Annotated in this window: 47 protein-coding genes and 2 rRNA genes (1 of these 49 cut by a window edge); 29 read left to right on the top strand and 20 right to left on the bottom strand. The window is 35.6% G+C overall.

All coding sequences use genetic code 11. The annotated features are described in order from the left end of the window. Positions 1 to 5: 5 nt before the first annotated feature. The 5 genes from rrf (HCX49_RS18280) to HCX49_RS18260 all read left to right on the top strand — a co-directional run bounded on the left by rrf (HCX49_RS18280) (position 6) and on the right by HCX49_RS18260 (position 5,979). Positions 6 to 117: ribosomal RNA gene (rrf, locus tag HCX49_RS18280) — 5S ribosomal RNA — on the top strand. A gap of 79 nt (positions 118 to 196) precedes the next feature. Further along, positions 197 to 308 (top strand): 5S ribosomal RNA (gene rrf / locus HCX49_RS18275). 219 nt (positions 309 to 527) lie between these two features. Continuing rightward, complete coding sequence (locus HCX49_RS18270) at positions 528 to 1,586, top strand: efflux RND transporter periplasmic adaptor subunit (RefSeq protein WP_168127822.1); 1,059 nt, start codon at positions 528 to 530, stop codon at positions 1,584 to 1,586. 9 nt (positions 1,587 to 1,595) lie between these two features. Continuing rightward, entirely contained in the window at positions 1,596 to 4,673 is a 3,078-nt protein-coding gene (locus HCX49_RS18265) for an efflux RND transporter permease subunit (RefSeq protein ID WP_132770033.1), read from the top strand. 1 nt (position 4,674) lies between these two features. Further along, positions 4,675 to 5,979: a TolC family protein gene (locus HCX49_RS18260; protein WP_206368580.1), complete on the top strand. Its 1,305-nt coding sequence runs from the start codon at positions 4,675 to 4,677 to the stop codon at positions 5,977 to 5,979. Between the two features lie 37 nt (positions 5,980 to 6,016). Here the strand turns inward: HCX49_RS18260 and HCX49_RS18255 are convergent, their stop codons facing one another. From HCX49_RS18255 to HCX49_RS18240, 4 genes are all read right to left on the bottom strand, one after another. Then, positions 6,017 to 6,406: an SRPBCC domain-containing protein gene (locus HCX49_RS18255; protein ID WP_021190742.1), complete on the bottom strand. Its 390-nt coding sequence runs from the start codon at positions 6,404 to 6,406 to the stop codon at positions 6,017 to 6,019. 223 nt (positions 6,407 to 6,629) lie between these two features. Continuing rightward, positions 6,630 to 7,841, bottom strand: coding sequence for a bifunctional phosphopantothenoylcysteine decarboxylase/phosphopantothenate--cysteine ligase CoaBC (coaBC, locus tag HCX49_RS18250; RefSeq protein WP_132770031.1), 1,212 nt, complete (start codon positions 7,839 to 7,841; stop codon positions 6,630 to 6,632). Between the two features lie 20 nt (positions 7,842 to 7,861). After that, positions 7,862 to 8,191 carry a DNA-directed RNA polymerase subunit omega gene (locus HCX49_RS18245; protein ID WP_132770029.1) on the bottom strand — a complete coding sequence of 110 codons (330 nt, stop codon included), beginning with the start codon at positions 8,189 to 8,191 and terminating at the stop codon, positions 7,862 to 7,864. Beyond that, the gene (locus tag HCX49_RS18240) at positions 8,175 to 9,116 is read right to left on the bottom strand and encodes an outer membrane protein assembly factor BamD (protein ID WP_132770027.1); all 942 of its coding nucleotides are present in this window, start codon (positions 9,114 to 9,116) and stop codon (positions 8,175 to 8,177) included. Before HCX49_RS18240 ends, HCX49_RS18245 begins: the two co-directional genes overlap by 17 nt. Before the next feature lie 229 nt (positions 9,117 to 9,345). On the opposite strand from HCX49_RS18240, the gene HCX49_RS18235 reads away from it, so the two are divergent. Both HCX49_RS18235 and HCX49_RS18230 read left to right on the top strand, forming a co-directional pair. Further along, positions 9,346 to 9,627: a NifU family protein gene (locus HCX49_RS18235; protein WP_021190738.1), complete on the top strand. Its 282-nt coding sequence runs from the start codon at positions 9,346 to 9,348 to the stop codon at positions 9,625 to 9,627. 62 nt (positions 9,628 to 9,689) lie between these two features. Further along, positions 9,690 to 10,322, top strand: a complete 633-nt coding sequence (locus HCX49_RS18230; RefSeq protein WP_021190737.1) for a hypothetical protein — start codon at positions 9,690 to 9,692, stop codon at positions 10,320 to 10,322. 8 nt (positions 10,323 to 10,330) lie between these two features. Here the strand turns inward: HCX49_RS18230 and HCX49_RS18225 are convergent, their stop codons facing one another. The 11 genes from HCX49_RS18225 to polA form a co-directional block, all read right to left on the bottom strand. After that, positions 10,331 to 11,560: an FtsX-like permease family protein gene (locus HCX49_RS18225; protein WP_021190736.1), complete on the bottom strand. Its 1,230-nt coding sequence runs from the start codon at positions 11,558 to 11,560 to the stop codon at positions 10,331 to 10,333. 5 nt (positions 11,561 to 11,565) lie between these two features. Then, positions 11,566 to 12,207: an MBL fold metallo-hydrolase gene (locus HCX49_RS18220; RefSeq protein ID WP_132844408.1), complete on the bottom strand. Its 642-nt coding sequence runs from the start codon at positions 12,205 to 12,207 to the stop codon at positions 11,566 to 11,568. A gap of 82 nt (positions 12,208 to 12,289) precedes the next feature. Then, positions 12,290 to 13,033, bottom strand: a complete 744-nt coding sequence (locus tag HCX49_RS18215) for a shikimate dehydrogenase family protein (protein WP_132770023.1) — start codon at positions 13,031 to 13,033, stop codon at positions 12,290 to 12,292. After that, entirely contained in the window at positions 13,034 to 14,440 is a 1,407-nt protein-coding gene (locus HCX49_RS18210; RefSeq protein WP_132770112.1) for a tetratricopeptide repeat protein, read from the bottom strand. It abuts the gene before it with no gap. 178 nt (positions 14,441 to 14,618) lie between these two features. After that, a complete protein-coding gene (locus tag HCX49_RS18205; protein WP_132770022.1) occupies positions 14,619 to 15,995 on the bottom strand; it encodes an OmpA family protein in 1,377 nt (458 codons plus the stop codon). Between the two features lie 248 nt (positions 15,996 to 16,243). Beyond that, positions 16,244 to 17,254, bottom strand: a complete 1,011-nt coding sequence (locus tag HCX49_RS18200) for an inorganic phosphate transporter (RefSeq protein ID WP_132770020.1) — start codon at positions 17,252 to 17,254, stop codon at positions 16,244 to 16,246. Positions 17,255 to 17,286: 32 nt separating this feature from the next. Continuing rightward, positions 17,287 to 17,934, bottom strand: a complete 648-nt coding sequence (locus HCX49_RS18195) for a DUF47 domain-containing protein (RefSeq protein ID WP_021190730.1) — start codon at positions 17,932 to 17,934, stop codon at positions 17,287 to 17,289. 89 nt (positions 17,935 to 18,023) lie between these two features. Continuing rightward, on the bottom strand, positions 18,024 to 19,058 hold the full coding sequence (locus tag HCX49_RS18190) for a sensor histidine kinase (RefSeq protein WP_132770019.1): 1,035 nt from the start codon (positions 19,056 to 19,058) through the stop codon (positions 18,024 to 18,026). A gap of 69 nt (positions 19,059 to 19,127) precedes the next feature. Further along, entirely contained in the window at positions 19,128 to 19,781 is a 654-nt protein-coding gene (locus HCX49_RS18185) for a phosphatidylserine decarboxylase family protein (RefSeq protein WP_168127821.1), read from the bottom strand. Between the two features lie 35 nt (positions 19,782 to 19,816). Then, positions 19,817 to 20,920, bottom strand: a complete 1,104-nt coding sequence (locus HCX49_RS18180; protein ID WP_168127820.1) for a toxin-antitoxin system YwqK family antitoxin — start codon at positions 20,918 to 20,920, stop codon at positions 19,817 to 19,819. 22 nt (positions 20,921 to 20,942) lie between these two features. Continuing rightward, positions 20,943 to 23,729: a DNA polymerase I gene (polA, locus tag HCX49_RS18175; RefSeq protein ID WP_132770013.1), complete on the bottom strand. Its 2,787-nt coding sequence runs from the start codon at positions 23,727 to 23,729 to the stop codon at positions 20,943 to 20,945. Positions 23,730 to 23,838: 109 nt separating this feature from the next. Here polA and rsgA point away from each other — a divergent pair, with 109 nt between their 5' ends. After that, a complete protein-coding gene (rsgA, locus tag HCX49_RS18170) occupies positions 23,839 to 24,759 on the top strand; it encodes a ribosome small subunit-dependent GTPase A (protein ID WP_021190727.1) in 921 nt (306 codons plus the stop codon). A gap of 5 nt (positions 24,760 to 24,764) precedes the next feature. Here rsgA and HCX49_RS18165 read toward each other — a convergent pair whose 3' ends face one another. Together HCX49_RS18165 and HCX49_RS18160 are read right to left on the bottom strand one after the other, a co-directional pair. Next, positions 24,765 to 27,176: a hypothetical protein gene (locus HCX49_RS18165; protein ID WP_168127819.1), complete on the bottom strand. Its 2,412-nt coding sequence runs from the start codon at positions 27,174 to 27,176 to the stop codon at positions 24,765 to 24,767. Next, on the bottom strand, positions 27,142 to 28,041 hold the full coding sequence (locus HCX49_RS18160) for a hypothetical protein (protein WP_231577846.1): 900 nt from the start codon (positions 28,039 to 28,041) through the stop codon (positions 27,142 to 27,144). Before HCX49_RS18160 ends, HCX49_RS18165 begins: the two co-directional genes overlap by 35 nt. 268 nt (positions 28,042 to 28,309) lie before the next feature. On the opposite strand from HCX49_RS18160, the gene HCX49_RS18155 reads away from it, so the two are divergent. From HCX49_RS18155 to HCX49_RS18140, 4 genes are all read left to right on the top strand, one after another. Next, positions 28,310 to 30,115 carry a hypothetical protein gene (locus HCX49_RS18155; protein WP_168127818.1) on the top strand — a complete coding sequence of 602 codons (1,806 nt, stop codon included), beginning with the start codon at positions 28,310 to 28,312 and terminating at the stop codon, positions 30,113 to 30,115. Between the two features lie 145 nt (positions 30,116 to 30,260). Continuing rightward, a complete protein-coding gene (locus HCX49_RS18150; RefSeq protein WP_237682845.1) occupies positions 30,261 to 31,982 on the top strand; it encodes a TrkH family potassium uptake protein in 1,722 nt (573 codons plus the stop codon). Between the two features lie 10 nt (positions 31,983 to 31,992). Beyond that, positions 31,993 to 32,679 carry a potassium channel family protein gene (locus tag HCX49_RS18145; RefSeq protein WP_132770008.1) on the top strand — a complete coding sequence of 229 codons (687 nt, stop codon included), beginning with the start codon at positions 31,993 to 31,995 and terminating at the stop codon, positions 32,677 to 32,679. A gap of 93 nt (positions 32,680 to 32,772) precedes the next feature. Further along, the gene (locus HCX49_RS18140; RefSeq protein ID WP_168127817.1) at positions 32,773 to 35,250 is read left to right on the top strand and encodes a YfhO family protein; all 2,478 of its coding nucleotides are present in this window, start codon (positions 32,773 to 32,775) and stop codon (positions 35,248 to 35,250) included. A gap of 35 nt (positions 35,251 to 35,285) precedes the next feature. Here the strand turns inward: HCX49_RS18140 and HCX49_RS18135 are convergent, their stop codons facing one another. Continuing rightward, the gene (locus tag HCX49_RS18135) at positions 35,286 to 35,882 is read right to left on the bottom strand and encodes a ribonuclease HII (RefSeq protein WP_132770006.1); all 597 of its coding nucleotides are present in this window, start codon (positions 35,880 to 35,882) and stop codon (positions 35,286 to 35,288) included. Positions 35,883 to 36,313: 431 nt separating this feature from the next. Between HCX49_RS18135 and HCX49_RS18130 the strand changes: the two genes are divergently transcribed. The 4 genes from HCX49_RS18130 to fabD all read left to right on the top strand — a co-directional run bounded on the left by HCX49_RS18130 (position 36,314) and on the right by fabD (position 42,094). Then, positions 36,314 to 39,154 carry an outer membrane beta-barrel protein gene (locus tag HCX49_RS18130; RefSeq protein WP_232789374.1) on the top strand — a complete coding sequence of 947 codons (2,841 nt, stop codon included), beginning with the start codon at positions 36,314 to 36,316 and terminating at the stop codon, positions 39,152 to 39,154. A gap of 161 nt (positions 39,155 to 39,315) precedes the next feature. Continuing rightward, on the top strand, positions 39,316 to 39,768 hold the full coding sequence (locus tag HCX49_RS18125; protein ID WP_021190724.1) for a GNAT family N-acetyltransferase: 453 nt from the start codon (positions 39,316 to 39,318) through the stop codon (positions 39,766 to 39,768). Positions 39,769 to 39,789: 21 nt separating this feature from the next. Continuing rightward, positions 39,790 to 41,019, top strand: a complete 1,230-nt coding sequence (locus tag HCX49_RS18120; protein WP_132844380.1) for a M16 family metallopeptidase — start codon at positions 39,790 to 39,792, stop codon at positions 41,017 to 41,019. A 184-nt stretch (positions 41,020 to 41,203) separates the two neighbouring features. Next, complete coding sequence (fabD, locus tag HCX49_RS18115) at positions 41,204 to 42,094, top strand: ACP S-malonyltransferase (RefSeq protein ID WP_132770002.1); 891 nt, start codon at positions 41,204 to 41,206, stop codon at positions 42,092 to 42,094. A gap of 45 nt (positions 42,095 to 42,139) precedes the next feature. Here fabD and HCX49_RS18110 read toward each other — a convergent pair whose 3' ends face one another. After that, positions 42,140 to 42,865, bottom strand: a complete 726-nt coding sequence (locus HCX49_RS18110; protein ID WP_168127816.1) for an RDD family protein — start codon at positions 42,863 to 42,865, stop codon at positions 42,140 to 42,142. A gap of 33 nt (positions 42,866 to 42,898) precedes the next feature. Here HCX49_RS18110 and HCX49_RS18105 point away from each other — a divergent pair, with 33 nt between their 5' ends. Genes HCX49_RS18105 through HCX49_RS18080 form a run of 6 tightly spaced genes read left to right on the top strand, consistent with a single transcriptional unit; the run spans position 42,899 to position 49,063 of the window. Then, positions 42,899 to 43,861, top strand: coding sequence for a stage II sporulation protein M (locus HCX49_RS18105; RefSeq protein WP_132769998.1), 963 nt, complete (start codon positions 42,899 to 42,901; stop codon positions 43,859 to 43,861). After that, positions 43,852 to 44,766, top strand: coding sequence for an ABC transporter permease (locus tag HCX49_RS18100; protein WP_132769996.1), 915 nt, complete (start codon positions 43,852 to 43,854; stop codon positions 44,764 to 44,766). The genes HCX49_RS18105 and HCX49_RS18100 overlap by 10 nt, the downstream gene beginning before the upstream one ends. Next, positions 44,756 to 45,550, top strand: a complete 795-nt coding sequence (locus HCX49_RS18095) for a DUF4129 domain-containing protein (RefSeq protein ID WP_132769994.1) — start codon at positions 44,756 to 44,758, stop codon at positions 45,548 to 45,550. The genes HCX49_RS18100 and HCX49_RS18095 overlap by 11 nt, the downstream gene beginning before the upstream one ends. Then, entirely contained in the window at positions 45,547 to 46,746 is a 1,200-nt protein-coding gene (locus tag HCX49_RS18090) for a DUF4350 domain-containing protein (RefSeq protein WP_168127815.1), read from the top strand. Before HCX49_RS18095 ends, HCX49_RS18090 begins: the two co-directional genes overlap by 4 nt. Continuing rightward, a complete protein-coding gene (locus tag HCX49_RS18085) occupies positions 46,746 to 47,735 on the top strand; it encodes an AAA family ATPase (RefSeq protein WP_021190716.1) in 990 nt (329 codons plus the stop codon). Before HCX49_RS18090 ends, HCX49_RS18085 begins: the two co-directional genes overlap by 1 nt. Continuing rightward, on the top strand, positions 47,735 to 49,063 hold the full coding sequence (locus HCX49_RS18080; protein WP_168127814.1) for a DUF58 domain-containing protein: 1,329 nt from the start codon (positions 47,735 to 47,737) through the stop codon (positions 49,061 to 49,063). The genes HCX49_RS18085 and HCX49_RS18080 overlap by 1 nt, the downstream gene beginning before the upstream one ends. A 101-nt stretch (positions 49,064 to 49,164) precedes the next feature. Here the strand turns inward: HCX49_RS18080 and metK are convergent, their stop codons facing one another. After that, positions 49,165 to 50,418, bottom strand: coding sequence for a methionine adenosyltransferase (gene metK / locus HCX49_RS18075; protein WP_021190713.1), 1,254 nt, complete (start codon positions 50,416 to 50,418; stop codon positions 49,165 to 49,167). Between the two features lie 311 nt (positions 50,419 to 50,729). Between metK and HCX49_RS18070 the strand changes: the two genes are divergently transcribed. The 7 genes from HCX49_RS18070 to HCX49_RS18040 all read left to right on the top strand — a co-directional run. Then, positions 50,730 to 51,608, top strand: coding sequence for a diacylglycerol/lipid kinase family protein (locus tag HCX49_RS18070; RefSeq protein WP_132769988.1), 879 nt, complete (start codon positions 50,730 to 50,732; stop codon positions 51,606 to 51,608). 8 nt (positions 51,609 to 51,616) lie between these two features. Further along, positions 51,617 to 51,967, top strand: coding sequence for a translation initiation factor (locus tag HCX49_RS18065; RefSeq protein WP_132769986.1), 351 nt, complete (start codon positions 51,617 to 51,619; stop codon positions 51,965 to 51,967). 467 nt (positions 51,968 to 52,434) lie between these two features. After that, a complete protein-coding gene (locus HCX49_RS18060) occupies positions 52,435 to 53,265 on the top strand; it encodes a MotA/TolQ/ExbB proton channel family protein (protein ID WP_132769984.1) in 831 nt (276 codons plus the stop codon). Positions 53,266 to 53,363: 98 nt separating this feature from the next. Next, positions 53,364 to 54,023, top strand: coding sequence for an ExbD/TolR family protein (locus HCX49_RS18055; RefSeq protein ID WP_021190709.1), 660 nt, complete (start codon positions 53,364 to 53,366; stop codon positions 54,021 to 54,023). Between the two features lie 24 nt (positions 54,024 to 54,047). Next, positions 54,048 to 54,602 carry an ExbD/TolR family protein gene (locus HCX49_RS18050; protein ID WP_021190708.1) on the top strand — a complete coding sequence of 185 codons (555 nt, stop codon included), beginning with the start codon at positions 54,048 to 54,050 and terminating at the stop codon, positions 54,600 to 54,602. A 36-nt stretch (positions 54,603 to 54,638) separates the two neighbouring features. Next, positions 54,639 to 55,526, top strand: coding sequence for an energy transducer TonB (locus HCX49_RS18045; protein WP_132769982.1), 888 nt, complete (start codon positions 54,639 to 54,641; stop codon positions 55,524 to 55,526). Positions 55,527 to 55,826: 300 nt separating this feature from the next. After that, positions 55,827 to 56,280: the beginning of a PstS family phosphate ABC transporter substrate-binding protein gene (locus tag HCX49_RS18040; RefSeq protein ID WP_132769980.1), read on the top strand. The gene runs 482 nt beyond the window's last position; only the first 454 of its 936 coding nucleotides appear in the window; it begins with the start codon at positions 55,827 to 55,829; its stop codon lies beyond the right edge, outside the window.

The following is a 56,280-nucleotide window of genomic DNA, read 5'->3' as shown; positions in this document are numbered from 1 at the left end:
ACATTTTAGGTGCCTATATCGGCGGTGTCTACCTCTTCCCATTCCGAACAGAGAAGTCAAGCCCGCCAGAGCCGATGGTATTGCCGTAACAGGTGGGAGAGTAGGTCGGTGCCTTTTTTATACAGAATAGCCTTTTAACAAGGCTATTTTGCTTTAATCTGATTTGTTTACATCAACATTGTTGATTCAAAATATTTTAGGTGTCTATATCGGCGGTGTCTACCTCTTCCCATTCCGAACAGAGAAGTCAAGCCCGCCAGAGCCGATGGTATTGCCGTAACAGGTGGGAGAGTAGGTCGATGCCTTTTTTTATACAGCAAAAAGCCTCTAGAATTATATTCTAGAGGCTTTTTGCTGTATAATGCTTTTTTATAGATCTGTAATTGTACAATTGGAATTTATAATGGTATTATTTATTCTGTTATTATCATAACAATATTACGAAGTTCTACTTATTTAGTCGTTAAATTTTTATAAACTTGAATATTGAAATGTATTTTACGCATTTCTATATGCTATACTGGATTATGAAAATTAAATATATTGTCATTGCGCTACTAATTCTTGTATTTGGATACTTGATCTGGCAAAGAATAACGACAAATAAAGAGAAGAATGAAGTTCCGACAGCCGGAAAAGGAAAAGCGGCTACCATGTCTGTATATGGTGCTGTTATTTTTGCTGAATCGTTCGCTGATAACCTTAATCTGACAGGTACCATTGAACCAGATGAACAAGTGGAAATTCGTTCTGAGGTTTCTGGATTAATAGATCAATTAAATTTTTCTGAAGGAAGTCGCGTAAACAAAGGTGCTATACTTGTGAAAATCGTTGCCTCAGATTTATTAGCACAATTAGAGCAAGCTAAAACAAGAACGCAATTGACTTCGGAAAATGAACGAAGAGCAAAACTGCTACTGGAGAAAGAGGCGATTAGTCAAGAGGAGTATGATATTGCAAGTGCTGATTATAGAACGGCGAAATCGCAAATCGCATATATCGAAGCACAATTATCTAAAACATACATACGGGCACCATTTTCTGGAATAATTGGTTTGCGATCTGTATCTAAAGGCGCATATATCACTCCTACTACCCCTATTGCGAAACTTGTAAAGTCAGATCGTGTTAAATTATCATTTGCGATCCCAGAAAAGTATGTAAGAAGAGTGTCGGTGGGTAAAAAGATTTCATTTACAATTCCTGAATCTAAGGAGGTTTTTGCAGCAGAAATTTTTGCTATTGATCCTGCTGTTGATTTGACAACTCGAACTTTACTAATAAAAGCTCGTGCTGATAATTCAAATAATAAATTTGTTCCTGGTGTCTTTGTGAATGTGATCTTACCACTGGAGAGCATTGATGATGCTTTAATGGTTCCTTCCGAAGCACTAATTCCTATACAGAATGGAAAGAAAGTATTTGTTGTAAAAGAGGGGAAAGCAAGAGAGGTGATTGTAGAAACAGGAGGAAGAACTAAGGATAAGGTGAATGTATTGTCTGGTTTAATGAACGGTGATACTGTTTTGACTACAGGAGTAATGTCGCTGAAGAATGATGTTAAAGTGAAGGTTAAATTACGTTAATCGTGTTATATGAGTTTATCTACAACAAGTATTAAACGCCCAGTATTAACTATTGTACTGAATTTGATGTTGATCTTATTTGGTATCATTGGTTATTCCTACTTGGGTGTACGAGAATTCCCTTCTATTGACCCGGCTCAAATATCGGTTAGGACAAGTTACGCTGGTGCTAATGCCGATATTATCGAGTCTCAGATTACGGAACCTTTGGAGAAGGCTATTAATTCCATCGATGGGATCCGAAATATTTCCTCATCGAGTAATCAAGGTACTAGTAATATAACGGTGGAATTTAATCTAGGTAAAAACCTAGAGGAAGCGGCAAATGATGTGCGCGATAAGGTGTCACAGGCTGTTCGAAGTCTACCTCAGGATATTGATGCAGCACCTGTGGTATCAAAAGCTGATGCAGACTCTGAACCTATTATTACCATGACAGTGCAAAGTTCTGAAAAGAATATTTTGGAATTGTCTGATTATGCTGAAAATACGATTTCACAGCGTCTTCAAACAATTCCAGGGGTTAGTTCGGTACAAATCTGGGGGCAGAAGAAATATGCTATGCGACTTTGGCTAGATCCAGTCAAATTGAATTCTTATGGTGTTACTGTTCTGGATGTGCGATCTGCTTTAAACCTACAGAATGTTGAATTACCTTCTGGTAAATTAACGGGTTCTAACACGGAGCTGACAGTAAAGACCATCGGTAACTTGGCTTCGGAAGAGGAGTTTAATAATATTATTATTAAATCGACAGGAAATAGTATTATCCGTCTGAGTGATGTTGGGAAAGCTGCGCTAGAGGCTGAAAATTTCGAAACTAAAATGTCTGACTCAGGATTACCCATGTTGAGTATGGCTGTGATCCCACAGCCCGGTACGAATTATCTGGAAATTGCAAAAAGTTTCTACAAGGAATTTGATCAGTTGAAAAAGGACCTCCCTGATGATATTGTCATGAAAATAGCGCTTGATAATACGCTTTTTGTTAAGCGTGCTGTTCTAGAAGTCGCGGAAACATTATTGATTTCTGTTGTACTGGTGGTCCTCATCATTTTCTTATTCTTTCGGGATTGGTCGATTGCATTTCGACCTTTAATTGATATACCTGTTTCATTAATTGCTACATTTTTTGTGATGTATCTCTGTGGTTTCTCGATTAATGTGTTAACGTTATTAGCGATCGTTCTTGCTACAGGACTTGTTGTTGATGATGGTATCGTCGTCACAGAGAATATATTTAAGAAAGTGGAAGAAGGTATGTCTCCTATTCAGGCGGCTATTAAAGGTTCTAATGAAATTTTCTTTGCTGTTATATCGATTTCTATTACACTTGCCGCTGTATTCTTACCAGTCGTGTTTTTAGAGGGATTCGTAGGTCGGCTTTTTAGGGAGTTCGGAATCGTTATTGGAGCTGCTGTACTTATCTCAGCATTTGTTTCCTTAACATTAACTCCGATGTTGAATGCTTATTTAATGAAGGGCGGAGAACAGAAGAAAACTAAATTTTATGATCGGACAGAACCTTATTTTGTGGCGCTAACAGATGGATATGCAAGTTCTCTGATAAAATTTTTGAAAAAGAAATGGATCAGTTATCCAATTGTTTTAGCTTGTTTTGGTCTTATTTATCTTTTCTTTAGCTTATTACCAAAGGAAACGGCTCCCTATGACGATAGAAGCTATCTGACAGTGCGAGTCACTGCTCCTGAGGGTGTATCTTATGATTATATGGATCGTTTTATGACTGAATTAACAACTCTTGTCAATGATTCAGTTCCTGAAAAAGATGTCAGTTTGGTGATTACTTCTCCCGGATTTGGGTCAGCCGCGGCTAATAGTGGTATGATTCGTCTTGGTCTTGTACAGCAGGAGGACCGAGAGCGTACGCAGGCGGAAATAGCACGTGATTTGTCCCGTTTAACGCGATCTTCTTCTGAAGCTAAGGTTTCAGTTATGGAACAACCGACTATCTCTGTGAATAGAAGAGGAGGGCTACCTGTTCAATATATTATACAGGCTCCTAATTTTCAGAAGTTGGAAGAGAAAATACCTGAATTTATGGACGCGGTGAATGATGATCCAACTTTTTCAATCTCTGATGTTAATTTGAAATTCAATAAACCTGAGCTTTATGTCAATATTGACCGTGAAAAGGCCCTAAGTTTAGGTGTTTCTATATTAGATGTTGCTCAAACATTACAAATGTCTCTTTCTGGACAGCGATTTGGGTATTTTATGATGAATGGGCGTCAGTACCAAGTTATTGGTCAGTTTGATAAAAAAGATACGAGTACGCCACTCGACCTTGCCTCGATCTTTGTTAAGAACAAGGATGGACAATTGATTCAGCTGGATAATATTGTAAAGATTGAGGAACGGAGCAGCCCTCCTCAGCTATATCATAATAATCGCTACATGTCTGCTACTGTTTCTGCTGGTTTAGCCCCAGGAAAGAGTTTAGGAGAAGGAATAGAAGCAATGGACCGGATTAAAGCCAAGGTACTGGATGAGACTTTTACGACAGATTTAGGTGGTGAGTCGAGAGATTTTAAAGAGAGTGGATCCAATACAATGTTTGCCTTTGGTTTGGCTTTACTTTTAATTTATTTGATTTTAGCAGCGCAATTCGAAAGTTTTATTGACCCTTTCGTCATTATTATTACAGTACCACTAGCCGTTGCAGGAGCATTATTTTCACTTTGGTTATTTGGTCAGTCTTGGAATATATTTAGTCAGATTGGAACGATTATGTTGATTGGACTGGTAACGAAAAATGGTATTCTAATTGTAGAATTTGCCAATCAGTTAAGAGAAGAGGGGAAATCTAAATATGATGCAATTGTTGAGGCTTCTGCTGGACGATTACGCCCGATTTTAATGACGTCTTTAGCAATCGCGCTTGGAGCATTGCCGATTGCCTTGTCATTGGGAGCAGCCTCTACAAGTCGTATAGGAATGGGCGTTGTTATCGTAGGAGGAACTATGTTTTCACTCGTATTGACTTTATTTGTGATTCCTGCAATCTATTTAATGTGGTCTAGAATAAAGAAACACAATCCTGAACTGACGAATATTGAAGATTAATATGAATAAGATTTTTTATCTACTAGCCTTGCTTTTTATTCCTGTAGGCAGTGCTTTCTCACAAAATGTACTTACTGCTCACGATGCAGTTGCTATAGCTATGGAAAATAACTTTGATGTATTGTTGACAAAGAAGGATGTGATCATCGCTAAGGAAAATGCAACATATGGGAATGCTGGAATCTTACCAAATCTTACTGCAAATTTTAGCCAGAGCAACAGTAATCAAAATTCCAAGCAAACACAAAGTACAGGTGAGGTGAGAGAGTTGGAAAACGCAAAAAATAACAGCATGAATTATGGTGTTAGTTTAGGCTGGACCATTTTTGATGGCTTTGGTATGTTTGCGAGGTACGAGAAATTGAATCAACTGAAAGCAAGGGGTGACCTCGAGTTGAAATCGATCATTTTAACGACTGTTGGCGATGTGCTGAATATGTATTATACAATTGTTCTGGAAGAGAATCTTTTGCACACCATAGATTCTTCAATAGTTATTTCCACTGATCGTTTAAAAACGGCAGAAAATCGTTTTCAAATTGGAAAAGCTTCTAAATTGGAAGTTCTCAATGTACAGGTGAACTTAAATGCGGACCAATCCTTGCGATTAAAAAAATTGGAAACAATTGCCAATTTGAAAACGGAGTTAAATAGATTGATGGCTCGGGATTTAACGATAGATTTTGAGGTTCAATATGAGTTTCAATTCAATGAGAATTTGGAAATTAATGCTTTACTAGAACAGGCTACTAATCAAAACATCGAGCTCCAATTAATCAAATTGGATAAACGTTTGGCCGAGCTGGAGCAAAAGGATGTCCGCTCGAAACGCTTACCTGTTGTTCGTCTTAATTCTGGCTATAACTTTTCGTCATCAGAATCTAGTTTGGGATTTGTTTCTCAATCTAATGCAAGAGGTTTGACTTATGGTGTAACGGCATCGATGAATATTTTTGATGGTTTTAATCAACGGAGGAGTGAGCGAGTGGCTAAACAAATGGTGGAAAAAGCCTCGATTCAAATTGAGAGATCCAAAGAACTCATTAATGCCACTATTTTGAAAGCATATCAAAGCTATGTGACAAATATCAGCTTAGCTAAACTGGAAGAGCGAAATGAAAAAATCGCAAAGCAAAATTTAAATATAACTTTAGACAAGTATAAGATAGGTACGATAAGTGCAGTTGAATTTAGAGATGCTCAAGAAAACTATGTAAATGCTATGAGTAGGCTTAAAGAGGCTAGCTATCAGGCTAAGCTGTCTGAGATAGGTTTAAAAGAATTAGTCGGTAACTTGGACCTCTAACTCTTTTATAAATAAGCTAAGAGCCTTAAAAGGGCTCTTAACGTCCATCTTCTGTATAGAAGTCTAATAAAGAGCTCATGTATGGATCATCCCATCCATCAACAATATCATCATAAGCTTCATCAGGTATATTGACGTGGTTTATCTCGACTGAAGTTCCTTTTTTGTGTTCATGTAGTTTGATGGTAACAATGGAATCAGCCTCTTCTTCTCCAAAATACCATTGCTGAACAATCGTTTTATTGGGAACCAAATCGATAAATTTTCCTGTGATAGCACCATCCCACATCGAGAACTCACCACCGATAACAGGATCGATTTCTACTAAATCACCTGTCCAAAGACGTATGGTAATGTCCGTCGTCAGTGCTAGGTATATTTCTTCTGGCTCTGCAGGTATTATATAATATTTTTTGAAATCTTTCATAGCACAAAAATACGTTAATTATGAAAGAGTGCCTTCATCTATTTTAATCTTTTCTTGAATGAAAAAGGCTCTTGGAAAATATTTAGAAAACTGTTATTTGTTTTATGATGGGGTGATCTAACAGGGAACAGCTTGGTAAGAGCTCGTGCAATATCTGATCAGTTTTAATTATGATGGAATAGTATCTTGTTCGGCTTTTGAGGAGAAGCTATAGTTAATAGTACTATTTTTGAGTTAAAATAGGGTGTTGTACGATCAGTTGACAAATATCTTTTGCAACATCTTCTTTTGATTTTAATGTAAATTCTTGAATATGCTGAAAACGGTCAATTACAGTTACTTTATTGGTATCTGTTGCAAAACCTGCTCCTTTATCCTGCATTGAATTTAAGACAATGAAATCCAGGTTTTTACGTATTAATTTATCTTTTGCATGCTCAACTTCGTTATTTGTTTCTAAAGCAAAGCCGATTAAGAGCTGTTTTTCTGTTTTCTTAGTTCCGATAGATGCTAGAATATCTGTCGTTTTCTTGAGTGCAATGGAGAATTGATCTTCTTTCTTTTTTATTTTTTGCGAAGCAACTTCGATCGGAGTATAATCCGCAACAGCAGCACTCATAACAATAATGTCTGATTGTGAAAAATGTTGTACGACAGCTTCAAGCATTTCATGTGCAGAAGTAACTTGAATACGATCTACGTTTTGCGGGGCGTCTAAAGCGGTAGGTCCACTGATTAAGGTTACCTTAGCACCAAGAGCTACAAGCTGTTTTGCTAAAGCATAGCCCATTTTTCCACTAGAATGATTCCCAATAAATCGTACAGGGTCTATCGCTTCATATGTAGGTCCAGCAGTGACTAATGCATTCCTTCCGCTTAAAGGGAGTTGAGGAGAAAAGCTTTGCGTAATAAAATCTAAAATTTCTTCAGGTTCTGCAAGTCTTCCTTCTCCAATTAAGCCGCTAGCTAGTTCTCCATTACCTGGATGAATTATTCTGTTTCCATAGGATTGGAGTAAGCGGATATTGTTTTGAGTCGAGGGATGTTTCCACATGTCTAGATCCATCGCAGGAGCTATAAACACAGGACATTTTGCAGATAGGTAGACCGCAGTTAACAAGCTATCACAGATTCCATTTGCGAGTTTTCCAATAGTATTGGCAGTTGCTGGTGCAACCAGTATCAGATCAGCTTGTAATCCGATATGGACATGATTATTCCATTCCCCTGTTTTAGGATCGAAATAATCGATTAAAACGGGGTTATTTGAAAGGGTTGACAACGTGAGTGGCGTAATAAATTCAGCCGCTTCTTTTGTCATAATGATCTGAACATTCGCTTTTTCTTTAACTAGCAGTCTAGTCAAATGTGCAATTTTGTATGCGGCAATACTACCGCATACAGCAATCACAATATTTTTTTTAGCTAAGCTCATATCAACTGAGATAAAGCAAATTATTCTTGCTCTTTAGCGGGATTTCTGAAATAAACCTTATCGTGTAAGAATTCATCAATCGCAATAAGTGTAGCTTTTGGCATACGCTCATAGTGTTTTGAGATTTCAATTTGCTCACGGTTTTCGAATACCTCTTCTAAGTTATCATTGTTAGTAGCAAATTCTGCAAGTTTGCTGTTCAACTCCTCTTTGATGTCAACAGAAATTTGATTAGCACGTTTGCTGATCACTACGATTGACTCATAAATATTGTCGGTAACGGTGTCTAATTGTCTTAAATCACGAGTTACAGTTGAAGTTGCTACAGTGCTGTTATTTTTTTGACTCATTTTTTTGGGTATTATCTTTATTATCTTTATTTTCTTTAGCGGCTATTGCTGCTTTTCTTTCTTTTTCTTGTTCGGCTATGGCTTTATTAACAGTTGCCATGTAGGTCGCCGCAGTTTTCATTTTTTTCTCGGCGCTATCACGAAGAGATTCAACTTCCTTCATATATTTGCTATTCGGGAATGACATTGCAAAAGAGCGATAATAGTCAATAACTTCAGAAAAGCGATCTGCTTGCTTGACAGGACTACTCTGAGTTGCAAGTTTATACTGAGACTTTACCGTAAGGTACTCAATTTCTTCTGCATACTTGGTATCAGGATAGGCTTTCAATACATTTTGCAATGCAATCACAGCAGCTCTATAGTCATCGTTTAATCCCATGTCATAGAGCAACCTAGCATTTGAAAATGCTTTAAGCTCTAATTTATCACGCAGCTTTTGAATTAATTCACCAGCTTCTTTTGCCCTTTCAGATTCAGGATACAAATTGACAAATAACTGTAGTGCATCGATTGCTTTCCTTGTATTCTCTTGGTCAAGACTTGACTTTGGAGAATCTAGATAATAACAATATGCAGACATAAAACGACATTCTTCGGCTCTAGGACTATTGGGATAAACATCTGCGAAATCTTTAAAATGATAACGTGCAGAGGTATAATCCTTTAGTCTGTAGCTTGCAAAAGCTGTGAAATAATATAAATTTTCTGCTTCGGCCTGTCCTCTAAATTTAGTTCTTAAATCTTCGAACAATATTAAAGCCTTGCTATATTTTTTGTTTTCGTATAGTTTTACCGCTTCTTCGTACTTCTGAGCGATATTATTGCTTGCTCGCAACTTCTCAAACTTACTCTTACAGCTACTGAACGATACCAATAACAAAATTCCGGCACATAAAGCCGCTATACGCCTATTTAAAAACATTTTACAAAGATAAGTGAATTTGTAATACTAATCAATTAAATTTTTATGTTGCAATATAGTGCAATATTGGAAGCTATACAATGAATTTAATCATATTAACTTTTTTTAACCATAAATTCTGGAATGTTAATACTATTGTCATTTGCTTGTTTAAAAACAGTATCAATCGGATAGTCTTCTTATCATTTTAGTAAATTTTGATTATATTTACATTCAAATTGTTTTTAGTATGACATTAAAAGAAAGAGTTGAACAAGCATTGGATACAATTAGACCGTATTTGGAAACTGATGGTGGTGATGTTAGTGTGGAAGAAATCACTGCAGATAATGTTGTTCGTTTGAAATTATTAGGAGCATGTGCTTCATGCTCTATGAGTATTATGACTTTTAAGGCTGGTCTTGAACAAGCTATTAGAAAGGCTGTGCCTGAAATTACTGCTGTGGAAGCGATTAATATTACGGACATGAATGACCCTAATGCTAGTTTGCCGACACCTAAGGCATTATAATTGACCGCTTTAATTAACACAATTTAACAGCAGTGTAACTGTTAATGTCTTAGATTTGTGCTATGAAATTCAACTACCACTTTATTTTTGTTCTATTTTTCATCCTCTCTGGGTATGCTTCATATTCCCAAGAGCGTAAAATCTTGCAGTTTAGTGGTATTGTAGAAACGATTAGCTCTGGTCTTCCTGTGGGCTATACAACTATAACGAATGAAAGCTTTCGCAATGAAGCCTATATGGCCAATAACGAGGGCTTTTTCTCTTTTGTAGCGCATGTCGGAGACACGCTCCGTTTTACATCTGTCGGTTATGAGACCTTAAGGTATGTTATTCCAAATATTCAGGGTGATCGTTTGTCCACTGCGATCGTTATGAAAAATCTGATTACGGAGTTACCGATGGTGACACCTTATCCTTGGGCAAGTATTGAGGAATTTAACATTGCATTTATGAATCTGGAGGTTGATTCAGACAATATTATTCGTGCGAAGCGAAATTTGTCGAAGGAATCTTTAGATGCTTTGGCAGCTAGAGTACCTCGAACTGCCGATGAGATGCATAATTATAATGTAAATGATAATCATCGCAGTATGAATAATAAAGTTATTAATCAGCGGTATGCGAATCCTCTATTAAACCCTTTTGCTTGGGGCAGCTTAATTCAACAAATTTCCAAAGGGAAAAAAGGGAAGTAAACTATCCTTTATTCTGTCGCTTCTAATTTATTTAATTCCAGTACACTTATTTTCGAAGTAAAATAGGCAATTAATCCGGCTATACTTGTTATGGTAAAGAAGACGATGACAAAGTCTGTCCAACGGATTGCAATGGGGTAGCTGTCAATTAACATATTAGCTCCCTCTTCCACTTTTATGATACCATAGTTTATTTGTAAATAACAAAAGATGTAACCAATTAGCAAGCCCGTTACACAACCCACTAAGGATATCATTAGTCCTTCATAGAAAAATATTCTTTGTATTAACGAGCTGTTAGCACCGAGATTCTTTAAGATGTTCATATCTTCTTTTTTATCTAGTACGAGCATGGTTAATGATCCTACAATATTGAAAAGGGCAATTATACTGATCAATGTCAAAATAAAAAATACGGCCCATCTTTCAACGCGAACATTTTTATAAAGAGTCGGATTTTGTTCTTCCCTGTTTTTTACAACATATTTTTCTCCAAGATCCGTCTGTAGTTTCTTTTTGAAATGTTGAAGATTTGCTTTGTCTTTTATATAAAATTCAATTGCTGAAACGCGATCATATTCTCCAAGCACTTCTTGTGCAAAGGAAATTGGGGTGATAATTAAATTGTCAAAATCTTGTTGACTTTTTAATATTCCTTTTGGCTGTATAGATCTGATATTAAATTCATCGGCAGGATTTGCTGCATTTTTAGCTCCCTTTCTAGGTGAATATACATCAATATTACGGAGGCCACCGTGAATAGATACGCCCAAGTTTGCTTGAACACCTGCTCCAATAACGGCAGATGGAATACTGTCAGTTTGCAAGGTATAACTTCCACTTATTAATAAACTGTCTTTGCTTTTATGGTCTATTGAATTTGCCTGAATACCTTTAATAGTACCAATATACTGGCGGTTATCGTATTCCAATAGTACCTTTTCCTGCAGTACTTCGGTGTAATCGATTACATTGGAATCTTTCTTTAGCGCAAGGATAGGAGGTTGATTTGCATCAAACAGCTTTCCTTGGGCAGGTTCTATCTTTATTTCTGGCACAAATTGGCTGTACATGGAAATTATCAGGTTTTCCATACCGTTAAATGAAGAAAGTAAGATAATGAGTGCCGCACTGCTTACCATAACGCCAACGATGCTAATACCTGATATAATGTTGATCGCATTAACAGATTTTTTTGAAAATAAGTATCTTTTAGCAAAAAGGTATGGTAAGTTCATTGTGATTAGCCTCTAATAAATGGATTGGTCGCTTTTTCAAAACCGATGGTCGTAGTCGGTCCATGCCCAGGATAAATAGTAACTTCATCGGGAAGTATATATATTTTTTCCTTGATATTCTTTAATAACAAATCATGGTTACCTCCTGGAAGATCTGTTCTACCAATGCTGTTTTTAAATAAAACATCGCCGCCAATCAGAAATTTTTGCGGCTCACTATAAAAGCATAAATGAGCAGGGGAATGACCAGGAGCAAATATAATTTTCAATTCATGATCACCAATCTTTATCACATTTTCTTCAGTAAGAAATGTTTCTCCAATCGGGGAGATATCATACCTGAAACCCATTTGTGGAGCATAGTTCTGTACCTCGATCAATACCGGAAGTTCTCCCTCATGAAACTGGGGATAAAGACCATAAGTGTCAAATATAAATCTATTACCTAGCACATGGTCAATGTGACAATGTGTATTTAATAAGATCTTTGGATTTAAACTATTTTGCTCAATGAAATCTGTTAACGTTCTTTCATCAGCAGGTCCATACATGCCGGGATCAATGATGACACAGTTTTTTTGTTCATCATAAATGACGTACGTATTTTCTTGGTAAGGGTTAAAGGTAAAAGTCTTGATCTGCAACATAATTTGTAAAAATAAAGTTTTATTTCGAATGTAAGGTATTCAACTGATCTTCTATAAGGCCACTGTGAATGAATAATTATAATTACAATTCATTCCAAATTTCCCAATTTTTTTCTGCCTGAAGTTCTAGCATTTCCAGTCCATTCTTAATTTTTGCACCATTGTTTTTCCCTTTTTTAAGAAATGCGGTTTCTGCTGGATTATAAACAAGATCGTATAATAAATGCTTATTGCCAATATATTCATAGGGAATATTGGGCGCATCTTCCATATTAGGGAAAGTTCCGACAGGCGAACAGTTAATAATAATATAATGTTCATTGAGGATGTCGGCATCAAGTTCGCTGTAAATCAGATTATTTTCACTTTTATTCCGGCTAACAAATTTATAAGTAATTCCAAGTTCATTTAATGCATACTCCACAGCTTTCGCTGCACCCCCATTGCCTAGAATCAATGCTTTTGTATGTTGCTCTTCCAGGAGTGGTTTCAGCGATTCTTTAAAGCCGTAAACATCCGTATTGAAGCCTTTTAAGTAAGGTCCTGACGGCGTATGTTTAATCTGAATACAGTTGACCGCCTGAATTGCTTCGGCCTCAGGAGATAGCTCCTGAAGATAAGGTAACACATTGATCTTATGTGGTATTGTTACATTAACACCATAAAAGTTTTGATCGTTAAAAATCCGTTCAAATTCCCGAATGTCTTCTATACTATATAAATCATAGTTAATATCTGTAATAATTTCTTTATCAAATTTATCCAGATAGTATTTTTTAGAAAATGAATGTCCTAATGGAAAACCGATGAGTCCTAATTTCTTCATTTATTTAGGAGTATATTTTTTTATGATTTCTGAAATAATATGATTTCCTTGCAATTGCGGAAGATAATCAAAAAGAATATAATGTTTTTCAGGGTCGGTTGCCAAGCCTAATTCAAGAAAAACTATAGCATCATTGTACTTGCCATTAGCAAATAAATAGGCTACCATTCTAAAATATAATTCGGCAGCTTCTGGGTTATTCGTAATAGCCTCCGATACAATTTCAATTGCCTCATCTACTTTATCTTGTTCAAAGAAGATCGAAGAATAATCTAACCAGGCATCAACATCTAACGGGTTTAATGCGACAACCTTAGCATAGGCTTCTTGTGCAAGATCAATCTGTTTTAATTTATAGCGAGCATCCGCGATTGCAAACCAGTAATCTGGATTAGCATCGTCAAGTTCAAGTGCTTTTTTATAAAAATGGAGTGATTCAAAGTGTCTTTCTTCAAAGTCTAGTGTAACGCCTATCCCAAACCAGGCATCAGCTAAATCACCGTCCATTTTGACTGCTTTTTTATAGAAAACTCGAGCTTCTTCCATTTGCTCTAATTTTTCTAGGCATTCTCCTATAGCACAATAGGTGTCGGCGCTAGGTTTTTCATATTCAAAAGTTTGTTTATAGACCTCTAGAGCCTCCTGATAACGATCAAGGTTTACTAAAGCATTTCCTTTATTGAAGTATGCTGAAGAAAAATTTTCTTTAATTAAAATAGCATAATCGTAAGCATCAATAGCTTCCGGATATTGCGTCAGCTTGTGATATGCGTTACCTAGGTTATACCAGGCATAATAAGAGTAAGGCTCTGAATCGATGTATTTTTTATAAAACTCTACGCTCTCCTCTTGTTTGTCCAATATGTCATAGCAGTAAGCGAGTTCATAAAGTGCTTCCTGATTTTCCATATTGAGTTCTAGCGTTTTCTTTAAATAGTAAATCGCTTTTTCAAAATCACCTTCTCCCTGATAAACTACGCTAATGTGGAAATAGATTTCATCTTTATTGTCAGAGAGGCTCAATGCTTGGAATAATTGTTCCTTAGCTTCGTTAAATTGCCCTCTAGAACCATAGACTCCGCCTCGGATAAAAAAAATATCTCCTTCAGAGGGTTCTAACAATTCCGCTTTTGCCAGTGCATGCAACGCTTTATCAAATTGCTGTGTTGAAGAATAGAGTTGTGCCTGTTTGAGTAAAAATGTAATATCAAAAGGGTGCTGATTAATTGCATAATCGGCAACCTGTAATGCTTTTATAGGATCATTTTTTTCAATGTAATAGTCTATAATCCCTTCAAATGCTTTGGAATCAAAGAAATATTGGTCTTCGTTCCTAATCATTTCTTCGTACCGATCCACCGAGATTTTTCTTTCCTCAGGGGATTCAAAATCAAATTCCTCTTCCATCATCCTTATTTAATCTATCAATAAACCCAACTTAGTTGAAAATAGTGATTTTTAATAACTATGTCTAATTAATTTACTAACAAAATTAATTTCACTTTACAAAGATACGGATTAAAGTATGCAAAATAAAAAAGCCGATTCGCAAGAATCGGCTTTCTAAATTATATGTTAGCTATAATTATTTTTTGATCTCAACACGACGGTTTTGAACACGACCTTCTTCAGTTGCATTAGATGCTACTGGATTAGCCTCACCGTAACCGTTAGCTGTGATTTTAGAAGAAGCAACACCAGCGTTAACTAAGTATTGTTTTACTGCGTTAGCACGGTCTTTAGATAAAGAAACGTTGTAAGCTTCAGAACCTTCAGCAGATGCATAACCATCTAAAGTAACAGAAGAGTTGTTATCACGAACTTCTTTAGCAACTTTGTCTAATGTAGCGTAAGATTGAGTTTTCAATACAGAGCTATCAAATTCAAATTGAATAGGAGCAACGTAACCGTTTGATGAAGTGAATTCATTTGCAACTGGCTCAGGGAATTTGATTTGACGACCAGATCCATCAACTACTGCACCTGCAGGAGAGTTAGGCTCTTTATCGAATTTATCAGAAACACCGTCACCATCAGAATCAGTATTTAAAGCATTAACTGTACCTTCTAAAGTAGATACGCGTTGTTTTAAAGCTTCAACTTCGTTACGTAATGAAGGATCTTTCAATTCATCATACATTGTAGCAACTGGGTTAGCAAAAGTCAAGTTTTGTTTGTCTCTTGAACCTAAAGTGAATTCTAAACCACCGTATACGTTAGAGAATTTACCTTTAACATCTGAACGTCCTGGGCCAAACAATAAGTTGTCATCAGTGAAGTTCATTGTGTAACCTAAGTTTAAAGCAACAACTTCAGATAATTTGAATTTAGCACCAACACCTACCGGAACGTAAGCAGACAATTTGAAATCTCTATCTCCAACTTTTTCACGGTCTCCGAAAATTTCTTCACCCCATTTACCTTTGTTTGAATATTCTGCACCAGTAAAGTCATTGTTCGCAAATTGAACAGGATTACTAGCCATAACACCTAAACCAACTTTAGCGTAAAAGTTTACTGAATTTTCTCTTCTCAAGAAATCGATAGTACCTAATTGGAATACACCATTTAAGCTAGCAGCCCAGTTTACTTCAGTTTCAGCAGATTTAGCACCACCAGAAAGCCATTTTGTACTTTCAACTGCATTGTTTTTGTTGAAAGTTTTAACTTTACCACGGTTACCTTCTAATTCTAAACCGAATAAGTGAGAAAATTGTTTACGAACTGTTAATCCGTAGTACTCACCTACTTTATTTTGGAAGTAACCAACTTTCTGACCGAAGTTGTTAGATCCACCGACCAAAGCGTTAGGTGTAGTGATACCACCTTGAACACCGATTGACCAAGTTCTGTATTGTGATCTTCCACCAAATACAGTTTGAGCTTGTGCTACATCAGCGAAGCCTAAAGCGGCAACTAAGGAAGCAGCAACAGCTGTTTTTTTAATTGTAGAATAGTTCATACTCTTGTTTTAAGGTTATTATTAAATTTTAATTGTTCTTGTTTTGTATGCAATTGTTTAAAGTGCAATCACGGTTTGAAATAATCAAACACCGTGCCGAAATTAAAAAAGGATCAATTGTTTTAATTCTTACTATAATAAAAACTCATTTTTCCCGCTTTTATTGCAAAGCAGTAAAACAAAAATCCGGACGAATGTACCAAATTTTTGTTTTACTTTATATTTTTTTGAGAAAATACTTTAAATTATTACAATATGTAGTGTATAATAAACAATGTGATCGCCCCAAGCAATGCGGAGACAGGAATAGTTAATACCCAGGCCCATAATAAACTAATAGTAACTCCCCATCTTACTGCCGAAACTCTTTTAACAATACCTACCCCGATAATTGAACCGGTGATGGTATGTGTAGTAGAAGCTGGAATACCGAAGTGTTCAGTAAGTCCTAAAGTCAAGGCACCTGCAGTCTCTGCTGCTACACCTTCCAAAGGAGTCACTTTTGTAATTTTAGTACCCATTGTTTTTACAATTTTCCAACCACCACTCATTGTTCCCAATGAAATTGCTAGGTAACAGGTTAATGGAATCCACTCGGGCATGTGCTCTGTGTTGGGTAAATAACCTCCTGCAACCATTGCAACTAAGATAATACCCATTACTTTTTGCGCATCATTACCACCATGAGCAAAACTTAATGCCGCAGAAGAAACGAGTTGCAATACTTTAAACCATTTCTCTGCCACTGCAGGTCTTGAGTTTTTGGCAATATTAATAATGACAAGTGTAATGATAATGGATATGATCATCCCGATAATGGGGGCGAGGACAATAAATGCAATGATTTTTAATGTTGCATCAATGTTAATCGCATGGATTGGATCTCCACCTACAATGAAAGCATAAGCCATACCTGAACCTGCAAATCCTCCAATAAGCGTGTGAGAAGAGCTGGATGGTACACCATAGTACCAAGTGAAAAGGTTCCAACCTATTGCGGCTAATAAACCAGCAAAAATAACTTCTAATGTAATATATTCTTCTAATACAGTTTTTGCAACCGTATTGGCCACTTTATGGTCGGTAAAATAAAAGTAAGCTGCGAAGTTGAAAATCGCGGCCCACAATACTGCCATAAAGGGGGTTAGTACTTTTGTTGAAACAACTGTAGCAATTGAGTTGGCCGCATCATGAAAACCATTAATGTAGTCAAAAGCAATCGCTAGTATAATTACAACAATTAATAATGTTGACATCATAATATGAATGTGTTAATATGCTAAATTCGCAATTATGCGTTTTTAACCAAGATGCTTTCTAATACGTTTGCTACGTCTTCACATTTGTCTGTAGCGTCTTCCATTGCAGATAATACTTCTTTGTGTTTAATTAAAGTAATGGCATCTTTCTCGAATTCGAATAAATCAGCTACCGCTTTGTCAAATATATAATCAGCTTTATTTTCAACACTGTTGATACGAACACAAGAATCTGTGATGTTACGAATATTTTTTAAATCTTTTAATTCAAAAATTGCTTTTGCAACATGGTCAGTAGCCTCAACAATCAGATCCGCCATTTCTATCATGGGTTCAGTTGCTTTTTGAACCTTGTATAGATCCATTTTATTAGAAGCACCATTGATGAAGTCAGCAACGTCGTCTAGTGAGCTTGCTAATGCGTGGATGTCCTCACGGTCAAAAGGAGTGATAAAATTTTTACCTAATTCTAAGTGTATTTGGTGTGTGATGTTGTCACCTTTATGTTCTAAATCTTCGATTTTGCGAACGATTTCTTTACGTTTTTCCGCGTCACTAGCGTTAACGGCTTCTTTAAGTAGCTTAGACATTTCTATCAAATTACTACCTGCTTGTTCAAATAAAGGGAAAAACTTTTTATCCTTAGGAACGAAATACTGAAAAATGCTATTTAAAGACATATCATTATTAATTATTTTTTGCGAAATTACTAAGTTAATGTTAAGTTAATGTTAAGTTTTGAGGAATGTTAAGTTGTGTTTTGTTAACATTAGATTTGCGAAACTTTTTCTAAAGTAAACCCAAATGTTGTACCTATACCTTCTGTACTTCTTACATTTACATTTTGCTGATGTGCTTCAACAATGTGTTTAACAATGGATAAACCAAGGCCAGAACCACCTATCCCCCTAGATCTACTTTTATCGATTCTATAAAATCGTTCGAAAACACGGCTTAGATTTTTCTCTTCAATGCCATAACCATCATCTGTTATCTCCACCAAAACTTGTTCAAATAGTGGGAATATCCTGATTTGGCTTTTGCCCCCGTTCTTACCATATTTAATGGAATTCTCAATTAAATTGACAAGTACTTGACTAATCTTATGCTTGTCGGCTTTCACCCAGTATGGAGTACCAGGTTTAGTTTTTAGTTGGACCTCTATATTATGTGCTTTTGCTTTGTCATCCAGAGATTCTTTCGTTTCTTTAATAAGTTCTACGATATCAAATTTTTCGATATTTAAAACCATTTTACCAGATTCAAGTTTTGAGATTTCGTCTAAATCTTGAATGAGGTAATTCAAACGATCTACATTTTTAGATGCTTTGTTTAGAAATGTCTTAGCCATCTCGATATCCTCTTCCATCAGCCCATCCTGTAATGTTTCTATATATCCTTGTATAGAGAATAAGGGAGTTTTAAACTCGTGTGAAACATTTGACAAAAATTCTCTTCGAAACTTCTCCTGTGATCTAAGTTGTTCTATTTCTATTTTCTTTGCTTTTGCCCATGCCTTAACCTCATTTTCGGCATCCCCTATAGGATCTGCTGTAACATGTTCACCCAAAGCGTCCTTTAGATCCTTACCTAATTTTAGGTTATGAATCAGTTTGTACATGGTATTGATCCTTTTATAGATGTAGCGTTCAAATACAAAGTTGAACATGAGAAAACTGATCAGCGTAGAAACGGCGAAAATGATGAGGAAAGATTTCCAGTCCGAATGATAGTAAAAACTAACAGCAGAAATAGCTAATCCTACGGCTAATGAACAATTTAAAACAAGTTGTCTAAAATTCATGTATGTAATAAAAAAGGCTTTAGTAAAAATACCAAAGCCTAAGTTAGTGATTCCTATATTAATAAATTGTTATAATTTTCCTATGATCGTTTTACCTCCAACCACTTTATCGCCAATATTGACATCGATCTGTGTTCCCAGGGGGAGGAATAAATCTACTCGTGATCCGAATTTAATAAAGCCAAATTCCGAACCTTGTGTAACAGCATCATTTTCTTTTAAATACCAAACAATACGACGGGCAAGTGCTCCTGCAATTTGTCTAAAAAGAACCTCTACGCCATTAGCATTTTTAACAACTACTGTTGTTCTTTCATTGTCTGTTGAAGATTTTGGATGCCAAGCGACTAAAAACTTTCCTGGATGGTATTTGAAATAGCTGACCATACCAGAAATCGGGTTACGATTTACGTGTACATTTATAGGTGACATGAAGATGGAAACCTGTAATCTTCTGTCATGAAAATATTCGTTCTCTTCTGTTTCCTCTATCACAACAACTTTTCCATCTGCAGGACATAAGATCGTTCCTTCTTGTACAACGATTTGTTTTGTTGGACTACGGAAAAATTGAACAATCGTAATAAAAAGAAATGCTGAAAGGATGTAAATAATCCATTTAATAACTCCAGGAGCATCATAGTAGTCCGCGATTGCGTTAGCAATAAATATCACTAAAACAGTAATTGCCAGACTTGTATATCCTTCTTTGTGAAATTTCATGTCTATAAGTTTTTTGCAAATATAATCAAATAGTCCTATTGTCCTTTTTCTCGATGAATTATTATCGGTAGGACTATAATTTTTCCTTCCGAATTCTTGTACATTTTACCTGTTACTGTAAGTATATCAGCTATTGGTTTACCATTTTCTAATGATGGATAATAGAAGCTGATATCCGCAATTAATTGTTCCAGTATGTTATTAAGATTTTCAGAGGATGTCTTTTTTATAAAATCTACTTTTGAAGGATTCCCTTCTTTATCTAATTTAGTTTTGTATTCAAAACTATCTTCTGTAAAGTTTTCTGCATTGATTCGGATCAATGAATTTGTTAATTCTTTACTAATGAGCATATTGAAATTGGAGAAGTCGTCAAAATTACATGCTTTGAATGTGAGAAGTTCTCCTCTAGCAAAGACATCATAAGGAATAATTCCAAATTTACTTTGTCGGTAATTATTGTCCAAAAAGTAATCCTCTCCGATTAGTAGATTGCCGTTTTGATATTTTTCCAATGCAATTAATGTCTGCTTACCTCCTTTGTCATGACCTAAAATTTGCCAATTTCCTTCTTGTTTACCATCTTTAATTTTTCCTTTTGCAAGATAAAATTCGAAACCATACTGATTGTAGCCTTCAAATGGTATTGAAAAGGAATAGTTTCCTTCTCCGTCTTTTATTTTTTGAGTTCCGTTCGGAAGCCAGAAATCTTGAATCAGAATAACGCTATCGGTATATAAAAGCTCCATAGCCACTTTATCACTTGGGTAACGATGTATAACGTTACCCATCGGCATATCATTCTTAAATGTCGCTTCCCATTTCAATATCCCATTTGGATGATATGCTTTAAAAGTACCTTCTTTACTTCCGTTAATATAGTTTCCCTCTAGAATTAAGCGGCCATTGTTATTAAAGTCTTTAAATGCACCGTCAAATTTTTGCGTCTTCGGATTTAATGTCGCAACACGTTCTATGGATTTGAACTCACAAGATTTGTCAGCTAAATAATAATTCTTATCAAAATAGAATCGGAACATATTGCTATCTAATTTTTCATAATAGATTGCTTTTTCTTGTCCAAAGGCAAAATTTAGCAACAAAATCAAGGATGATAATATGAACAGAAATTTTTTCATAATTCTTGTTTACAAAATGTTATTAATGTGCTTCCAGCCAGTTTTTACCCTGTCCAATCTCTACTACCAGTGGAATTTCTGTCTTAATCGCGGTCGTCATTTTTGTTTGGATGATTTCTTTAAAAATTTCTACCTCATTTTCTGGGATATCAAAAACAAGCTCATCATGTACCTGCATAATCATCTTGCCGGATAATCCCTGCTCGGTAATCGCTTTCTGGATTCCAAGCATGGCTATTTTAATTAAATCTGCTGCCGATCCCTGAATAGGAGCATTAATGGCATTTCGTTCAGCAAAGCCCCTAACAGTCATATTGGCCGAGTTGATATCTCTTAAATAACGTCTTCTTTTGAGGATTGTTTCCACATATCCATTTTCTTTTGCAAAGTCTAAAACCTCGCTCATGTATTTTTTTATCCCGGCATATTGACTAAAGTACTGATCAATAATTTCTGCTGCTTCTTTGCGGGGAATAGCAAGACTTTGGGATAGCCCAAATGCAGATTGCCCATAGATAATACCAAAGTTTACTGCTTTTGCATTTCTACGTTGATCTGATGTTACCTCCTCTAGCTCTAAACCATAAACTCTGGCTGCTGTGGCGCGGTGAATGTCATGACCGGAAGTAAATGCTTCCATCATATTTGGATCTTTACTCAACTCTGCAATGAGACGCAGTTCAATTTGAGAATAATCGGCAGAGAGTATAACATTATTTTCATGACGCGGAATAAATGCTTTTCTAACCTCACGGCCTCTTTCTGTGCGAATCGGAATATTTTGCAAGTTGGGATTGGTTGAACTTAAACGGCCGGTCGCAGCGACAGCTTGATTGTATGAAGTATGAATTAAACCGGTATCAGGATTAATTAAACCAGGGAGTGCATCTACATAGGTCGATTTTAGTTTTTGTAGCTGTCTAAAACTTAATATATCTTGTACGATATCCGATTTATAAGCTAAAGCCAATAAAACATCTTCGCCTGTTTTATATTGACCTGTTTTGGTCTTTTTCGCTTTTGGATCTAATTTTAATTTATCAAAAAGCACTTCTCCAAGTTGTTTTGGTGAAGCGATATTGAAATTAACACCTGCTTTTTCATAGATAGTCTCCTCCAATTGTCGGATATCTATTTCAAGATTTTGTGAGAACTGTTGTAATGCATCGGTATCGATCCGAACACCGTTTCGTTCTATCTCTGATAAAACATATACTAATGGAAACTCGACTTCATTTGCTAAATTTAGCGTATTTGTTTCCTCCAGTAGTGGTTTGAAGATTTCTTTGAGCTGTAAAGTAATATCGGCATCTTCGGCGGCATATTCCTTGATGATCTCCAGCTCAACATCGCGCATATTACCTTGTTTTTTTCCTTTGCTACCAATTAGTTCTGTGATAGAAAGGGGCTTATAATTAAGATAGTTTTCGGCAAGTACATCCATACCATGTCTGGTGTCCGGATCAATTAAATAGTGCGCCAGCATCGTATCGAAAATAGGGCCTTTTACTGCTACCTGATATCTCGCTAATAACAAAATGTCGTATTTGATATTTTGCCCTATTTTTTCTATTTGTTCATTTTCTAAAACAGGTTTAAAAATATTGATCACCTCCTGCGCTTGGTCACGATCCGCGGGGGTTGGCACATAATATGCCTTTCCTTTTTCAAAAGCAAAAGAAAGACCTACAATAGCGGCCAAATTAGCATCTAAACCCGTAGATTCAGTATCAAAACAGAAGCTGGAAAGTGTTGCTAGTTGTTTTGCTAGTGCTTCTTGCTCCTCTTTGGTATTCACTAAAATATAATCATGTGGAGTGTTCTCAAGGCTATTGACTGGCCCTGTGTACGGTACTCCTTCTTCTGTATCTATCTGTTGTGGCAATGAAAATAAATCCATTTGACCATTTGTACTTCTAGGAGCATCTGCTACACTATTGGTTTCTCCAAAAACACGTTTACCTATTGTTCTAAATTCGAGTTCGTTGAATAAGGGTTCTAGTATTTCTTTATTAGGTTCTTCTATTAATAAGTTTTCTTCTTCAAGTTCTACCGGGACATCCAGCAGGATGGTGGCTAATTTTTTTGAAATCAAACCTTGTTCAGCATAATTTTCAACGTTTTCACGTTGTTTGCCTTTCAATTTATCTGCATTTGCAATGATATTTTCCATTGATCCAAATTCTTGGATCAATTTTTTAGCTGTTTTTTCACCGATACCCGGTATTCCGGGTATATTGTCAACAGCATCACCCCAAAGACCTAATATATCGATCACCTGATTGACGTCTGTTATTTCCCATTTTTCAAGAATTTCTTTTACCCCTTGTATTTCAGCACCATTACCCATACGGGCAGGTTTGTAGATAAAGATATTTTCAGACACAAGCTGTCCAAAATCTTTATCTGGCGTCATACAGTAAACGGTGAAGCCTTTTTTTTCTGCTTTTTTTGCAAGCGTTCCGATGATATCATCGGCCTCGTAACCGTCCTTTGTAATAATGGGAATATTAAAACCGGTGATTAATTTGAAGATATAGGGTATTGATGCTGAAAGATCTTCAGGCATCTTTTCGCGGTGTGCCTTGTACGATTCAAATTCAATATGACGTGCTGTGGGTGCTTCAGTATCAAACACTACTGCTAAATGAGATGGTTTCTGATTTTTTAATATTTCTAACAAAGTGTTAGTAAATCCCATTATCGCACCGGTATTTAAACCATTAGAGGTAATACGAGGTGTTTTGTTTAATGCAAAATAGGCTCTGTAAATCAGGGCCATTCCATCTAGAAGAAATAGTTTTTTCACGAATGCTAATTTTAAGGTAACTCTTACAAAGATAATAAAAACGATAAACCTTAAGTTTAATAAATTTTTACGATTTTTGTAAGATGATATATGCACAAAAGGAACTTATATGAGAGGATTAGTAACCAAATCTACGGGTAGTTGGTATCAGGTGCTGGGTGAGGATGAACAACGTTATGACTGTCGTATAAAAGGGAAATTTCGTACCAAAGGTATTAAAAGTACTAACCCTGTTGCTGTTGGAGATTGGGTACATTTTGAAGTAGAACCGGATCTTGAAAGTGCTGTTATCAATGAATTGGAACCTAGACGTAACTATATTATCCGTAAATCTGTCAACCTTTCGAAGCAAACACAGATTATTGGTGCGAATCTGGATCAAGCCTTTTTAGTTGTAACATTGGCTTCTCCTCCTACTTCTCTTGGTTTTATCGATCGTTTCTTAGTTACTACAGAAGCATATGGTATACCTGCTGTTTTGATTTTCAATAAGCTGGATTTGTTCAGTGATGAGGGACTAGCTATTTTACAGGACTATAAGAGTATCTATGAGCGAATCGGTTATCCATGTTACGAAGTTTCAGCTTTGAACGGCGTGAATATAGATCAATTAAAGGAAGTGCTTAAAGATAAAACCACTTTAATTTCTGGACATTCGGGAGTAGGAAAATCTACATTACTGAATTCAATTGTTCCAGAATACGCCGTTAAGACAGGTGATATTTCAGACTGGTCTGATAAAGGAAAGCATACCACAACTTTTGCAGAAATGTATGACCTTCCTTTTGGTGGAAAATTAATCGATACTCCTGGGATACGTGAGTTAGGAATTGTCGATATCGAAAAGCAGGAATTATCACATTTCTTTCCAGAAATGCGAGCGCTAATGAACCAATGTCGATTTGACAATTGTCGACATGTGAATGAACCAGGTTGTGTCGTTATAGAAGCTGTAGAAGAGGGAGAAATCGAATCCTCTCGTTATGATAGTTATTTAAGTATCTACCATAACGAGAACAATCGGATGTAAATGTATTATTTACTGGCTATAAAGTCTCTTAAATAAGTACATTCGTGGACTGCAGTTTGGTAAAATGCAGTCTTACTGTATTGTGATTTTAATTGATGAAAGTATTTATTATGTAATGAGAACTTGTAAAATGGGTTTTCACTACTATTTTCATAGTATGTCCATCTCATGTCGTCTTTTAACTCGAAGTCTTTCTGTTCGCACTTTGCTAGCATAAAGGTACACTTGGCTTTAAAGTCCAGGCTTGTAGCCAATTCTCGAGCTTTTAGGTACCACTCTTTTGCAGTTTTTGCCTGTTTGTAGTTTCTTTCCCAATACCTGTCTGGTTTGGCATTGTTGTCATATGATGACCAACTGTACGATACTAAAGACCAGGCATTACCATAGGTGCTTGTTTGATATATGCCATTAGCCATATGAAAATAGTAATCGGCTTTTTTACCATTGTTTTGTTCATCCTTTATTAATGTCTGGTACTTGAGCATTCGAGCTGCATATTCAAGTTTTGTCATACTTGATTGTCCAATCTTTTTAGGATAATCATTGATCGTAACGATAAATGGATTTGGAGCAATTGTTTCTTCCGCATACCAATTGCTGTATTCTTTTGATTTATAGGTTCCTGGTAAATTTTTGAAAGTTTTTACGGCATTTGTAAAGTCTAATTCTCTTAAATATGCTGTCCCTATCAATTCAGTTAAATAATTACTGTTTACTTTTTTAATATCTTCAAGTAGAAACTGGACCATTTTCGTCTGTTTTTCAGGAGACTGTATATACCTTTGAACTTGTATTAAGGTTTTGGGAGTTAAATCTTCTTGCCAAAACCGAATGGTACTGTATTGCATGTTGTTTTCAAGTGTGTCATTAACGTATCCATGGTTATAAAAAATATCTCCCTTTACTGCTGCTAAACTTGCCAGTGCGGTATCTCCTTTGGTAAGGTATTGGTTAACAACGATATTTTGTATGATGTTTTTTGAAATGAGACTGTAAGAACCATTCTCAAAAGAACTCCATGAATTATTGTTTTCCATGTTTTTTTCCTTCTTAGCTTTTTCCTGCAACCACTTCAGTGTTGCAATCAATTGATTTTCATCTAAGGATTTTTCTTTTTCCCAATCTGTCAATAAGGTTAACATTTCTGTAATGCGTAACTGATCTTTCAGATTTTCATTTAAAGATTTGGGCTCTACCATCTTTAAGTATTTTTTTGCGAGATCATTTTCGGCATTGAGCCAACTCAAGTAGGCCGCTGTAACTAAGCCTATTTGTGGTTGAATATATTTTTTATCCTTATACATGGTTAGCGCAAGTTCTCGGATGTTTTGGAGGTGTTTTTGAATTTCTTCTTTGTTTTCATCATGATACCACTGCGACATATTATAACCTAATGTATGGTCTTTAATGAAGAAATTTTCTATTTTGTTAACCTCCCGTGTGAGGAGTACGGCATTTATAGTATTAGCAGGATCCAGCTTATAACAGTTTTCGAGATATTCAATAGTACTATTTGGGTTGTTGAAACCGATGATTGCATTGATATTGAATTTGTCTGCTTTAGTTTTGGTATAGGCAAAAATTTCAGCATCAGTTGCTTGTATATAATGAAAATTGTTGTACGCGAGTATTCTTCTTTCGGGCGATAGCGTAAATACGCTAGAAAATAAAAAGGCAGCTTTTGCAGGTTCACCATTTTTCCTGACAGCACCTGCATAATTGGATAATGCCCAACCTAATACGGGAGATTTCAGTTTTGACCGAGCGATGTATTTATCATAAACGGTGATGCTTTTTTCATATTCTTTAGCAAAAAGAAATAATCTTGCCGCTTGATATGCGTAACGTAATAATAAGAAACTATTGTTCTTATGGACCGAAATTTTACTTTCTGCCTCAAGCGCAAATTGCTTTATTTCATCGAAATTACGCTCATCAGGACTCCAAGGGTCTTGTGCAATATTGGTGACAGGTTCTTGCTCTTTTGTAAAATGAAAGTAAGCGAGTTCCTTTTTATTTTTAGGAAGAAATAGACTTTGAATAAATGTGTTATTTCGAAGTGAATCTGGAAGATTATCCAGGATTGCTGTATTCTTTAAAACCTGTATTGTTTCCGGGTTTGATTGGTACATGACTGCGTATAGATCATCTGGTTTCACATTTTTTCCTAAATGATTGACCCAGTCTGTAACATTTACAGACGCTTCCAGTACAGGTTCCTGTTCTGTATATAGAAATTGATAGGGAATAAACTGAAAAGCGGAGTAGCTATTATCTTCCAGATTTGGTAGGAAATAGGTCTGTTGATTGTCATAAGGGTCTATTTCGGGACCACAAGCGATATTAATCGCAATTTCACTGAAATAGAGCATAAATGTAGCGCTAAAAAGCAGCAATAACTTCTTGTAAATCTGCATAATTATAGTTCGATAAAACTTCTGGGGCCAAATGGTAGAAGATGATTCTTTTCTCTTTTCCTTGAAGTTCTTTATTTAAAAATTTGGCGGTTGCAATTAACTGTTCCTTCGTTATAAATTCATGACGGATCACATCTCCTTTTTTTAGATTCGCTTTTTGTAAGTCCTGGTTCAGAATAAATAATTCCGTCTTTGGATTTCTTGTAAAGAGTGATTTATCATCCAAATCGCTCTTGTCGATATACTTAGAAATACCAATATATTGATGATCGCGAAAGGCTACATACCAATCGAATAGGGGTAAAGCAATATCTAATTCTAAAGGATAGTCTTTAAGAGTTCCACTCAGGTAAGTTGTTAAATCTTGCTGATTTAAAATAGAATTATGATCTCCAAATTGTCTTAAATTTCCCATATTATAGCACATCAGTGTTGCTCTTTTTACAGGAGGTATACCACTGGACTGAATATTTTTAACTTGATGAAGCCTTAATGTCGTGGTTATCGTCACTTCATTTAATTCAGGTATCTTTTGTAGGTATTCTAGCAGATAGAAAAATTTATCACGGGAGCTTTTAGTCCAGTCGCAATCAATCTGTAATTCTTTAAAGTCTTCTTTTCCGGATTGTTTAGCCTTTTCAGATACAAAAGGTATCATTTTATGTGCAAGTCCTCTAATCTGGAGACTATCTAATTCTGTAAATATTCTTTGGTTGATAAATACAACAGGCACAAGTGTTTGATTTGATGGAAGAGTTTTTTCAAAAGAAATTGGAGAGATGGGAACGGGCTCAATACCCCCATCAGTAAAATCAATATCCATTATACGAACGAATAATGTATTTGATTTTAGATCTTGTATCATCTTTTGTGATAAGGTGTCGGACTTATAGTTTGTCTTCCAATAATAAAAGCCTACGGAGGGTTCTTTTTTTTGACAGGAAATGTGTAATATTATACTAAGCGAGATACAGAAGAACAGCTTTATTTTATATGGTGTCATGAATTTGGGACCAAGTGAAAGAATCGATACTAATCTACTTTTATTGAAAATCAAACAAAAGTATTAATAAGTTGTTTTGTATTAGATAAAAATAACCAAATAAATTTACTAAAAGAGGAGCGCGTTTTACATGAAGGCTGTTTGGAAATGGATAATCGGTATTTTCGTAATACTGTTGATTGTGCTTGGTGGGGTTGTTTGGTATTTTAGTGTGCATTGGAAGCCAATTGTAGACCAAAAATTCAGAGAAATAGTGCTCGCATCTACCGATAGTTTGTACACGGTTGATTATGATGACTTGGATATTAATCTTGCTTTAGGAAATGTAACGATAAGCAATCTGGTTTTACGCTCGGACAGCAATGTTTATGCGCGACTAGAAGGAATAAATAAAGCTCCTGATAATCGTTTTCAAATCGAAGTCGCCAAATTAAAATTTCGTAATTTCTCTATACGGAATATGCTGCTGAATAAAGAGCTTTATTTAAAGAATGTCGTTTTAGATACTCCGAGTGTCCATATGATCAATAAGTATCATTCCTATAATGATACAGCATCTACAGAAAAGAGTAAACCCTTATATGATAAAATAAAGAATACCCTAAAAAGAATCCGCATAACCGGAATCGATTTGAATAAGGTCAATTTTAAATATTCGCAGATTCAAAAAAGTATCTACCAAGATTTTGAGATCAAGAAAGTCAATATAAAGATTCAGGATGTTTTGGTCGACTCGACATCAATTTCCGATGCGACACGTTTCTATCATACCAAAATGGTTGATATAGAAGTTCCTGCATTTACTTATAAAACTCCTGATGGATTTTATAAGGTTGATTTTGATCAATTAAAAATCAATACTAGGGATCGTAATATCATGTTGACAAAGGTGGCTTACCAACCTATTTTGGGTAAGTCGGCCTATTATAAAGCAAAGGGTAAAGGAGGAAGCTATGTTGTCATGAAATTCGACACGGTTCGTTTTGAATCTTTTGATTTTAATAGTTTGTTACGTAATAAGAAGATCTATGCAGGAAAAGCGCAACTGAAAAATGGACTCTTGGATATTTATTCGGACAAGCATTATAAATCAACACCTGTAAATAAAGTTGGAAGATCTCCGCATCAAGCTTTAATGCATATGAAAACGCAATTAGCAATAGATACGGTATTGGTACAAAATGCTGATATAAGCTATTCGGAGTTAAGTGGTAAATATAACCAGGTCGGGAAGATTACCTTCGATAAGAGTTATGCGACTATTAGTAACATGACCAATGATGTTTCAAGTCTGGCTAAAAATAAGTGGATGCGTGTCGATGTTCTGACAAAAGTGATGAATAGTGGGCGTTTACATGTTTTATTCGGATTTGATATGACATCGAAAACAGGTTTTCATACTTATAAAGGAACAGTAGGAGCAATGCAGGCACCAGCCTTTAATAAAATTTTAAAGCCGCTCTTAAATGTAGAAATAGCCTCGGGAAATATCAAAAAAATAGCTTTTGATATGGAAGCAACCGATCACAGAAATTGGGGAAAGTTTAATTTTGATTATGATGATCTAAAAATCACCATTTTAGAGAAGAAAGAAGATGGGACTGTTAAAAGAAAAGGTTTTATCTCTTTACTGGTGAATGAACTTTTGGTTAACGGTAGTAATCCAAACCTTTCTGGAGAATATATTATTGGAAAGGTCAATTGGCATAGGCATGCTGACCACACTTTTTTTAAGACCCTTTGGCAAAGTCTATTGGATGGAATAAAGCAATGTGTGGGGCTTAGCAAGGAGCGGGAAGCTAAATTAATGCGTACTGCTGACCGCGCACAACATACAGTAGAGAAAGCCAATACTGTTGTTGGCAAAACGAAAAGTTTTGTATCGAAGCTTTTTAAGAAGAAAAAAGGTGACGAAGAGAGCAAAGTCGCCGAATAAAAAAGAGGGTTTCACGTGAAATATGATCATCGGGGCAGGAAGTTCTGTTTTTCCTAAGTTATCAGTATGTTTGTGACAGATGGGGTCAATATTGAGTTTTTTAAAATTCGTCTTTAAGTATAAGAATAGCATTGTAGATCAAATCATGTTTTATGTCAGCATGATCTGTACTTTTGCCGTTATTTTCAATGTGGGCTATGTAAGAGATCCAAATCTTGCAAACCTCCTCGATCATATCATTAATGCAATGTTCTATGTTTTGTTCATCATGACAGGACTTCGTACAGCTTCTTCTATTTTTGCGTTGAAAAGAATTGAAGTAGAACATTATTCAGGGCTGGTGATCCTAAGCTATTTTGCTTTAATCATAATAGCGCGATTTGCAAGTGTTCCCGCAGTTGATCTTTTCGGTAAAGATCAGTGGATCTATCTAGGTATTTATCTGGTGTTTATTGCAGAGCTTTCCAAGAGTACCTTGTTTTTTGATAACTTCTATTTTAATCCCACTATTTTATTTGTTATCAGTTTTTTTGCATTGATTCTTATCGGTACTGTTTTGTTGATGTTGCCCCGAACAACAATAGAAGCCCCTTTGAGTTTTATTGATGCACTATTTATGGCGACAAGTGCTGTATGTATTACGGGACTATCGGTGACAGATATTTCAACTAACTTTTCTCTCTTTGGACAAACAATTATTCTGGTGTTGATCCAGATTGGTGGATTGGGAATTATGACTTTTACCGGTTTTTTCGGATACTTCTTTTCAGGTGGTTTTTCGTTCAAGAATCAATTGATGTTTGGCGAAATTCTTGGTGAAAATAAAGTGGGATCGGTGGTTAAAACACTTCTCACGATAATTTTTATTACATTATTATTTGAACTTCTCGGTGCTTTATTAATCTTTAGCACGCTAGATGCAACTCTTTTTCCTTCTCTGGGAAATCAGGTGTTTTTCGCTATTTTTCATTCTGTATCTTCTTTTTGTAATGCTGGTTTTTCGATCCTAACGGATGGAATCACCAATGATGGCTATAAATTTAATTACAACTTCCAATTGGCTTTGTCTGTATTATTTATACTAGGTGGATTGGGTTTTGGGATCGTATTGAATATTTATTCCTATGTAAAAGATTCTTGTATTTACTGGTATCATCGGTTGGTGACGAAGAAGAATTATAAGCATAAAGCTTGGAACTTCAGTTTTAATTCAAAATTAGTGCTGGCGTGTAATGCGGTTGTCGTTGTGTTGGCAACAATATTCTTTTTTCTGTTAGAGCGGAACAAGACTCTTTCTTTGGAACAGGGGCAGATGGGCGAGTGGATAACCTCATTTTTTATGGCCAATGCTTCGCGTTCGGCTGGATTTAATAGTGTTGATCTCTCATTTGTATCCATGCCCACAGTCTTGTTAATTATCCTACTCATGTGGGTAGGAGCATCTCCTGGTTCCACTGGTGGTGGTGTTAAAGTTACGACCATTGCGGTGTCTATAATGAATATCATTGCTTTGGCAAGAGGAAAAGAGCATATTGAACTTTTTAAAAGACGGATCGCAGGCGAATCTGTACATAAAGCATTTGCCATTATTCTATTGTCGCTATTTACGATCGGTGTGAGTTTTATGCTGCTGGTTTTTTCAGATCCTGATAAGAGTTTTAAAGCATTGTTATTTGAGGCAGTATCTGCCTATACGACCTGTGGGCTGAGCTTGGGAATTACACCATCTTTGAGTGTTGCAGGTAAATTTATTGTAATGATGACGATGTTTGTCGGTCGTGTCGGTACATTGACATTATTGGTGGCTTTTATTAAAAATATAACACGAAGAAATTACACTTTTCCAGAGGAAAAGATACTCTATTAATCGAATTTATATGAAATATATCGTTTTAGGACTAGGGCATTTTGGACGATCACTTGCAGTTCATTTGACAGAATTGGGGCATGAGGTGATCGGGGCGGATAAAAGTCTGATTATTGTTGAGCAATTAAAAGATAAAGTAACACATACGGTCTGTCTGGATACAACAGACCGGGAGGCAGTATCATCTTTACCGCTTAAGGACTGCCATGCCGTTATTATTGCTATTGGAGAGGATGAAGGAGCTTCATTGCTAACAGTAGCTTTAATGAAACAATTAAAAGTAAAGCGAATCATAGGAAGAATTGTTTCGGACCTTCAGAAAACAGTGCTTGAAGCAATGGAAATCGCCGAATACATTATGCCAGAGGAAGAGGCTGCAGAAAGGCTAGCGATGCGTTTGGACAATATTGATATTGTAGATTCATTCAAAGTATCTGAAAAATACAGTATTATTGAGACAAAAGTTCCATCAAAATATGTTGGAATGACCCTTCGTGAAGCTAACCTAACTAATCTTTTTAAAGTGATCGTCATGACAACACTCAAGATAACCGAGGTAAAAGATAGCATCAAAAAGAAAGAAATTAAGGAGGCTTCGGGTATAGCGACTTCGGAAACATTATTGGAAGAAGGGGATATATTGGTTCTTTTTGGTGAATTGTCGAATATTAATAAGCTTATCCAAAAAGGGGAATAGGAGAAATAAGTCTTGGGTTTGGAAAATAATATAAATTGTAAAATCAAATGTATATTTTTGGTTTTCGTAAGTTTTAATAACCTAATAATATAAATGAAAAATTGGTTTAAGGAAAATTCAGCACATCTTATCGTGATAGCGATTTTTGTAGCGCTTGTATTCTTTTATTTTACTCCAGTGTGGCAAGGGCAGACTTTGGCACAAAGTGATGTTGTGCAGGCTCAAGCTGCACAGAAGGAAATGTTCGATTATAAAGCTCAAGATGGAAAAGCTCCGTTGTGGACAAATTCAATGTTTGGTGGCATGCCCACTTATCAAATCTGGTCTGCAAGTGAAAATAATATTGGAACCTATATCTTAGCGGCGGTCAAAACCGTTTTTCCACAACCCATTGATATCGTTTTATTTTATTTATTGGGAGGGTATTTCTTATTGAGTGTATTACGTGTTCGACCATGGCTAGCCGCATTAGGCGCCGTTGCTATTGCGTTTACATCTTATAATTTTATTTATATCGAAGCTGGACACGTCACAAAAGCGTATGCTATTGCTTTTATTCCTGCTGTCATAGGAGCGGTGATCATGTGCTTTAGAGGGAGCAGAGTTTGGGGCCCAGTTCTGTTGGCCTTATTTATGGCTCTTGAGATCCGTGTCAACCATTTACAAATGACTTATTATATGCTTATCGCATTGATGGTTTATGTAATCTTTGCCTTGGTATACGCCATTCGTGATAAAAAGATCAAGGAGTTTTTTATTGCTTCGGGTTTACAGTTGGCTGCAGTAATTGTCGCTATTTTAGTGAATGCTTCGATTTTAATTCCGACTTATGAGTACAGTAAATTAAGTACACGCGGTCACGCCAATATTACTAAAGTGGATGCCTCGAAAGAAAAGGGATTAGATAAACAATATGCTTACGAATGGAGCCAAGGTGTAGGAGAAACATTGACATTTTTGATTCCGAATGCGTATGGAGGAGGAAATAGTGGTATTTTGGATGAAAAGTCTAATGTCGCAAAGTTTTTGCAGTCTACTTTTGGAGCACAGGGAATGAGCACTGTTCAGGCAGGTGAATTCGCAAGTAGAATGCCGGTTTATTGGGGAGACAAACCATTTACTTCTGGTCCATGGTATTTTGGAGCTGGTGTATTGTTTCTTTTCATTTTAGGTCTATTTATTGTCAACAATAGACTAAAATGGTGGATTCTTACAACAACTGTCCTAATTTTATTGCTGTCGTTCGGAAAGAATTTTACATTGGTTTCAGACATATTCTTTGACTACTTCCCGATGTACAATAAGTTCAGAGCGGTCGAGTCGATATTGGTGATCGCGGCAATTTTGATTCCATTGATGGCGGTGTTAACGTTGAATGAGTTGATCACAAAGGCAGATAAAATTGAGAAATTAGATAAGAAAGTACTGTATACTTTTATCGGATTAGGTGCTATTTGTTTACTTGTTGCTTTTGTACCAGATCTATTTTTAAGTTTTAAAAAGAAAGAGGATGTGCAATTGCTGGAGCAACTGACAAGCCAGGTCGGTGATCAGGCAGTTGCAAATCAGTGGTTAAACAATTTAATAAAAGATCGTTCGGCAGTGGCGAGTGCAGATGCGTATCGTTCTTTTGCCATCGTTTTGATTACCTTTTTAGCAGTATGGTTTTTTATTAAGATGAAGCTTTCTGCAAATGTTTTGATTATTGGATTGGCGGTTGTTTTTCTGTTTGATCTCTGGAGTGTCGATAAGCGCTTTTTAAATGACAAATCATTTGTAGAGAAACGCATGGTAACAGGTCAGGCTTTTCAAGAGCGGGAGGTCGATCAATTGATTCGTATGGACAAGGATTTGAGTTACCGTGTCATTGATTTAACCACAAATCCATTTTCAGATGCCCGTGCGTCATATTATCATAAATCTTTAGGTGGTTACCATGCTGCGAAATTGATGCGGTTTCAGGAGATTTTGGAGAACCAATTTAATGGAGCTATAAACGAAGACGTGTTGGATATGTTTAATGTCCGTTATGTCATTACAGGAGATGAACAAAAGGGGCAACGGATACAACGTAGAAGTTCTGCTGCTGGAAATGCCTGGTTTGTTGATCAAGTAACATTTGTTAAAGACAATGCGCAGGAGATGCAGGCGATTGGTAGTTTCACTCCTTCAAAAGAGGCTTTTGTTAGTGAAGAATTTAAAGATAAATTTGACGGTAAACGTTTAGGTTTGCCCGTTAATGCATCGATAAAGCTGACTTCTTACCATCCTGATAAAATGGTTTATGAATATTCTACTCCTACAGATGCATTTGCTGTATTCTCTGAGGTATATTATGAAAAAGGCTGGAAGGCTTTTGTTGACGGTAAAGAGGTGCCAATTATACGTGCTGACTATATTCTGAGAGCATTACAATTACCAGGTGGGAATCATAAGGTCGAGTTTATTTTCGATCCGGCATCTCATAAGCTCGGTAATATATTGACATTAATTGCGTCCATAATTTTAGGATTAGGGATTGCTGTTGCAATTTACTTCTCAATCAAAAAGAATAAAAAAGCAACAATCTAGAAAGATTGTTGCTAAAAATAATTTTTTAAAAACCTTTAGAATAACTTGAGCTGTGGATCAGTTATTCTAAAGGTTTTTCTATGATGTGGTGTTATTCCTCTGGCAAGTACTGCACTTCTGTGCTTGACTGTAGGGTAGCCCTTATTGTTTAGCCAATCATACTCAGGATAATCTTTTGCAATATTGTCCATATAATCATCACGGTACGTTTTAGCTAAGATGGATGCTGCCGCAATAGATAAATATTTTCCGTCACCTTTAACAATACAATTATGGGGGATTTCCTGATAGGGAATAAATTTATTACCATCGACTAAAATGTACTCGGCTTTTAATTTTAATTGATCCAGAGCTCGATGCATGGCGACATAAGAGGCATTATGAATATTTATCCGATCAATCTCTTCTGCGGAAACGCTAGCTACTGCATATGCTAAAGCCTCCTGCTCTATAATACTGCGCAATTGCATTCTTTTTTTTGCACTAAGCTGCTTGGAGTCATTTAATACTTCATGATGGTAGTCTTTTGGGAAAATCACTGCAGCAGCAAAAACTGGCCCCGCCAAACAACCTCTCCCAGCCTCATCACAACCCGCCTCTATAAACTCATCTTGAAAATATGATAATAGCATTTTATTTATTTTTGAGTAGCAAAAATACAATATATTATTAATAGCAAAAGGATGTGTTTATAGTAGCTTTATATATGAATTGTGGTATTTGATTTTTTGAACAAAATGCGAACGATTTTTTATACTTCGATTCATCTTTAAAAAGTTTTTATTAGCCCGCCAACTGTCGTGAAATTAGGTTTTATTGTAACTATTATGTTAAAATTTAGGTTTTACGTTTATTAACACTACTATTTTCTTCTTTTGTATAAGTATCAAATGAATATAACCCTGTGCTGTATACGATCGTTGTTTACCTGTTGGCTTTATTCTTTATGTTAGAAAGATTCAGTACAGCGTATCATGAGATGAATGGGAAGATTGGGTTGATTTATTTGAGCCTGGTGGGATTACCACACAGAATAAGAACCGATAATTACAAAAAGATGTATATGATGAGGATTACTTTCCTTTTATTTTGCAGTATGTTATTGAGCTGGGTTGCTCAAGGACAGACGAAATCCGTTCAAGGGATGTTGAAAGATGACAAGATTCGTGTTGTCGCTGGAGCTTCAGTAAAATTGATTTCAGATCAAGATTCCCTAGTAACCAGTTCTTCGATTGCCGGTATATTTATTTTTAATAATGTAAAGGCGAGTAAGTTTAAAATTTCTGTTTCAAACTTAGGTTTTGAAAGATTTGAGCAAGAGTTTACCTATCCGGAAGGAGAAAGTAAATACATTATTCCAAGCTTTACATTAAAGCCGGCCTCAGAATTATTGGAAGAAGTGGTTATTGATGGTGTGCCGACTATTGTTGTTAAAGGTGATACATTGGAATATACCATGAAGGATCTAAAATTACGAGATGGATCTGTGGCCGAAGATGCGTTGAAGAAATTACAGGGAGTTGAGGTGGATAAAGACGGTAATGTAACTGCTCAAGGTGAATCCGTGAAACGTGTACGCATTAACGGTAAAGATTTCTTTGGTGGGGATGTCAAAACTGCAACACAGAATCTTCCTGCCAATATCATTGAGAAGATGCAGATTGTTGATGACTATGGAGATATGGCCAATATAACAGGCAACAAAAATGGTGATTCGGAGAAAGTTTTGAATATCCAGATTGATCCCAAATATAATAAAGGGCAAATGGCAACTTTACGTGCTGGTTACGGTACAGAAGACCGTTATCAAGCTACCGGTATGTGGATGGGTATGAGAGAAGGAGAGCAGATTTCTATTTTAGGAAATCTTAATAATACAAATGCACCATTATTTGATTTTAATACTACCGGTGGGGGAGCTCGCCGTCAACAAGGTGGTGGAGGTCGTCGAGGTGGCGGTATGTTTGGTGGATCAGATGGTTTGACAAAATTGGGCTCAATTGGTTTGAATGCAAGGAAAGATTTTTCGGATAAGCTGACTGTTTATGGAAGCTATAGCTACAGTCATAGTGATAATACTACTTTGTCCGAGCAATTTCAAGAGATTACCTTGAGAGGTATCACGCAAAATGATAGTATAAAGTCAAACTCAAATAATATTGGTGCCAGTCATCGTTTCGAGGCCAATCTGGAATGGAAACCATCGACAAAGGATTATATTAAAATAACACCTCAGTTTGGATTTGATGATGGTGATGCGAATACAGTAACAAATTCGATTACTTTTAGAAATGAGGAATTTAATAATTCGCAAGATCAAAGTATTTTTTCAAATTCAACGGCCCCGCGTTATGGTATAAGTGGTTTATATAATCGTAAGTTGAATGAAAATGGCCGTAATATTTTCATGAATATGAATTATAATAACGCCAAAACAGATAAGGATCAAAATGCAATATTACAACGATTATTGGAAGATCCTAATAATGCTGATGCCTCTTTAAATTCAATCTACGAGAAAACTATCCAAGAAGCAAAAAATAAGAGTTGGAATGCGGGAGGTTCATTGAACTACACAGAACCTTTGTCAAAGAACGGTAAATTAGAATTTACATATGACTTCAATAAGAATAAATATGATAATTCAAACCAACAACAGGGTTATGATAAAGATGAAAATGAGATTCTTAACGATCCTAAATTGAACTTTGATTATAATTATGACTACTCGTTCACAACGCATAGAGTTGGAGCTAATTATTTGTATAGTGGAGAAAAAGTAACTTATTCCATTGGTGCGGCCGCGCAACCGTCTCAATTAAGAGGTAGTGCCTTGAGTTCAGATTTATCTGTACCTATTCATCGTAATAACTTGAACTGGATGCCAATTGCACGGTTTGAATACAAATTTTCGCGCCAATCTAATATTTCCCTAAATTATAGTGGATCAACAACTGAGCCATCAGTAACACAGATTCTTCCGTTTGATATGAGTACCAACCGTACCAGTATTGTTATGGGTAATGCGAATCTAAATCCCGAGTTTAATCATCAAATGAATATTAGATTTCGTAAAAATGATTTTCAGAAGGGAAATAATTTCTTTGCTTTTGTAAATGCAAATTTAGCAGAAAATAAAATTGTAAGTTTAAATAAATCATATTTGGGCCGTTTAAAGAATAGTAATACAGGAGGAGTCGATACTACTTTAATTTCTGAGACGCGCTATCTCAATGAATCAAATGATCATCCATTTGGAATTAGTTCCTTCTATCATTATGGTAAATCTTTGAAAGAAAAGACGTATAACATCATGTTGATGGGAGGTGTTTCTTATAACAAAAGAATAGGCTATTCATCAACAGATAGTCTTGATAATATTGGTTTGAAAAATGTGTCTAGAAATATTGTATTCAATCAAGGATTAATGTTGCGATATAATCCTTCAGAGAATCTGGAGATTAATCCTGGAGTTAGGTATCAATATAATCATACTGAAAATTCATTAACAAATAGAACCACTAATATTTCATCTTGGACACCAACCTTAATTGGTTCTGTAAATATTACCCCTACCACAATTTTCGGGGCGGATTTGTCAAAACAATTCAATCAGGGTTATGGGGATGGTATAAATGCTAATCCATTTATCATCAATACTTATGTGGAACAAAAGTTTTTAAAAGGTCAGCGTGGAACAGTGCGCTTACAGGCATTTGACCTCTTAAATGAGCAAACAAATGTTTCCAGAACAGTTAGTGAATCTATGGTTGTCGATAGTCGTACTAATAGATTGGGACGTTACTTTATGCTATTATTCACATATAAATTTCAAAAATTTGCATTAGGCTCTCCGACAGGAGATGGTGGCGGTCATGGAGGCATGCGCCCGCCACGCATGTAAGCTTACCACCTACCTATCGAAAAACAAGTGGATAAAATGGTTCTGATCGTAAGATCAGAACCATTTTTTGTTTGGTGCTATATCCCATCCACGTCATTTTTCGACTGTTATAGAATTCGACTGTTTTTATTTAGTTATTTTTGCCACTAAACGAATGCATTATGATCACATTTGAAAAATTAACGTCTGAAAATATTGATATCATTGTTGCTATGATGCAAGATTTTTATGCAATTGATGGATATGATATCGATCCTATTGTAAGCCGAGAAAATTTTAGAATTTTTCTTGACGATGAAAAGCTGGGGCAGTCTTGGCTAATTAAAGAAAATGATTTAGTCCTGGGGTATATTATTGTTGTTTATTTCTTTAGCTTTGAATTTAAGGGAACGGTAGCTTTGCTGGACGAATTATATTTAAATGCTGATGCAAGAGGCAAAGGTTTAGGTAAAAAGGCTGTTGAGTTTGTCAAAGAATATGTTCAGGACAAGGGCTGTAAATTGGTTCTGCTAGAGGTTGAACCGCATAACTTACCGGCACAAAAATTATATGAAAGTCAAGGTTTTGGTTTTCATCCTAGAAATATAATGCGATATGGCATTAAAAATAATTAAATAGAATCTCCAAATTAATATATGGAATACGAAATAATACGCTTATCCAATGGTATCCGTGTGGTTTTTCAACCGCAAAACCTACCGATTACACATGCTTGTATGTTAATCAATGCAGGGTCAAGAGATGAAAAAGAAGGTAAATTTGGCGTTGCACATTTTATTGAGCACCTACTTTTTAAAAGAACTGAACGTAGAAGTACGAATCAGATTTTAAACCATTTGGAAGCTGTTGGTGGAGATCTTAATGCCTATACGACAAAAGAATATACATGTGTACATGCATCATTTTTGACCCCGTATTTGGATAAAGCTTTAGATCTATTTGAGGATATCTTTTTTCATTCGACTTTTCCTGAGGAGGAATTAGATAAAGAGAAATCGGTTATTGTCGATGAAATGGCTTCTTATCTGGACAGTCCTGAAGAATCTATTGTAGATGATTTTGAAGATCTATTATTCAAAGGAGCTGGTTTGGGGCATAATATACTCGGTCTTGAGGATCAATTGTTGGCACTTACAAAAAGCGATATTCATGATTTTATTCAGTCAAATTACGATACAAATGAAATCGTGATTTCGATTACAGGAAATTATACGGTTAAACAGGTCGAAAGGCTTGCCAATAAAATTTTTGCATCCGTTGCTGAAAATAAAATTCAGCGGGAGAGGAATGATGTTGTTGCGGTGCCTGTATCGCATGTCGAGATTCCTAAACCAATTAATCAGGTCCATTATATGGTCGGTGCACATGCATATAGTTTTAGAGACGACCGAAAAACAGGTTTATTGTTATTAAATAATATGCTGGGAGGAATGGGGATGAGTTCGATATTGAATCTTTCCATTCGTGAAAAATATGGAATAGCTTATACAATCGAATCTAATTATACCATGTTTTCAGATTCGGGCTTATTTAGTATTTATTTGGGAACAGATGAAGAAAAGATAGAGAAAGCAAAAAAACTTGTTTTTAGGGAGCTTAATAAATTTTGTGAAAAGGAGATGAGTGCTGTACAGCTTCAGAAAGCAAAACGCAAATTTATCGGTCAGATCGCACTTTCAGAGGAAAACAGGATGAGCATGATCATTGCTGCGGCAAAGAATGTGATGGACTACAACCAGATTATTGAACTAGATGTTATTATTGATAAAATAAAAGCGATTTCAACGACAGAATTATTGGAAACATCACGGGAGATTTTAGATCCCGCTCGCATGACATCACTGAGTTTTGTTCCTGAATCTTAGTGTTTAATTTTTTTATTCCTTAAAGGAATTTAAGAGATGCATAAACGGATTGACTGTATACGATTTCATGAATTAAAATATTAAAGTATAGGTAACGCGTACAGCTTCTGATATTCGACTTTATGATATTGTATATAAAAGACAATTTATCTAAGTTTGTGCATTAGAACAGATAATTTTAAATATGAAAACAGCATATGTATTTCCTGGTCAAGGCGCTCAATTCGTAGGAATGGGGCAGGACCTGTATAATCTGAATGAAGAAACAAAAGCTTTATTTGAAAAAGCAAACGATATATTAGGGTTTCGTATTACCGATATTATGTTTGCAGGAACTGATGAGCAGCTGAAACAGACCAACGTTACTCAACCAGCGATTTTTTTACATTCAGTGATTTTAGCGAAAGCCTTGGGAGATCAATTTCAACCTGATATGGTTGCAGGTCATTCTTTAGGTGAGTTTTCTGCTTTAGTATCAGCGGGAGCTTTGTCTTTTGAGGATGGATTGAAATTAGTGTCACAACGTGCTAACGCGATGCAAAAAGCTTGTGAATTGGAGCCTTCCACTATGGCTGCGATTTTAGGTCTTGAAGATGCTGTTGTGGAGGATATTTGTGCAAAAGTGGATGATGTAGTGGTTGCGGCAAATTATAATTGTCCAGGTCAATTGGTAATTTCTGGCTCTATCGCCGGAGTAGATAAAGCTTGTGCGCTTTTGACCGAGGCTGGCGCTAAACGTGCTTTGAAATTAAATGTTGGCGGTGCTTTTCACTCTCCATTGATGGAGCCGGCTAAAGTTGAGCTACAGGCAGCAATCGAAGCGGTTGAAATTAACACGCCGATTTGTCCTGTTTATCAAAATGTGGATGCAAAGCCATATACAGATGCAGCAACGATAAAAGAGAATTTGATCGCACAGTTAACTGGTGCAGTACGTTGGACTCAAACAGTTCAAAATATGTTAGCAGACGGAGCAGAAGCTTTTGTCGAAGTAGGCCCGGGCAATGTGTTACAAGGTTTGGTGAAAAAGGTGAACCGTCAGGTACAGACTTCTGCAGCAAGTATTGCGGAGTAATTACTTTAAGAATAAATAGAAAAAGTCGCCCATAGGCGGCTTTTTCTATTTATTACGGAATAAGATATAATGATCTTTCATGACTTGATTGACAAAATCATTAGGATGCATCGTTGATTTAACATCCATAATGTTTTCTAGTTTCTGAGTAAGGGCTAAAAGAATATTGTAGTCTTTCCTTCTGACAGCGCCATCGTAAATCTCCTTTACCTTATTTGCATCTTGATCGCTCAATTTAATTACTTGCGGAAAGATGATGTCTTTTTCTGATGGGACATCCTCAAAGATGGTCTGTTGTAGGTTTAATTTTGCTTTTAAACTAATGACAGATGTCTCACCGGATAAATCGCCAATACGTTGTCCATATTTGGATAGGGCAATTGAAGTAATTGCAATCCCGCCCATACACATCCAGATATCAACCAGAGAAAATGTCCAACGGGCAAAATATTGATAAAAGTTGGCGCGGGTTCCGTCGATCTTAACCACTTTAATTTTCATGATTTTCTTTCCTATGCTTTGTCCTGACATTGCGGTTTCCATAACAATAGGATAGAAGAGGGCGGGAAGTGTCAATAATGATAGAATACCAAAGAATAACCAGGAATCTCCCATATTAATATGGAAAGAGTCAAGAATGACAATTATTAAGATATAATAAACAAGAATAATAAAGTAATCAATAGCAAAAGCAATAATTCTAGAACCTAATGAAGCTAAATTGTATTCTATTTTTACGTTCTGTGGAGTATTTATTAATAGTTTATTCATATATTTGAAATAGCCGGTTTAAAATTTATATTCATGAGAGAAGCATCATTCATCGAGCGAAATAAGGAAAAATGGTTGTCAATTGAAAATAATTTATCCATTCATGTTGATGTTAATCCCGATGAACTGGCGTCAAATTATATTGAACTCACCAATGACTTAGCCTATGCACAAACTTTCTATCCAGAAAGTAGGACAAAAGATTATTTAAATGAGTTGGCCATTTTAGCACATCAAAAAATATATAAAGATCAGAAAGCTTCTGAAAATAAACTTAAGCATTTTTTTTCATATGAAATACCTTATGCTGTTTGGGAAATGCGGCGGCCGTTGTTGTTTTCTTTTTTGATTTTTCTTTTGGCGAGCATTATTGGGTTTTTATCTGCTCACTATGATGAAAATTTTGTGCGGTTAATTTTAGGAGATGCCTATGTCGATCAGTCCATTGATAATATCCGAAAAGGGGATCCTGCTGCCATTTATGCATCAGGGAATAATTTTGGATCTGCACTAGCGATCACCATTAATAATGTAAGGGTAGCTTTTTTAGCTTTTACGTTTGGTGTTTTTTTTAGTGTGGGAACGGGTTATATTCTTTTCTCTAACGGTATCATGTTAGGTGCATTTCATTATATGTTTTATGAATACGGGGTTTTACAAAAGGCGATGTCTGCCATTTGGATACACGGAACTATAGAAATTTCTGTTATTATCATAGCAGGAGGTTGTGGTTTAATGTTAGGTAATAGTTTCTTGTTCCCAAAATCATATAGTAGAATGGAAGCCTTTATTCGAGCGGCAAAATTATCAATGAAGGTTTTAGCGAGTACAATTCCATTTTTTATACTTGCTGGTACATTAGAGGGGTTTGTTACCCGTTACTATCATATTTCTATGACCATGTGCTTGCTGATCATAATAATTACATTGGTGATGATTTTATATTATTATATTCTACGTCCTTTTCAATTAGCTAAAATTAATCAATGGAAATAAATTTCGAATTTCAGAAGGAACGTAAAATTGGCGATTTTTTACAGAGTTTTATCGATTTGTTAAAAATTGTTTTGGGTCATTTTGTCGGAACAGTTTTTAGTGTTTCAATTATACCCTTGAGTATCACGACAATCCTCTATTACTATTTATCTACAAAAATTACATTTTCATCCGAAAGTGATTCCTTTGAAGATCTTAACGTGTACTTATGGGTAAGTCTTCTGTGTGTTACTATCCTATTATTAGGATTATACATTTACGGTATCTGCATCGAATATTTTATTTTATTGAAGAATCAAAAAAATACGGACTTTACAGGTAGAGATTTATTGAACGCATTTCGAAACCACATCGGTATGTACGTGAAGTTTTTCTTCGCGTCTATGTTGGTCGTCTTAATAATTGGTATTCCCGCGGGAATAGCTATGATTATTCTCATGTTTATTCCTTTGTTTGGCAGCTTTGCGATTGGAATCTTATTTTCAATAATTGGATTGTGGTTTTTCTGCTCGTTCTTGTTTTATCGGGAAGGATATTTTTCTTTGACGACGACTTTTTTAGAGACATTTAATGTCATTCGAAAGAATATTGTTCAATATGGTATTGCCACTTATATTGTTAGTTTCATTTTTCAAGTAGTCATGATGATGTTGACTTTCATTCCAGGATTAATCATCGGGCTAATTTCCTATAATTTCTTGGAATTTGATAGCTCTTTTTTCGATGGATCTTTTGGGAAAATGTTAATGACCATAGGAGCGCTCCTTGTAACTCTTCTGACAATTTTTTTATATATGGGAGGTGTTCTGGCAAATGGGATCATCTACGAAACGGCGAAAGATTTTAAATATGGCGATCGTATCTATGCGATGATTGCAAATTTGGGAGGGAAAAATGATGAATAGATATTTTTTTGTTATTCTTTTATTTTTCACGACAGCTAGCTATGCAAATAAAGACTCTATGCGTATGGCTATGCCGAGTATAGATACATTAAAGCAAAGTCGCGTCGATATTTGGAACAAGAATTTGTTTCAGGAAATTCCGAAAGATAATCGTGCTGCTACAGTAACGATTACAGATTATAAAAGTGTCTTGGATCGCTATCAATCCGAAGAGTTTATCTATTCTGAGAATATTAAAGATAAAATTGGTTTTTTTGATCGTTTAATGACCCGTTTCAATCGTTGGCTAAGCAGTTTGATGCCCAATTCTTCTTTTAATTATAATGAAGAGTTTTTCTATTTCTTAGGAATATTAGGTTTAGCGGTATTGATTTATATCTTTTATAAATTAATTTATTCAAGGGATAGCTTCTTTAGAAAAGACAATAAAGAGCCTGAAACAGAGGGTGTTCAAAATTTGGGGTATGTAGAGAAGAATTTGATGAATACTGATTTAAAGCCCTATCTCGTTGATTCGATTAAGGATAGAAATTATACACTCGCTATTCGTTATATGCAATTGTTAAATATTCAAAAACTAGCACATGCTCATGTGATCAAGTGGAAGTATAGTAAAACAAATAATGATTTTGCAAATGAAATTTCAGACTCAGTTTTAAAAAATGAGTTTATTAAATGCACTCGGGTGTTTGAATATGTTTGGTTTGGTGATTTTAATTTAACTGCTGCCGATTTTGAGCGTTATCAACAAGATTTTAAAAATTTTCAATCTAAAATCTCATGAAAGGCTCGTTAAAATTTAGCATATTTATTTTTATAATTGTATTCGTTGCAATCGGTATCATTGATCTAACGAGTAAGAAACCTATTATTTGGGACAGAACATTTGATCAAAAAGATAAAAATCCCTTCGGACTTTATGTGACCCATGAAGAGCTTCCACATATGTTTGACAAACAGGCGAAGGTTATCGATATTAAAGAAGATCTATTTACCTACTTTGAATCAGACAATAGACTTAATGCTCCAAAAGAACAGCTGTTGTTTATTTCAGAAGCGTTTGACCTTGGTGATGCTGTTAATAATCGCATATTAAAATTCGCGACAAATGGCGGCAAAGTTTTTATTGCTGCCGAGCAGATCAATCAAAAATTATTAGATACGTTACAGGTTGATTATGAATACTTCTATGATAATCAAGATGATATTGAGGAAGAAATAAAAGTTGAGCTTACCCAAGATGGGATACCTATTTCTTTTAATAAGAGTACTTTGGATTATTCGTTCACCAAACTACCAAAGTCTGCAACGATCTTAGGTGGTTTGCGCTATAAGGAACATTTGTTGCCGAACTTTATTTCTTTAAAAATAGGTAAAGGGAGCATCATGCTACATATTACACCCGAGTTATTTGGTAATTATTATTTGTTGAACAATCAAAAGCAATATCAATATGTCGCCAGAGCTTTTAGCTATTTGGATGGACAGACTATTGGGTGGTATGATTTTAAGAGTAAATATAATGAATCGAAAACACCGCTTCGTGTTCTGTTAAATCATATGGGATTGAGACAAGCATGGTATTTATTGCTAGTCAGCTTATTATTGTTTTTAATTTTTAAGAGCAGAAGAGAGCAGCGCGCTGTTAAAACAGTTCTTCCAGAACCTAATTTGTCTAAGCAGTTCTGTGAAACCATTGCAACATTATATTATGAAAATGGTTCTCCGGAAAATATGGTTCACAAAAAGATTGATTATTTTTTACATGATATTCGCAAAAAATTTCATGTTGATACATTACTTATTCATGAAGAAGAATTTTTAGAGAACTTGTCTGAACGCTCTGGTGTATCAAAAGAAATAACAGCAGAAATGATTCAATTGATAACACAATGCCAAAAAGGAAGTCATTTTACAGAACAGGATTTAAGAAATGTCAATACTAAAATAGAAGAATTTAAAGTTAAAGCAGAAATGTAATGAGTGAATTTGAAAAATATATGCCTTTTGAGAATCGTTTAGATTTGACGGTTCTATATGATAAAATGGCAGCTGTAAAAGCTGAAGTAAAGAAAGTGATAGTTGGTCAGGATCAACTCTTGGATATGCTATTGATTTCGATCCTAGCATCAGGTCACTCTTTGATTGAAGGTTTGCCTGGAGTGGCGAAGACATTATCTGCGAAATTGGTTTCAAAAACAATTGCTAGTGATTTCAAACGAATTCAGTTTACACCGGATTTAATGCCTTCAGATGTCACAGGTTCTTCTATTTTGGATTTAAAGACGAATGAATTTATTTTTAAGAGAGGACCTATTTTTGCGAATATCATCTTAATTGATGAAATAAATCGTGCTCCTGCCAAAACTCAGGCATCTTTATTTGAATCTATGGCCGAACGCCAGGTGACAGTTGATGGGGAAACTTATTTTTTACCGACCCCGTTTATTGTATTTGCAACACAAAATCCAATTGAGCACGAAGGAACTTATCGACTTCCAGAGGCACAATTAGATCGTTTTCTTTTTAAAATAGATGTTCATTACCCTGATCAAGAACAGGAGTTGTTGATTTTAAAGGAGCATCACTTACAAAAGGCGCAAGATAAAGAAGCGTTGGTTCAACAGGTTGTGTCTTCGCAAGAAATTGCTGATTTTCAGCGTTTGATCAAATCCATATATGTACATGATGAAATTTTGGTTTATATCGCTCATTTAATTTCTAAGACCAGAAACAATCCTAATTTGACATTAGGTGCATCACCTCGAGCTTCAATTGCTATTTTGGAATCTGCTAAAGCTTCAGCAGCACTAAATGGTCGTGATTTTGTCACACCTGAAGATATTAAAAAAGTTGCTTTTGCGGTTTTAGGACACCGTGTTATGCTGACTCCTGAGAAGGAAATGGAAGGTTTCACAACAGATTACATTATTGATCAAATCATTGCTAGTATAGAAATTCCGAGATAATGAAGAAGCTCAAACAACTGTATTTCACAAATCGATTTTTTTATGGTCTGCTGACCATTGCAACATTTTTTGTTATTTCATTTTTTGTGAAAGTGTTGTTTATTCCTGTAGCTATTCTTTTTTGGATCTTAACTGCCGTGATGATCTGGGATTTGATATTCTTATTTTCTGGTAAAGGGAATGTTTCTGTGATACGGAATTATCCAGAAAAATTTTCTAATGGTGACGAAAACCCACTTATTATCAGAGCCGAAAGTCGGTATCCCCGTCGGATATTCGTTCGTATATTAGAAGAATTTCCAGTGGAATTACAGGTTCGAGATAAAGATTTTGAAATTACATTATCCCCTTTCTTAGAAAAGGAAATTCATTATAGTCTGAAATTGACACGTCGGGGTATTTATTCTTTTGGAAAATGTTGTGCTATGGCTCGTTTTTTGGGTTTTTTTGAAAGAAGGTTTGCAACAAATGATACCTTAAGCATTCCATGTTATCCTTCTTTTATTCAATTACGTAAATATCAGCTTTTAGCCACGACCAACAGGTTGAATGAAATGGGTGTTAAGCGTATTCGAAGAATTGGTGCAGCCATGGAGTTTGATCATGTGCGTGATTATGTGCAAGGAGATGATTACAGAAGGATGAATTGGAAGGCTTCAGCCAAAGTTAAGAAATTGATGATAAATCAATTTGAAGAAGAAAAATCACAACCCATTTATAGTTTCATTGATACTGGACGAGCGATGCGTATGCCGTTTGAAGAGATGACATTATTGGATTATGCCATTAATGCTACTTTAGTTTTATCAAATGCGGCTATTTTGAAACATGATCGTGCAGGTATGCTTACTTTTTCAAAAGAGATCGGTAATCAGGTTGTTGCAGAGAAACGTAATAATCAAATGATGCGGATTTCAGAGGCACTCTATCACATTCAAACCGAATTTCAAGAGTCTGAATTTGGCAATTTATATACTTACGCGAATAAACATATTAATAAACGTTCTCTTATCTTTATTTACACAAATTTCGAAACTTTGGACGCTCTTAATAGGCAGTTGGCTTATTTAAAAATGCTCAATCGTTCCCATATCTTAGTGGTTATTGTATTTCAAAATACAGAATTGGATGAACTCGCGAAAAGTTCGCCTTACAGGACGATTGAAATATATAACCAAATTATTGCTGAAAAATTCATTTATGAGAAAAATCTCATTATTCAAGAATTGCATAGAAACGGAATTCAAACAATTTATACAGCACCAGAAAATCTAACCATCAATTCGATTAACAAATACTTAGAGATTAAAGCACGAGGTCTTATCTAATCAGTCTGTAGAGAGATTAAACTACCATATCATAAAAACACAGCAGGCTCATCATATGATGAGCCTGCTGTGTTTTTATGAGTGTAGCCAAATTTAAATGACTATAAACCAAAAGCTGTCTTTACCTTATCAATAAAGTCCAGTTTTTCCCAAGTAAATAGCTCAACTTCAACTGTTTTTTTATCACCGTTAGAATTTTCAAATTCTTTCGTTACAGTTTTTGGGGTTCTACCCATATGTCCATATGCTGCGGTTTCCGAATAAATTGGGTTTCTTAGGCCTAGCCTGGTTTCAATACCGTAAGGAGTCATGTCAAAAATTTCAGTGATTTTATCGGCAATTTGACTATCGTTTAATTCCACTTTGCTTGTTCCATAGGTATTGACATAAATTCCCATAGGATCTTTTACACCAATCGCATAAGAAATCTGAACTAAAATTTCATCTGCAATACCTGCGGCAACTAAGTTTTTAGCGATGTGACGTGTTGCATAAGCAGCAGAACGGTCTACTTTTGACGGATCTTTTCCTGAAAAAGCTCCACCGCCATGTGCACCTTTACCACCGTATGTATCAACAATAATTTTGCGACCTGTCAGACCGGTATCACCATGTGGTCCACCAATAACAAATTTTCCTGTTGGGTTAATATGAAACTTGATATCACCATTAAATAATTCTTGCAGTTCAGGTTTTAATTGTGCTTTCACCCTTGGGATTAAGATATTTTTAATATCAGCTGTAATTTTTTCACGCATCTCTTCTTCTGATGAAAAATCATCGTGTTGTGTAGAGATCACGATGGTGTCGATACGTGCTGGTTTATGATCTTCCGTATATTCTAACGTTACTTGTGATTTAGCATCAGGGCGTAAATAAGTAATTTCCTTATTTTCACGACGTAATGCCGCTAATTCATAAAGTAAGCGATGCGATAAATCTAAGGCCAGTGGCATATAGTTATCCGTTTCATTGCTTGCATATCCAAACATGATTCCTTGATCGCCGGCACCTTGATCTTGCTTTGCCTTACGGTCTACACCCTGATTAATATCTGCCGACTGTTCATGGATAGCTGATAATACACCACATGAATTTGCTTCAAACATATATTCAGACTTGGTATAACCAATGCGCTCTATTACTGCACGTGTTATTTTTTGAACATCTAAATATATTTTTGATTTCACTTCACCTGCAAGCACAACCTGTCCCGTTGTAACCAAAGTTTCGATTGCAACGCGTGCATCTTCGTCCCAAGCTAAAAAATTGTCAATCAGTGCATCTGAGATTTGATCAGCAATTTTGTCTGGATGTCCTTCTGAAACAGATTCGGACGTAAATAAGTAAGCCATATTACCTTTTTTAATATTATATTATAAGGATTTGCGAGGAGAGGTTATTTCAATAGAAAAGTACTAAATAGCCTTGCTATATGATGGTTTTAGCACTTTTTTACTGTGGTTGCAATCTCCTGTTATATTCTCATTAAGAATATACTACGCAAATCAGTCCACATTTTTATTGTCGACACAAAACTACAATACTTTCTGTTAAGTTTAAAGATTTCTTGTAGAATAGTTTAAAATAGCTGGATCAATTTCAATGGTATTTAAGAATTTTGACATTGTTTCAAGAAATTAGTGAATAAGCGTATATTTGATTTATGGGAGAACGTAAACAAATACTGTTTGTTATCAATCCGATTTCGGGAGGGAAGCGCAAAACATCTTTTAAGAAGCAGGTGTTGGATGTGCTTGATTTACAAAAGTTTGATCCTACTTTTCAGGAAACATCCTATGCAAATCATGCGTACGAAATTGGTTTGCGAGCTGTTGAAGAAAAGTACGATGCAGTGATAGCAGTAGGAGGCGATGGAACAATAAATGAGTTAGGATCGGCATTAGCAGAGAGCGGTATACCCTTAGGTATTGTTCCTGAAGGTTCAGGTAATGGGCTTGCCTTGTATCTTGGTATTCCCTTAAATGAGACTGCTGCAATTCGTCGAATAAATCGATTTGAATTTGTAGAGGTGGATTGTGGCACGATAAATAATAGAAAGTTTTTTAATATTGCTGGATTAGGTTTTGATGCATCTGTTAGCGAGAATTTCGCTAATGAGAATATACGTGGGCCTTTGGGATATTTGAAATCGGCAATAAACGTACTTAGTAAATATAAACCGTGCGATTATAAACTATGGATTGATGGTAAAGAGTACGAGCGTAAAGCTTTTATGATTTCTGTCGCCAATTCACCACAATATGGTAATAACGCTTACATCGCACCACAGGCATCAGTCAACGACGGGATATTAGATGTGTGTATTGTTCATCAATTTCCAATGTACATCTTACCAAAAATGTTGTTTCATTTGTTTAATAAGTCAGCGGATCAGTCCGACTACGTCGAAATAATTCCGGGAAGAAATATTAAGATTGAAGCGATTGTAAAATCGGTTGTTCACATTGATGGTGAGCCAGTTGACTTGGGGTCGAGTCTTGATATTGGTATTATTCCTAAGGCATTGAAAGTTATTTGTTAAAAAAAGTTATGAGTAAAAATAAGAAACAGCAGTATGAGGGCGTTGTATATTCAACAGATAACAGTTTTGAATATCAATTTTCAGAGTTATTAGAGGACCTAGAAACACTTCCTAATCAAAAGCAACAGCTCAAAGTTCAATTGGATCGTAAGATGCGAAAAGGGAAAGTTGTCACACTCGTTACCGGATTTAAAGGTAAACAAGAAGACCTTGAAGCGTTATGTAAGTTTTTAAAACAGAAATGCGGTGTTGGAGGAAGTGCTAAAGATGCTGAAATAGTTGTACAGGGAGATTTTAAACAGAAAGTTGCTGATCTGTTACTTTCTGAGGGATACAAAGTAAAATTGGTGGGAGGTTAGTATTCCATTATTTTAGCCTTAAAAAGGTCATATTGATCAGGGGTAATCTTTGTAAATGACTGAAAATTAATAAGTAATATTCGTTTAAACATAGATGGAAAGTTTTTTGATAGACGTAGATAGGTGAGTGAGCGGTTACTTGAATTTGCAATTAAATCGTTTGTTTTCTTGCATATCAAAAAAAAAATGGTTTTCATTGTAAAAAATTTATTGCTTTCTCCTGATAAAAGGGATTAGTCGTATAGATTCAAAGTCGGAACCGCTGAGGTGATAACTTAATATTAAGGAATTGTAAAGGGAATTTAAAGTCTCTTTTATATTTCTAATATATTTCGCTTTAAGATTTTAAATATGGCATAAAAGACTATATTTGCTTGACAAATTTTAAAACGAATACATATAACAAGCATATAATTAAAAAAAACATATTATATTTAACAACAGTAAAAAACTAAAAAATTAGAAAAATGGCAAACGCACCTAAAACAAGTCCTGCTGCAAAACAAGAGAGCAATAATTCAGGTTCTTTCTTTGCACAAGCTGCAATTATCATTTGTTTCATTCTCGGTTACCTTTTATGGAAATTTGTGATGGGTAGTCCTTCAAACTTTCTTGATAATAATCCAGAGAACCAACCTTTACCAGGTAACTATTTAGGAATGGTTTATCACGCAGGTGCTGTAGTACCGGTTTTATTAGGTTTATTCTTCATGGTATGGGTATTCTCTATTGAGCGTTTCATTGTAATTGGAAAAGCTTCTGGAACAGGAAATGTTGGTAATTTCGTAAGAAAAGTACAAGTATTAATTAATGGCGGTAATTTAGATTCAGCTATTGCTGAGTGTGACAAACAAAAAGGTTCTGTTGCAAACGTAATCAAAGCTGGTTTAGTAAAATACAAATCAGTTTCTGCTGATACTGCTGTAGATACTGAGAAAGCAACAATTGCAATTCAAAAAGAGATCGAAGAAACAACAGCATTAGAAATGCCGATGTTAGAGAAAAACTTAAACGTAATCGCTACATTAGTTTCTATCGGTACATTAACAGGTTTATTAGGTACAGTAACAGGTATGATCAAGGCCTTCAGTGCGTTAGCAACAGGTGGTACTCCTGATTCAGCTAAATTAGCAAACGGTATTTCTGAGGCCCTAATCAATACAGCGACAGGTATCGGTACTTCAACAATTGCGATTGTAATGTACAATATCTTAACAGCTAAAATTGATAAATTAACTTATTCAATCGACGAAGCTGGATTCTCAATCGTACAAACATACGCTGCGAACCACAAATAGTAATTATATGATGTTTTTGAAAATTATTTTATGGAATAATTGTTTCATTAGCATCATATAGAAAGAGATTGAATAATTAATTTATAAAGAAGTTTAAAATGGGTAAAGCAAAAATAAAAAGAGCCAGTACATCCATTGATATGACCGCGATGTGTGACGTATCATTCTTGCTTCTTTCATTCTTCGTAATGACATCTACAGCGAAACAACCGGAAGCATTCGAGGTTGATACGCCGGCGTCTACCACGAAAGATAAATTACCAGATTCAAACGTAGGTATTATTACGGTTGGGGATAAAGGTAAAATATTTTTTGGTGCGACAGACCGCGATGTTAGGGTTAAAACTTTAGAGAAAATGTCATCAAGATATGGCGTTAACTTTTCTCAACAAGATTACGACCAGTTTGCGTTGATGGAAAATGTCGGTACTCCTATGAAAGCGATCAAGCAAGTGTTGGCAATGGAGCCAAGCAAACGTCTTGAGCCTGGTGTTCAGAATGGTATTCCTGTCGATAGTACAGAAACATTATCTAATGAATTATACCAATGGATACAAACAGCACGTTTAGCTGCAGAAGAGGTAAATAAGGCAAAAGAAGGGGAAAAGGATTTTGTTTATCCAGGACCATTGAAAATTGCTATCAGAGCTGACGCAACGGAAAAGTATCCTTCAATTAATGCGGTAATCGAAACATTACGTAATCAAAAGCAAAATAAATTCAGTTTCATTACTGGTTTACGTGCTGAAGATAAATAATGTTGATTTAATAAAAAGACATAAATGGCAGAATTAAATCAAGACAGTGGTAAGGGTGGCAAAGGCGGAAAAGTAAGATCTAAGAAAAACGGTGGTAAAGTCGATTTGACAGCCATGGTAGATTTAGCATTCTTATTAATTACCTTCTTCATGTTAACTACGTCTTTAAATAAACCACAAGCAATGGACGTTGCGATGCCTGATAAAAATAAAATTAAGGATGAACAATCTGAAGTACTAACAGCAGATAACCGTTCCGTAACGATTTTATTAGGATCTGACAACAAAGTTTCTTGGTATTATGGACAGGTAAAAGCACCTATTGAAGGTCCAACGGTTACAGGGTTCGGAGCAGATGGAATACGCAAGGTTTTAATTGAGAAAAAAGCTTACGTTCCTCGTGTTTCTGGCGGAAAAGATGTAATCGTGATTATCAGACCTAGCGATATGTCTACACAAAAAGATCTTGTTGATATTCTTGATGAGATGAAGATTGTAGATATTAAGCGTTATATGATTGCGAAGATTAGTCCTGAAGAAATAGATGTTTTAAAACGTGATAATATTTATAATGACTAAGTTAGTTATTATAGAAATCACGAAAACTATAGAAATATGATTGGGTCAAAATTAGATATTTTTAAAAAGGAATGGCTTGATGTAGTATTTCAAGGCAGAAACAAGGAGTATGGTGCTTACGAGCTTCGTAAGCTTGCTCCTAAAGCTACCAACGTAGGTTTGTTGGCTGTAGTTGTTGCCGTGGTACTATTGAGTCTTCTGAAATTATTTGGAGGTAGCTTATTTCCTGATAAACCTGTTGAAGCCCCTCCAGTTGTTACTGAAGTGACTTTAGAGGATTTGGAGGAAATTAAACCACCTGAACCAGAAGAAGAAGAGCCACTTCCGATTGAGGAGGAGAAGCCTCAGCAAGTGGCGATGGACATACCAAAAGAAGATTTGGTACGTTTTCCAGAACCAAAAGTAGCTCCGGCTGCACAAGTGAAAGAAGAAGTCGCTGCTCAAGAAGAGTTTAAGGATGATAAAAAAACTCCTGCTCGTTTAACTTTAAAAGGTAGCGCAACAGGTTCTTCAGTAGCTCGTGGTGAGTTCGGTACTAAAAAACAAGATGGTGCTATTACAGGTGTTAAGAAAGGTGATCCAAATGGTGATCCAGATGGATTAATTTCCTTCAATGCTGTAGAGGTTCAACCATTGCCTCCTGGAGGTATGGCTGCTTTTATGAAGTGGGTAGGAGAAACTTATGAATATCCTTCTGGCGCTTTAGAAAATGGTATCATGGGTGTAGTTGAGGTATCTTTCGTTGTTGAAAAAGATGGTAGTTTAACAGATATTTCTGTAAAACGCGATCTTAAATACGGAACTGGTGATGCTGCAGTTAGAATGTTGAAAAAAGCTAAGAAATGGAAACCAGGTATTCAAAATGGTCGTCCTGTTCGTGTAGCTTATACATTACCTATTCGCTTAAACACACAAAATCAGTAATTAGTGGCGAACTTTAATTCGAATAATACAAATTACAGACAGAAATCGCCTATAAAGCGATTTCTGTCTATTTTAGGACTATTTATGTTTGGCTTGTATTTTGGGCTGGGCTTACTGGTTATTTTTTGGAAAGATTTACCCTTGGACATCAACCCAACGTATAGAACATTGTTTGGAGTTGTTCTGATTGTTTATTCTTTCCTTCGTTTCGTCAGATTGTGGCAAAGTAATTTTAATTAGCCTCGTTACGAAATTAGATTTGCCTTAATTTTTGCAACCTATTTATTAAATGATTGCCCTATGAAAAACAGCTTAAAAATAATTTTATTTTCAATTTCTGGAGTTTTTATGTTGATGAGTTGTAATCGTAATGGCAAGCAAGCTCCAACAGCTCCCAGTGAGGATATTCTACGAGGTAAAGTAAATGTACTTGTTGATGAGACCTTGTATCCAATCATTAAAGAACAGGTTGATGTATTTCAAAGTTCATACTCAGATGCTACCATACAATTGTTGGCCAAACCTGAAATTAAAGCCATAAATGCGTTATTGGCGGATACTTCAAATGTGATTATTTTAACACGTAAGTTGACAGCTGCTGAGGGGAAAAATTTTAAGGACCGAAAAATTGTTCCAAAGGAATATCAAATAGGGAGTGATGCAATCGCTTTGATAAATAATGTTAGTGATGCAGATACTATCATCACACTTTCTGACGTTAAATCATTGTTAAACGGCACACTTAAAGGTAAGT

Source organism: Sphingobacterium sp. B16(2022), assembly GCF_012030425.1.
Classification (GTDB): Bacteria; Bacteroidota; Bacteroidia; order Sphingobacteriales; family Sphingobacteriaceae; genus Sphingobacterium; species Sphingobacterium anhuiense.
This window is presented reverse-complemented; position numbering and strand designations above follow the sequence as displayed.

What these genes read in the sequence shown, in the direction of transcription:
- rsgA (WP_021190727.1), top strand. Translation starts at nt 23,839, where the DNA reads ATGAGAGGATTAGTAACCAAATCTACGGGTAGTTGGTATCAGGTGCTG.
- HCX49_RS18085 (WP_021190716.1), top strand. Translation starts at nt 46,746, where the DNA reads ATGAGTGAATTTGAAAAATATATGCCTTTTGAGAATCGTTTAGATTTG.
- HCX49_RS18055 (WP_021190709.1), top strand. Translation starts at nt 53,364, where the DNA reads ATGGGTAAAGCAAAAATAAAAAGAGCCAGTACATCCATTGATATGACC.
- HCX49_RS18205 (WP_132770022.1), bottom strand. Translation starts at nt 15,995, where the DNA reads ATGAACTATTCTACAATTAAAAAAACAGCTGTTGCTGCTTCCTTAGTT.
- HCX49_RS18200 (WP_132770020.1), bottom strand. Translation starts at nt 17,254, where the DNA reads ATGATGTCAACATTATTAATTGTTGTAATTATACTAGCGATTGCTTTT.
- HCX49_RS18050 (WP_021190708.1), top strand. Translation starts at nt 54,048, where the DNA reads ATGGCAGAATTAAATCAAGACAGTGGTAAGGGTGGCAAAGGCGGAAAA.
- HCX49_RS18135 (WP_132770006.1), bottom strand. Translation starts at nt 35,882, where the DNA reads ATGCTATTATCATATTTTCAAGATGAGTTTATAGAGGCGGGTTGTGAT.
- HCX49_RS18045 (WP_132769982.1), top strand. Translation starts at nt 54,639, where the DNA reads ATGATTGGGTCAAAATTAGATATTTTTAAAAAGGAATGGCTTGATGTA.
- HCX49_RS18065 (WP_132769986.1), top strand. Translation starts at nt 51,617, where the DNA reads ATGAGTAAAAATAAGAAACAGCAGTATGAGGGCGTTGTATATTCAACA.
- HCX49_RS18265 (WP_132770033.1), top strand. Translation starts at nt 1,596, where the DNA reads ATGAGTTTATCTACAACAAGTATTAAACGCCCAGTATTAACTATTGTA.
- HCX49_RS18130 (WP_232789374.1), top strand. Translation starts at nt 36,314, where the DNA reads ATGATGAGGATTACTTTCCTTTTATTTTGCAGTATGTTATTGAGCTGG.
- HCX49_RS18100 (WP_132769996.1), top strand. Translation starts at nt 43,852, where the DNA reads ATGGAAATAAATTTCGAATTTCAGAAGGAACGTAAAATTGGCGATTTT.
- HCX49_RS18105 (WP_132769998.1), top strand. Translation starts at nt 42,899, where the DNA reads ATGAGAGAAGCATCATTCATCGAGCGAAATAAGGAAAAATGGTTGTCA.
- fabD (WP_132770002.1), top strand. Translation starts at nt 41,204, where the DNA reads ATGAAAACAGCATATGTATTTCCTGGTCAAGGCGCTCAATTCGTAGGA.
- HCX49_RS18120 (WP_132844380.1), top strand. Translation starts at nt 39,790, where the DNA reads ATGGAATACGAAATAATACGCTTATCCAATGGTATCCGTGTGGTTTTT.
- HCX49_RS18060 (WP_132769984.1), top strand. Translation starts at nt 52,435, where the DNA reads ATGGCAAACGCACCTAAAACAAGTCCTGCTGCAAAACAAGAGAGCAAT.
- coaBC (WP_132770031.1), bottom strand. Translation starts at nt 7,841, where the DNA reads ATGAGCTTAGCTAAAAAAAATATTGTGATTGCTGTATGCGGTAGTATT.
- HCX49_RS18260 (WP_206368580.1), top strand. Translation starts at nt 4,675, where the DNA reads ATGAATAAGATTTTTTATCTACTAGCCTTGCTTTTTATTCCTGTAGGC.
- HCX49_RS18220 (WP_132844408.1), bottom strand. Translation starts at nt 12,207, where the DNA reads ATGTTGCAGATCAAGACTTTTACCTTTAACCCTTACCAAGAAAATACG.
- HCX49_RS18230 (WP_021190737.1), top strand. Translation starts at nt 9,690, where the DNA reads ATGAAATTCAACTACCACTTTATTTTTGTTCTATTTTTCATCCTCTCT.
- HCX49_RS18080 (WP_168127814.1), top strand. Translation starts at nt 47,735, where the DNA reads ATGAAGAAGCTCAAACAACTGTATTTCACAAATCGATTTTTTTATGGT.
- HCX49_RS18195 (WP_021190730.1), bottom strand. Translation starts at nt 17,934, where the DNA reads ATGTCTTTAAATAGCATTTTTCAGTATTTCGTTCCTAAGGATAAAAAG.
- HCX49_RS18095 (WP_132769994.1), top strand. Translation starts at nt 44,756, where the DNA reads ATGATGAATAGATATTTTTTTGTTATTCTTTTATTTTTCACGACAGCT.
- HCX49_RS18155 (WP_168127818.1), top strand. Translation starts at nt 28,310, where the DNA reads ATGAAGGCTGTTTGGAAATGGATAATCGGTATTTTCGTAATACTGTTG.
- HCX49_RS18160 (WP_231577846.1), bottom strand. Translation starts at nt 28,041, where the DNA reads ATGATACAAGATCTAAAATCAAATACATTATTCGTTCGTATAATGGAT.
- HCX49_RS18165 (WP_168127819.1), bottom strand. Translation starts at nt 27,176, where the DNA reads ATGCAGATTTACAAGAAGTTATTGCTGCTTTTTAGCGCTACATTTATG.
- HCX49_RS18235 (WP_021190738.1), top strand. Translation starts at nt 9,346, where the DNA reads ATGACATTAAAAGAAAGAGTTGAACAAGCATTGGATACAATTAGACCG.
- HCX49_RS18215 (WP_132770023.1), bottom strand. Translation starts at nt 13,033, where the DNA reads ATGAAGAAATTAGGACTCATCGGTTTTCCATTAGGACATTCATTTTCT.
- HCX49_RS18180 (WP_168127820.1), bottom strand. Translation starts at nt 20,920, where the DNA reads ATGAAAAAATTTCTGTTCATATTATCATCCTTGATTTTGTTGCTAAAT.
- HCX49_RS18210 (WP_132770112.1), bottom strand. Translation starts at nt 14,440, where the DNA reads ATGGAAGAGGAATTTGATTTTGAATCCCCTGAGGAAAGAAAAATCTCG.
- HCX49_RS18190 (WP_132770019.1), bottom strand. Translation starts at nt 19,058, where the DNA reads ATGAATTTTAGACAACTTGTTTTAAATTGTTCATTAGCCGTAGGATTA.
- HCX49_RS18150 (WP_237682845.1), top strand. Translation starts at nt 30,261, where the DNA reads ATGTTTTATGTCAGCATGATCTGTACTTTTGCCGTTATTTTCAATGTG.
- metK (WP_021190713.1), bottom strand. Translation starts at nt 50,418, where the DNA reads ATGGCTTACTTATTTACGTCCGAATCTGTTTCAGAAGGACATCCAGAC.
- HCX49_RS18245 (WP_132770029.1), bottom strand. Translation starts at nt 8,191, where the DNA reads ATGAGTCAAAAAAATAACAGCACTGTAGCAACTTCAACTGTAACTCGT.
- HCX49_RS18185 (WP_168127821.1), bottom strand. Translation starts at nt 19,781, where the DNA reads ATGAAATTTCACAAAGAAGGATATACAAGTCTGGCAATTACTGTTTTA.
- HCX49_RS18125 (WP_021190724.1), top strand. Translation starts at nt 39,316, where the DNA reads ATGATCACATTTGAAAAATTAACGTCTGAAAATATTGATATCATTGTT.
- HCX49_RS18140 (WP_168127817.1), top strand. Translation starts at nt 32,773, where the DNA reads ATGAAAAATTGGTTTAAGGAAAATTCAGCACATCTTATCGTGATAGCG.
- HCX49_RS18255 (WP_021190742.1), bottom strand. Translation starts at nt 6,406, where the DNA reads ATGAAAGATTTCAAAAAATATTATATAATACCTGCAGAGCCAGAAGAA.
- HCX49_RS18225 (WP_021190736.1), bottom strand. Translation starts at nt 11,560, where the DNA reads ATGAACTTACCATACCTTTTTGCTAAAAGATACTTATTTTCAAAAAAA.
- HCX49_RS18090 (WP_168127815.1), top strand. Translation starts at nt 45,547, where the DNA reads ATGAAAGGCTCGTTAAAATTTAGCATATTTATTTTTATAATTGTATTC.
- HCX49_RS18070 (WP_132769988.1), top strand. Translation starts at nt 50,730, where the DNA reads ATGGGAGAACGTAAACAAATACTGTTTGTTATCAATCCGATTTCGGGA.
- HCX49_RS18240 (WP_132770027.1), bottom strand. Translation starts at nt 9,116, where the DNA reads ATGTTTTTAAATAGGCGTATAGCGGCTTTATGTGCCGGAATTTTGTTA.
- HCX49_RS18270 (WP_168127822.1), top strand. Translation starts at nt 528, where the DNA reads ATGAAAATTAAATATATTGTCATTGCGCTACTAATTCTTGTATTTGGA.
- HCX49_RS18110 (WP_168127816.1), bottom strand. Translation starts at nt 42,865, where the DNA reads ATGAATAAACTATTAATAAATACTCCACAGAACGTAAAAATAGAATAC.
- HCX49_RS18145 (WP_132770008.1), top strand. Translation starts at nt 31,993, where the DNA reads ATGAAATATATCGTTTTAGGACTAGGGCATTTTGGACGATCACTTGCA.